Annotated in this window: 53 protein-coding genes and 1 other RNA gene (1 of these 54 running past the window's edge); 25 read left to right on the top strand and 29 right to left on the bottom strand. The window is 55.4% G+C overall.

Annotation, left to right across the window (positions count from 1 at the left end):
* From OGV67_RS04945 to luxS, 5 genes are all read left to right on the top strand, one after another.
* A non-coding RNA gene (locus tag OGV67_RS04945) (RtT sRNA) lies at nt 1-77 on the top strand; the annotation flags it as partial.
* Nucleotides 78-195: 118 nt separating this feature from the next.
* Nucleotides 196-762 carry a fructose-1-phosphate/6-phosphogluconate phosphatase gene (gene yqaB, locus OGV67_RS04950; protein ID WP_012134803.1) on the top strand — a complete coding sequence of 189 codons (567 nt, stop codon included), beginning with the start codon at nt 196-198 and terminating at the stop codon, nt 760-762.
* Nucleotides 759-1,187 carry a YqaA family protein gene (locus OGV67_RS04955; protein WP_012134802.1) on the top strand — a complete coding sequence of 143 codons (429 nt, stop codon included), beginning with the start codon at nt 759-761 and terminating at the stop codon, nt 1,185-1,187. The genes yqaB and OGV67_RS04955 overlap by 4 nt, the downstream gene beginning before the upstream one ends.
* 73 nt (nt 1,188-1,260) lie before the next feature.
* Nucleotides 1,261-2,817: a glutamate--cysteine ligase gene (gshA, locus tag OGV67_RS04960; RefSeq protein ID WP_012134801.1), complete on the top strand. Its 1,557-nt coding sequence runs from the start codon at nt 1,261-1,263 to the stop codon at nt 2,815-2,817.
* Nucleotides 2,818-2,966: 149 nt separating this feature from the next.
* Nucleotides 2,967-3,482 carry an S-ribosylhomocysteine lyase gene (luxS, locus tag OGV67_RS04965; protein WP_012134800.1) on the top strand — a complete coding sequence of 172 codons (516 nt, stop codon included), beginning with the start codon at nt 2,967-2,969 and terminating at the stop codon, nt 3,480-3,482.
* Nucleotides 3,483-3,606: 124 nt separating this feature from the next.
* Here luxS and emrB read toward each other — a convergent pair whose 3' ends face one another.
* The 14 genes from emrB to OGV67_RS05035 form a co-directional block, all read right to left on the bottom strand.
* Nucleotides 3,607-5,145, bottom strand: coding sequence for a multidrug efflux MFS transporter permease subunit EmrB (emrB, locus tag OGV67_RS04970; RefSeq protein WP_115614489.1), 1,539 nt, complete (start codon nt 5,143-5,145; stop codon nt 3,607-3,609).
* Nucleotides 5,146-5,161: 16 nt separating this feature from the next.
* Entirely contained in the window at nt 5,162-6,334 is a 1,173-nt protein-coding gene (emrA, locus tag OGV67_RS04975) for a multidrug efflux MFS transporter periplasmic adaptor subunit EmrA (protein WP_024130884.1), read from the bottom strand.
* Nucleotides 6,335-6,462: 128 nt separating this feature from the next.
* Nucleotides 6,463-6,993, bottom strand: coding sequence for a transcriptional repressor MprA (mprA, locus tag OGV67_RS04980; RefSeq protein WP_012134797.1), 531 nt, complete (start codon nt 6,991-6,993; stop codon nt 6,463-6,465).
* A gap of 90 nt (nt 6,994-7,083) precedes the next feature.
* Nucleotides 7,084-7,419, bottom strand: a complete 336-nt coding sequence (gene ygaH / locus OGV67_RS04985) for an L-valine transporter subunit YgaH (RefSeq protein ID WP_047461737.1) — start codon at nt 7,417-7,419, stop codon at nt 7,084-7,086.
* Complete coding sequence (locus OGV67_RS04990) at nt 7,409-8,146, bottom strand: AzlC family ABC transporter permease (RefSeq protein WP_012134795.1); 738 nt, start codon at nt 8,144-8,146, stop codon at nt 7,409-7,411. Before OGV67_RS04990 ends, ygaH begins: the two co-directional genes overlap by 11 nt.
* Nucleotides 8,147-8,270: 124 nt before the next feature.
* The gene (locus tag OGV67_RS04995; protein WP_012134794.1) at nt 8,271-9,455 is read right to left on the bottom strand and encodes an MFS transporter; all 1,185 of its coding nucleotides are present in this window, start codon (nt 9,453-9,455) and stop codon (nt 8,271-8,273) included.
* 191 nt (nt 9,456-9,646) lie between these two features.
* On the bottom strand, nt 9,647-10,642 hold the full coding sequence (gene proX / locus OGV67_RS05000) for a glycine betaine/L-proline ABC transporter substrate-binding protein ProX (RefSeq protein WP_012134793.1): 996 nt from the start codon (nt 10,640-10,642) through the stop codon (nt 9,647-9,649).
* 189 nt (nt 10,643-10,831) lie between these two features.
* Complete coding sequence (gene proW / locus OGV67_RS05005; RefSeq protein ID WP_047461746.1) at nt 10,832-11,896, bottom strand: glycine betaine/L-proline ABC transporter permease ProW; 1,065 nt, start codon at nt 11,894-11,896, stop codon at nt 10,832-10,834.
* Nucleotides 11,889-13,091: a glycine betaine/L-proline ABC transporter ATP-binding protein ProV gene (proV, locus tag OGV67_RS05010; RefSeq protein WP_012134791.1), complete on the bottom strand. Its 1,203-nt coding sequence runs from the start codon at nt 13,089-13,091 to the stop codon at nt 11,889-11,891. Before proV ends, proW begins: the two co-directional genes overlap by 8 nt.
* Before the next feature lie 354 nt (nt 13,092-13,445).
* Complete coding sequence (gene nrdF, locus OGV67_RS05015; RefSeq protein ID WP_012134789.1) at nt 13,446-14,405, bottom strand: class 1b ribonucleoside-diphosphate reductase subunit beta; 960 nt, start codon at nt 14,403-14,405, stop codon at nt 13,446-13,448.
* Between the two features lie 10 nt (nt 14,406-14,415).
* Nucleotides 14,416-16,560: a class 1b ribonucleoside-diphosphate reductase subunit alpha gene (nrdE, locus tag OGV67_RS05020; protein ID WP_110493910.1), complete on the bottom strand. Its 2,145-nt coding sequence runs from the start codon at nt 16,558-16,560 to the stop codon at nt 14,416-14,418.
* The gene (nrdI, locus tag OGV67_RS05025) at nt 16,533-16,943 is read right to left on the bottom strand and encodes a class Ib ribonucleoside-diphosphate reductase assembly flavoprotein NrdI (protein WP_012134787.1); all 411 of its coding nucleotides are present in this window, start codon (nt 16,941-16,943) and stop codon (nt 16,533-16,535) included. The genes nrdE and nrdI overlap by 28 nt, the downstream gene beginning before the upstream one ends.
* On the bottom strand, nt 16,940-17,185 hold the full coding sequence (gene nrdH / locus OGV67_RS05030; RefSeq protein WP_024130882.1) for a glutaredoxin-like protein NrdH: 246 nt from the start codon (nt 17,183-17,185) through the stop codon (nt 16,940-16,942). The genes nrdI and nrdH overlap by 4 nt, the downstream gene beginning before the upstream one ends.
* Nucleotides 17,186-17,447: 262 nt before the next feature.
* Nucleotides 17,448-17,879 (bottom strand): carboxymuconolactone decarboxylase family protein, encoded by a 432-nt coding sequence (locus tag OGV67_RS05035; protein WP_115614491.1) that lies wholly within the window; start codon nt 17,877-17,879, stop codon nt 17,448-17,450.
* A 103-nt stretch (nt 17,880-17,982) separates the two neighbouring features.
* Here OGV67_RS05035 and pdxR point away from each other — a divergent pair, with 103 nt between their 5' ends.
* Nucleotides 17,983-19,335 (top strand): MocR-like pyridoxine biosynthesis transcription factor PdxR, encoded by a 1,353-nt coding sequence (gene pdxR / locus OGV67_RS05040; protein ID WP_115614492.1) that lies wholly within the window; start codon nt 17,983-17,985, stop codon nt 19,333-19,335.
* A gap of 33 nt (nt 19,336-19,368) precedes the next feature.
* On the opposite strand, the gene OGV67_RS05045 is transcribed toward pdxR, so the two are convergent.
* Entirely contained in the window at nt 19,369-19,695 is a 327-nt protein-coding gene (locus OGV67_RS05045; protein ID WP_024130880.1) for an ElaB/YgaM/YqjD family protein, read from the bottom strand.
* Between the two features lie 162 nt (nt 19,696-19,857).
* Here OGV67_RS05045 and OGV67_RS05050 point away from each other — a divergent pair, with 162 nt between their 5' ends.
* Nucleotides 19,858-20,214, top strand: a complete 357-nt coding sequence (locus tag OGV67_RS05050; protein ID WP_012134782.1) for a DUF2002 family protein — start codon at nt 19,858-19,860, stop codon at nt 20,212-20,214.
* A 39-nt stretch (nt 20,215-20,253) separates the two neighbouring features.
* Here the strand turns inward: OGV67_RS05050 and alaE are convergent, their stop codons facing one another.
* Nucleotides 20,254-20,703 carry an L-alanine exporter AlaE gene (gene alaE, locus OGV67_RS05055; protein WP_024130879.1) on the bottom strand — a complete coding sequence of 150 codons (450 nt, stop codon included), beginning with the start codon at nt 20,701-20,703 and terminating at the stop codon, nt 20,254-20,256.
* Between the two features lie 507 nt (nt 20,704-21,210).
* Between alaE and stpA the strand changes: the two genes are divergently transcribed.
* Nucleotides 21,211-21,612, top strand: a complete 402-nt coding sequence (stpA, locus tag OGV67_RS05060; RefSeq protein ID WP_110494886.1) for a DNA-binding protein StpA — start codon at nt 21,211-21,213, stop codon at nt 21,610-21,612.
* 107 nt (nt 21,613-21,719) lie between these two features.
* Here stpA and OGV67_RS05065 read toward each other — a convergent pair whose 3' ends face one another.
* Nucleotides 21,720-22,247: a rhodanese family protein gene (locus OGV67_RS05065; RefSeq protein WP_115608925.1), complete on the bottom strand. Its 528-nt coding sequence runs from the start codon at nt 22,245-22,247 to the stop codon at nt 21,720-21,722.
* A 190-nt stretch (nt 22,248-22,437) separates the two neighbouring features.
* Here OGV67_RS05065 and lysM point away from each other — a divergent pair, with 190 nt between their 5' ends.
* Nucleotides 22,438-22,887 (top strand): peptidoglycan-binding protein LysM, encoded by a 450-nt coding sequence (lysM, locus tag OGV67_RS05070; RefSeq protein WP_012134776.1) that lies wholly within the window; start codon nt 22,438-22,440, stop codon nt 22,885-22,887.
* 6 nt (nt 22,888-22,893) lie between these two features.
* Here lysM and csiR read toward each other — a convergent pair whose 3' ends face one another.
* The 6 genes from csiR to glaH all read right to left on the bottom strand — a co-directional run bounded on the left by csiR (nt 22,894) and on the right by glaH (nt 30,226).
* On the bottom strand, nt 22,894-23,586 hold the full coding sequence (gene csiR / locus OGV67_RS05075) for a DNA-binding transcriptional regulator CsiR (protein WP_012134775.1): 693 nt from the start codon (nt 23,584-23,586) through the stop codon (nt 22,894-22,896).
* Nucleotides 23,587-23,642: 56 nt separating this feature from the next.
* On the bottom strand, nt 23,643-25,043 hold the full coding sequence (gabP, locus tag OGV67_RS05080; RefSeq protein WP_115608926.1) for a GABA permease: 1,401 nt from the start codon (nt 25,041-25,043) through the stop codon (nt 23,643-23,645).
* 129 nt (nt 25,044-25,172) lie between these two features.
* On the bottom strand, nt 25,173-26,456 hold the full coding sequence (gene gabT, locus OGV67_RS05085; RefSeq protein WP_012134773.1) for a 4-aminobutyrate--2-oxoglutarate transaminase: 1,284 nt from the start codon (nt 26,454-26,456) through the stop codon (nt 25,173-25,175).
* A 24-nt stretch (nt 26,457-26,480) separates the two neighbouring features.
* Nucleotides 26,481-27,929 carry an NADP-dependent succinate-semialdehyde dehydrogenase gene (gene gabD / locus OGV67_RS05090; RefSeq protein WP_058667994.1) on the bottom strand — a complete coding sequence of 483 codons (1,449 nt, stop codon included), beginning with the start codon at nt 27,927-27,929 and terminating at the stop codon, nt 26,481-26,483.
* Between the two features lie 23 nt (nt 27,930-27,952).
* A complete protein-coding gene (gene lhgD, locus OGV67_RS05095) occupies nt 27,953-29,221 on the bottom strand; it encodes an L-2-hydroxyglutarate dehydrogenase (protein WP_200003626.1) in 1,269 nt (422 codons plus the stop codon).
* 27 nt (nt 29,222-29,248) lie between these two features.
* Nucleotides 29,249-30,226: a glutarate dioxygenase GlaH gene (glaH, locus tag OGV67_RS05100; RefSeq protein WP_115614493.1), complete on the bottom strand. Its 978-nt coding sequence runs from the start codon at nt 30,224-30,226 to the stop codon at nt 29,249-29,251.
* Nucleotides 30,227-30,480: 254 nt separating this feature from the next.
* Here glaH and OGV67_RS05105 point away from each other — a divergent pair, with 254 nt between their 5' ends.
* The gene (locus OGV67_RS05105) at nt 30,481-31,956 is read left to right on the top strand and encodes an alpha/beta hydrolase (RefSeq protein WP_258865983.1); all 1,476 of its coding nucleotides are present in this window, start codon (nt 30,481-30,483) and stop codon (nt 31,954-31,956) included.
* A gap of 36 nt (nt 31,957-31,992) precedes the next feature.
* Here OGV67_RS05105 and OGV67_RS05110 read toward each other — a convergent pair whose 3' ends face one another.
* Genes OGV67_RS05110 through OGV67_RS05120 form a run of 3 tightly spaced genes read right to left on the bottom strand, consistent with a single transcriptional unit; the run spans nt 31,993 to nt 34,941 of the window.
* Nucleotides 31,993-33,507, bottom strand: a complete 1,515-nt coding sequence (locus OGV67_RS05110; protein WP_012134767.1) for a tripartite tricarboxylate transporter permease — start codon at nt 33,505-33,507, stop codon at nt 31,993-31,995.
* Nucleotides 33,508-33,517: 10 nt separating this feature from the next.
* Nucleotides 33,518-33,952, bottom strand: a complete 435-nt coding sequence (locus OGV67_RS05115) for a tripartite tricarboxylate transporter TctB family protein (RefSeq protein ID WP_160880288.1) — start codon at nt 33,950-33,952, stop codon at nt 33,518-33,520.
* Between the two features lie 11 nt (nt 33,953-33,963).
* Nucleotides 33,964-34,941 (bottom strand): Bug family tripartite tricarboxylate transporter substrate binding protein, encoded by a 978-nt coding sequence (locus tag OGV67_RS05120; protein WP_049010221.1) that lies wholly within the window; start codon nt 34,939-34,941, stop codon nt 33,964-33,966.
* Nucleotides 34,942-35,093: 152 nt separating this feature from the next.
* Between OGV67_RS05120 and tctD the strand changes: the two genes are divergently transcribed.
* A complete protein-coding gene (gene tctD, locus OGV67_RS05125) occupies nt 35,094-35,768 on the top strand; it encodes a transcriptional regulator TctD (protein WP_058667992.1) in 675 nt (224 codons plus the stop codon).
* Nucleotides 35,755-37,167, top strand: a complete 1,413-nt coding sequence (locus tag OGV67_RS05130; protein ID WP_047461775.1) for a sensor histidine kinase — start codon at nt 35,755-35,757, stop codon at nt 37,165-37,167. Before tctD ends, OGV67_RS05130 begins: the two co-directional genes overlap by 14 nt.
* Nucleotides 37,168-37,258: 91 nt before the next feature.
* On the opposite strand, the gene OGV67_RS05135 is transcribed toward OGV67_RS05130, so the two are convergent.
* Entirely contained in the window at nt 37,259-37,615 is a 357-nt protein-coding gene (locus tag OGV67_RS05135) for a KPN_00521 family repetitive protein (RefSeq protein WP_012134762.1), read from the bottom strand.
* A gap of 273 nt (nt 37,616-37,888) precedes the next feature.
* On the opposite strand from OGV67_RS05135, the gene OGV67_RS05140 reads away from it, so the two are divergent.
* A complete protein-coding gene (locus OGV67_RS05140; protein WP_012134761.1) occupies nt 37,889-39,190 on the top strand; it encodes an AAA family ATPase in 1,302 nt (433 codons plus the stop codon).
* A 15-nt stretch (nt 39,191-39,205) separates the two neighbouring features.
* Nucleotides 39,206-39,892, top strand: a complete 687-nt coding sequence (locus OGV67_RS05145; RefSeq protein WP_181899683.1) for an RloB family protein — start codon at nt 39,206-39,208, stop codon at nt 39,890-39,892.
* A gap of 127 nt (nt 39,893-40,019) precedes the next feature.
* On the opposite strand, the gene OGV67_RS05150 is transcribed toward OGV67_RS05145, so the two are convergent.
* Nucleotides 40,020-40,853 (bottom strand): MurR/RpiR family transcriptional regulator, encoded by an 834-nt coding sequence (locus OGV67_RS05150; protein ID WP_047463948.1) that lies wholly within the window; start codon nt 40,851-40,853, stop codon nt 40,020-40,022.
* 213 nt (nt 40,854-41,066) lie between these two features.
* Between OGV67_RS05150 and OGV67_RS05155 the strand changes: the two genes are divergently transcribed.
* The 10 genes from OGV67_RS05155 (at nt 41,067) to iolB (ending at nt 54,214) form a co-directional block, all read left to right on the top strand.
* The gene (locus tag OGV67_RS05155; protein WP_012134758.1) at nt 41,067-42,572 is read left to right on the top strand and encodes a CoA-acylating methylmalonate-semialdehyde dehydrogenase; all 1,506 of its coding nucleotides are present in this window, start codon (nt 41,067-41,069) and stop codon (nt 42,570-42,572) included.
* An 11-nt stretch (nt 42,573-42,583) separates the two neighbouring features.
* A complete protein-coding gene (gene iolD, locus OGV67_RS05160) occupies nt 42,584-44,509 on the top strand; it encodes a 3D-(3,5/4)-trihydroxycyclohexane-1,2-dione acylhydrolase (decyclizing) (RefSeq protein WP_115614497.1) in 1,926 nt (641 codons plus the stop codon).
* Nucleotides 44,510-44,824: 315 nt separating this feature from the next.
* The gene (gene iolG, locus OGV67_RS05165; RefSeq protein WP_012134755.1) at nt 44,825-45,811 is read left to right on the top strand and encodes an inositol 2-dehydrogenase; all 987 of its coding nucleotides are present in this window, start codon (nt 44,825-44,827) and stop codon (nt 45,809-45,811) included.
* Nucleotides 45,812-45,850: 39 nt separating this feature from the next.
* Complete coding sequence (locus OGV67_RS05170) at nt 45,851-46,780, top strand: substrate-binding domain-containing protein (RefSeq protein WP_115608930.1); 930 nt, start codon at nt 45,851-45,853, stop codon at nt 46,778-46,780.
* Nucleotides 46,781-46,834: 54 nt separating this feature from the next.
* The gene (locus OGV67_RS05175) at nt 46,835-48,382 is read left to right on the top strand and encodes a sugar ABC transporter ATP-binding protein (RefSeq protein WP_047461783.1); all 1,548 of its coding nucleotides are present in this window, start codon (nt 46,835-46,837) and stop codon (nt 48,380-48,382) included.
* An 11-nt stretch (nt 48,383-48,393) separates the two neighbouring features.
* Entirely contained in the window at nt 48,394-49,422 is a 1,029-nt protein-coding gene (locus OGV67_RS05180; RefSeq protein ID WP_047461785.1) for an ABC transporter permease, read from the top strand.
* 10 nt (nt 49,423-49,432) lie between these two features.
* Nucleotides 49,433-50,566, top strand: coding sequence for a Gfo/Idh/MocA family protein (locus OGV67_RS05185; RefSeq protein ID WP_115181254.1), 1,134 nt, complete (start codon nt 49,433-49,435; stop codon nt 50,564-50,566).
* A gap of 12 nt (nt 50,567-50,578) precedes the next feature.
* Entirely contained in the window at nt 50,579-52,483 is a 1,905-nt protein-coding gene (locus tag OGV67_RS05190; RefSeq protein WP_012134750.1) for a bifunctional 5-dehydro-2-deoxygluconokinase/5-dehydro-2-deoxyphosphogluconate aldolase, read from the top strand.
* A gap of 15 nt (nt 52,484-52,498) precedes the next feature.
* The gene (gene iolE / locus OGV67_RS05195) at nt 52,499-53,389 is read left to right on the top strand and encodes a myo-inosose-2 dehydratase (protein WP_115614499.1); all 891 of its coding nucleotides are present in this window, start codon (nt 52,499-52,501) and stop codon (nt 53,387-53,389) included.
* A 9-nt stretch (nt 53,390-53,398) separates the two neighbouring features.
* Nucleotides 53,399-54,214, top strand: a complete 816-nt coding sequence (iolB, locus tag OGV67_RS05200) for a 5-deoxy-glucuronate isomerase (protein WP_047461795.1) — start codon at nt 53,399-53,401, stop codon at nt 54,212-54,214.
* Nucleotides 54,215-54,271: 57 nt separating this feature from the next.
* Here iolB and OGV67_RS05205 read toward each other — a convergent pair whose 3' ends face one another.
* On the bottom strand, nt 54,272-55,813 hold the full coding sequence (locus tag OGV67_RS05205; RefSeq protein ID WP_049011549.1) for a methyl-accepting chemotaxis protein: 1,542 nt from the start codon (nt 55,811-55,813) through the stop codon (nt 54,272-54,274).
* Nucleotides 55,814-56,318: 505 nt separating this feature from the next.
* Here OGV67_RS05205 and OGV67_RS05210 point away from each other — a divergent pair.
* Nucleotides 56,319-57,671: the 5' portion of a sugar ABC transporter ATP-binding protein gene (locus tag OGV67_RS05210; protein WP_115614500.1), read on the top strand. 150 nt of this gene lie beyond the right edge of the window; only the first 1,353 of its 1,503 coding nucleotides appear in the window; the start codon lies at nt 56,319-56,321; the stop codon falls past the right edge of the window.

Here is a 57,671-nt window from a genome sequence, read left to right on the forward strand (position 1 = left end):
GCACCAGGGAGGATAACGTTGCTTCAGCAACGGCCCGTAGGGCGAGGCGCAGCCGAGTAATCCTCCCGGATGCACCATCTTCTCCTGAATACCTCCATTACCTCTCTACCCTGAACAATCCTCATTTCTCTGTCAGCGACAAAATCAGTCAATTGCGATAAAGTAACATCTGGTCATTTGGTTTGTGAGAACACGATGTACGAACGTTATGCGGGTTTGATTTTTGATATGGATGGCACCATCCTGGATACCGAGCCGACGCACCGTAAGGCGTGGGACGAGGTATTAGGGCGCTATGGCCTTCGCTTTGATCTGCAAGCGATGGTGGCGCTTAACGGCTCTCCAACCTGGCGTATCGCGCAGTCGATTATCGAACTGAATCACGCGGATCTTGACCCTCATGCGCTGGCGCAAGAAAAAACTGATGCAGTGAAAAGCATGTTGCTGGATAGCGTAGAGCCTCTGCCGCTGGTTGAGGTGGTCAAAGCCTGGTACGGCCGTCGACCTCTGTCGGTGGGAACGGGCAGCGAAAGTGCAATTGCCGAAGCGCTATTGACCCATCTGGGGCTGCGTCGTTATTTTGATGCGGTTGTCGCTGCGGATCATGTTCTGCACCACAAACCCGCGCCGGACACGTTCCTGCTGTGTGCGGAGCGTATGGGCGTTGTGCCGACGCAATGCGTCGTGTTTGAGGATGCTGATTTCGGCTTGCAGGCAGCACGCGCGGCGGGAATGGATGCCGTGGACGTTCGACTATTGTGAGTGACGGGTTGTCGCTCCTGTCACTGTTTGCCAGCAGTTTTCTCAGCGCCACGCTGTTGCCCGGTAATTCCGAAGTTGTTTTAGTTGCCATGTTAGTCTCCGGGGTAAGTCATCCCTGGGTCTTAGTCTTAACAGCAACAATGGGTAATAGCCTTGGAGGGTTAACTAACGTTATCCTTGGGCGTTTTTTTCCGTTGCGCAAAACATCGCGCTGGCAGGAAAAAGCCACTGGCTGGCTTAAGCGCTACGGTGCAGTCACACTATTATTAAGCTGGGCGCCGGTTATCGGTGATTTGCTGTGCCTGTTAGCGGGATGGATGCGCATCTCGTGGGGGCCAGTGCTCTTTTTTTTATGCCTTGGCAAAGCGTTGCGTTACGTTATCGTCGCAGCCGCTACGGTTCAGGGCATTATGTGGTGGCACTAATTGTGGGATAGACATTTACCGTCACCATTACAATTATGCTAATTAAAACGATTTTGACAGGCGGGAGGTCAATTTGATCCCGGACGTATCACAGGCTCTGACCTGGCTGGAAAGGCATCCTCAGGCACTAAAGGGGATTCAACGCGGGCTGGAGCGCGAAACGCTGCGTGTTAACGCTGATGGCACGCTGGCAACCACGGGTCATCCTGACGCGTTAGGCTCGGCGCTGACGCACAAATGGGTCACGACAGATTTTGCTGAAGCCCTGCTGGAGTTTATTACCCCGGTAGACGGCGATATTCAGCATATGCTCACATTGATGCGCGACCTGCATCGCTATACGGCCAGAAATTTGGGTGATGAGCGGATGTGGCCGCTGAGTATGCCTTGCTATATTGCTGAAGGGCAGGATATTGAGCTGGCGCAGTACGGTACGTCAAATATTGGTCGTTTGAAAACGCTTTATCGGGAAGGGTTGAAAAACCGTTACGGCGCGTTGATGCAAACCATCTCCGGCGTACACTACAATTTTTCGCTGCCGATGGCATTCTGGCAGGCGAAGTGTGGCGTCGTGGACGGGGAAGATGCGAAAGAGAAAATTTCCGCAGGTTATTTCCGCCTGATCCGTAACTATTACCGTTTTGGGTGGGTCATTCCGTATCTGTTTGGCGCCTCTCCGGCTATTTGTTCCTCATTCTTGCAGGGCAAACCCACCACGCTGCCGTTTGAAAAAACGGACTGCGGTATGTACTACCTGCCGTATGCAACGTCGCTGCGTTTGAGCGACCTGGGTTATACCAATAAGTCGCAAAGCAATCTTGGAATTACGTTTAACGATCTGCATGAATATGTGGCAGGATTGAAGCGCGCGATCAAAACGCCGTCCACGGAGTATGCGGAGATCGGTCTGGAGAAGGACGGTAAACGCCTGCAAATCAACAGCAACGTGCTACAGATTGAGAACGAGCTGTATGCGCCGATCCGCCCTAAACGCGTGACGCGTAGCGGAGAAACGCCGTCAGATGCGCTTCTGCGCGGCGGGATTGAATATATCGAAGTGCGTTCGCTGGATATTAACCCGTTCTCGCCCATTGGCGTGGACGAGCAGCAGGTGCGTTTCCTGGATCTGTTTATGGTCTGGTGCGTACTGGCCGATGCGCCGGAAATGAGCAGCGACGAGCTGCTGTGTACGCGCACGAACTGGAATCGGGTGATTCTGGAAGGGCGTAAACCGGGGCTGACGTTAGGGATTGGCTGTGAAACCGCGCAGTTCCCGCTGCCGAAAGTGGGTAAAGATCTGTTCCGCGACCTGAAACGTGTGGCGCAAACGCTGGACAGCATCCACGGGGGAGAGGATTATCAGAAGGTATGTGATGAACTGGTTGCCTGTTTCGACAACCCGGAACTGACGTTCTCAGCGCGTATTCTGCGATCGATGATTGATACCGGGATTGGCGGCACCGGCAAAGCGCTGGGCGAGGCTTATCGCAATCTGCTGCGCGAAGAACCGCTGGAGATTTTGCGTGAAGAGGACTTCATTGCTGAGCGTGAGGCGTCAACGCGTCGTCAGCTTGAGGTTGAAGCGGCGGATACCGAACCGTTTGATGCGTGGCTGGAAAAGCACGCCTGACAGAAAAGAAAAAGGCCACTCGTGAGTGGCCAAAATTTCATCTCTGAAAACAGGGATGATGATAACAAATGCGCGTCTTTCACATACTCAGACTCGCCCCGGAACGAAGAGTTCAGTTTATTTTAAAAAATATTATCGGAGGTGGCTAAATGCCGTTGTTAGATAGCTTCACAGTCGATCATACCCGGATGGAAGCACCAGCAGTCCGGGTCGCGAAAACGATGAACACCCCGCATGGCGATACCATTACCGTGTTTGACCTGCGTTTCTGCATCCCGAATAAAGAAGTGATGCCTGAGAAGGGTATCCATACGCTGGAGCACCTGTTCGCTGGCTTTATGCGTAATCATCTGAACGGCAACGGCGTTGAGATTATCGATATCTCCCCGATGGGCTGCCGTACCGGTTTCTACATGAGCCTGATCGGTACGCCTGACGAACAACGTGTGGCAGACGCCTGGAAAGCCGCGATGGCTGACGTGCTGAAAGTGAAGGAGCAGAATCAGATCCCGGAGCTGAATGTTTATCAGTGCGGTACGTATCAGATGCACTCTCTGAGCGAAGCGCAGGATATTGCACGTCATATTCTGGAACACGACGTTCGCATCAACAGCAACGAAGAGCTGGCCCTGCCGAAAGATAAATTGCAGGAACTGCATATCTAGTCGAATGCAATGCCCGGTGGCGCGATGCTTACCGGGCCTACAATGTGCGCGTTCTGTAGGCCGGATAAGGCGCAGCCGCCATCCGGCAAAAAAAAAGCCAGTTCATCATGAACTGGCTTTTTTATTAATGCGCGCCTCCACCGCCGCCGCCCGCGCCGAAAGGTGGTTTGGCGAACCAGACCAGCCCAAGCAGCACGAGGAAGATCCCGGCCGACATCCAGAAGATCTCATTGGCGGAAATAATCAGCCCCTGATTGGTAATCTGCTGGGCGATCCAGCCTGACGCCTGCTGCTGCGTCATCCCCAGCCCCTGTAGCTGATCGTACATCGCCTGGGCATTGGGGTTGTACGGATTCACCGACTCGGTCAATTGCGAATGGTGCATCGCTTCACGGTTGGTCCACATGGTGGTGGTGATTGATGTACCAATTGACCCCGCCAGCGTTCGCGTAAAGTTAGACAGACTCGACGCCGCCGCCAGACGCTCAGGCGGCAAGCCGGAGAGCGTGATGGTGGTGAGCGGCATAAAGAAGCAGGCTACGGCGAAGCCCTGAATAAACTGCGGCCAGGCCGATGCGCCGAAATCCATACCCGGTTCAAACGTCCACGCACGCCAGTAAAAGCAGACGGCATACATGATAAAGCTGAACGTGACCAGCCTGCGCATATCCAGCTTGTGGGCGAAACGTCCGATAATCGGCGACAGGATCACCGGGATTACCCCGACCGGCGCTGAGGCCAGGCCGGCCCACGTCGCGGTATAGCCGTATACCTCCTGCAACAGCTGCGGTAACAACACAATCGCGCCGAAATAGAGCATATAGGCGAGACTGATACACAAACAGCCAATCGTAAAGTTACGCGACTTGAACAAGGAGAGGTCAACGATTGGGTTATCGTCGGTCAGCTCCCAGACAATCAGGAAACTGATGGCAATGACGGCGACCACGGTCAGGATGATAATCTCTTGCGAGGCGAACCAGTCCAGCTCTTTCCCGCGGTCAAGCATGATCTGTAGACTGCCGATACCAATCACCAGCAGCGCCAGGCCGATAGCGTCGATACGTCGCTGCTCGGTGCGGGTCTCGCGACCGCGCAGGGTTTGCAGCGTCATCAGCACGACCGCAACCCCAATCGGCACGTTGATGAAGAAAATCCAGCCCCAGTGATAGTTATCGCTGATGTAGCCGCCCAGTATCGGGCCGCAGATCGGCGCGACAATCACCGTCATCGACCATAGCGCCAGCGCGATAGAACGTTTTGCGGGAGGATAGTTATTCAGCAACAGGCTCTGTGAGAGCGGGATTAACGGCCCTGCGACGACACCCTGAATCACGCGGAAGAAGATCAGCATGTTCAGACTGTTGGAGACCCCGCACGCCCATGACGCAATGGCAAAGGCGACGGTTGACCACATGAACAGCTTCACTTCCCCGACGCGTTTCGCCAGCCAGCCGGTAATCGGGATGGAGATCGCGTTCGCCACCCCGAATGAGGTGATAACCCATGTCCCCTGGCTCAACGATGAGCCAAGGTTCCCGGCGATGGTGGGGATCGCCACGTTAGCAATGGTGGAGTCCAGCACCTGCATGAATGTCGCCAGCGACAGCGCAATCGTCATAATGACCAGCTGCGCGCCTTCCAGCGGTTTTTGCTGTTGCATTACACGCACCTCAGGATTATCCCGCGTTGGCCTGCACAATCTCTTCGATCAGCTTATTGACCGGAGCGAGATTAATTTCTCGTGCGTTACTCTCAGAAACCGGGGTACTACGAACCTGGCTTGCCAGCACCTGTCCGTCGCGGTTCGACGTATCCACGGTGACGAGGGTTGATAAGCCGATACGCAGCGGATGCTGCGCCAGTTGCTGCGCATCCAGTTCAATACGTACAGGCAAGCGCTGCACGACCTTGATCCAGTTGCCGGTAGCGTTTTGCGCCGGAAGCAGGGAGAAGGCGCTGCCTGTCCCCATATCCAGGCCGACAACCTTACCGGTGTATTTCACGTCATCGCCGTAAATATCGCTGATGACCGTTGCCGGTTGGCCGATACGCATATGGGCGAGCTGCGTCTCTTTGAAGTTCGCGTCCACCCACAGGTTGGTGGCAGGCACGACCGCCATCAGCGGCGTGGTCGGGCTAATCTGCGCGCCAGGCTGTACGGCGCGGCGGGAGACGTAGCCGGTCATCGGGCTGACGATTTTGGTACGTTCCAGCGCCAGCCAGGCGTTGCGCACTTCCGTGGCCGCCTGTTGCACGGCAGGCTGATCTTCCAGCTTGCTGCCGAGGATCATCGCCTGGTTTGCGTTATATTGCTGAATTGCCACATCCAGCTGCGCCTGCGCGCTGGCGACGGCATCACGCGCGTGTTGCAGCTCTTCGCGACCGATCAGGTTCGCATTGCCCAGCGGCACGCGACGATTAAAGTCGCTTTGTGCCTGCGCCAGTGCGGTTTTCTGCACTTCAATGCTGGCCTGGAGCTGCTTGCTATTGATCATCAACTGGTGCGTCTGGCGAACGCTGGAGGCCAGCGCCGTTTTCGCTTTTTCGAATGCCTGTCTGGCATCCGTCTGGTCGAGCGTGACCAGCACGTCGCCCTGTTTTACAAAGTCAGTGTTATCAGCCCAGACTTTCGTCACGCTGCCTGATACCTGCGCCATGATTTGAACCTGGTTCCCTGCCACGTACGCATCATCCGTTTCTTCGATATGACGCAGTACTAAAAACCAATAAATCCCATATGCCACGGCAATTGCGATAAAGAGCAAGGTTAAAAGGATTAGCGCGCTTTTACGTTTGCCATTCTTCTTAACCGGTTGCTGCGGGGTTTGAGTCTCCGCATTTGCGCTCATGTTGTTCTCCACGATCTTATTTTTCATATCGGCTGGGCCGACGTTTTTGTCAGAAAGGCCAGCAGTATGACGTGCTGGCCTGTCAGTTTTTTCTTTTATAAATCTGGATGATTGAGCGTGTCGACGCGTTAGCGTAGCGCCTCAAGAACGGCGCCATCCTGATCCATCTGATCGAGACGCGTCAGGAGCTTACGAGTGATGTGCTCAAGTTGATCTTTTTCGGCGGTGCTGAGAGAGGACCATAGCTGGTGCAGGCAGTGATGCTGAGGCGGTAACACCTCGCGCAAAAACGCGTGACCTTTCTCAGTCAGTTGCAGATGCAGGCAGCGACGGTCGTTATCGCTTTCACGACGTTCGATCCAGCCGCGTTTCTCTAACTCATCTGCGATACGTGTTGCGTTGGTACGGGACGAGCCCAGCGCGCAACTCAGTTCAGATGGCTGAATACTGTGGTTTTCCTGAGACTCCAGCGTAATCAACGCCATAAACAACGTCTCGTTAATCCCTTGAGCTTTCAGCATCTTATTGCGGTTTTCCAGCAGTTTGCCTTGCATATGCATGCAAAGGCGGGTCAGAAGGATCTCCTGGTAAGGAAACTCTTCGTGGCGGCTGGCGCGAAATTTTAGCATTTGTTCAATGGGCGTAAACGAACTATCCATTTGGGCATGACCTCATTAATTTCAGCCGATATAGTAACGACAGTGACAAATAAAGTAAATGTATTATTAATTTAAAATGATTCTTTTGGGTTATAAAATGACCCCTATCTTCCAGGCGAGTCCATAGCCCAGAGCGCTCAGTAGCGTTGGGATGATGATGCTGCGCGTCTTGTAGAAACTGACGCCCAGGACGGCAAACCCGACCAGCGTCGGAATGAACCGGCTGGCGTCGTGCATCACTTCGGGAGCCGTAGACACCACCAGCAGGGCGCAGATGGACGCGATGCCAATGGTGTCGAGCAACACGCCCGTTGCCCCGCGCCTGGCGGGACGGGTGTTTCCCATTCGCAGACGAAGCGGTAAATAACGAAAACAATAATTGGCGCAGCCAACCAGCAGCCCCAGCAGCAAAACCTCATAACTCATCGGGCGCTCCTTGCCAGAACGACTGGATCAAGGCGGTCAGACACCCGCTGGCGATACCCGCCAGGATAGCCGCAGGAATGGAAAACAGCGTGACGCCTGCCAGCGCGCCGATTAACGCCGCCGTGACGCACAGCGTTTGTTTGCGTTGAAAAGAGGCGAGCAAAAAGCTCATAAACAGGGCTGGCAGCATAAAACCTAATGCCGCCTCAACGGCGGGGAAGCCTTTCAGCAATCCGCTCCCGGAAAATGCGCCAATGACCGTGCCGAGCACCCAGGAAGCCCAGGAGCAGAACGCGATGCCGATCATCCAGTTTTCACTCCAGCGGCGGTTATCCCGTACCAGTTTGGCCGTGGCGGCAGCAAACACTTCATCGGTGAGGCCAAATGCCCACAGGGCGGTTTTAGGTTTACTGAGCCGTTGGCTGATGCGACTACGCAGGGAAGGGCCGTACAGCACATGGCGTACGTCCATCGCCATCACGGTCAGCGCGGCGACCCATAATGTGCTGCCCGCCGCGAGCATGGTGGTGATGACGAACTGGCTGGCGCCTGCGTAAATAATGCAGGAGAAAAAAACGCTTTCGAGGGGAGTAAAGCCCAGACGGGTGGCGTTAAGGCCAAACGCAAACGCCACCGGAATATAACTTATGACTATCGGTAAACTGTCTTTGAATCCTTCCGTTAATGTTGCCGGACGGGGCTCAGACTGGGGTGCAGGGCTTTCCATAAGATTATCTGATTCGTCACCGATGTTAAAATAACCAGCATAAATGAATCATATAACCTTAACAGAGTGGGGGACGCCTTAACACCCTGGGGAGCTCAATCAAAGGTAAACGCTTGCCATCTGCTTAATTTGCGGCTTCTTGTCGGTGAAAACCTCGCCACCAGACCAGTAGATTGAGCGCGGCGACGGTGGTACCGGCCAGACAAACGCCGGCCCAGCCGGCATGCTGCCAGGCCGATGCCGAAATCAACGAACCGGCGGCGCCGCCGATAAAGTAGCTGGTCATATACCCGGCGGTGAGCCGGTTACGCGCATCCGGGTGGACGCGGTAAATCACCGTCTGATTGGTGATGTGTACGCCCTGCACGGTGAGATCCAGCACCAGGATGCCAATAATCAGCGCCAGCACCGAGCTGTGTCCGTACCAGATAGCCAGCCAGGAGAGCAACAGCAACAGCAGGCCGAAAGTCGTGGTGAGATGAGACTTCCCTTTATCGGCAAAACCGCCCGCCGGACGAGCGCCCAGCGCGCCAGCGGCTCCCGCCAGACCAAACAGCCCAATCATTCCTTCGGAATAGTTAAACGGCGGCGCGGCCAGTAAAAAGGCCATTGATGTCCAGAGAATGCTGAAGTTGGCGAACGTCAGGCAGCCTAACAACGCGCGGGTGCGCAGGAGGCCGTCGTGGATAAACAGGCTGAACACGGAACCCAATAGCTGCGGATAGTTAAGATGCGTTTCTGATTTCACCTTTGGTAAACCGCGCCACAGCGCGACGGCCATCAGCGCCATCAGCACAGAAGCGACCCAGAAGACGGTGCGCCAGCCGCCAAGATTCGCCAGCAATCCGGCAACGGTACGCGCCAGTAAAATCCCCAGCAGCAGGCCGCTCATGATGGTGCCGACCACTTTGCCGCGCTTATCCGGCGTGGCGAGCGTCGCCGCCAGCGGCACCAGGATTTGCGCCACGACGGAGAACAGCCCGGTGAGCGCCGTGCCGAGAATCATCATACCGAGCGACTGGCTGCTGGCGGTAATCAGCATGCCGCCTGCGGCCAGCAGCGTCATGGAGACGATGAGCGTCCGGCGCTCGAACATATCGCCCAGCGGCACCAGAAAGAGCAATCCGGCGGCATAGCCCAACTGAGCGGCGGTAACGATAAAGCCCGCCGAGCTGGCGGAAAGCGAGAAATTGTTCGCGATGGTATCGAGCAGCGGCTGGGCGTAATAGTTACTGGCGACGGCCAGACCGGTTGCCACGGACATTAAAACAATCAGCGCCGGGCTAAGCCCGTGAGTGGATTTAGTCATTATTTTGAGTCAGATATGATTTCCTGGGGTATCAATCATAGCGGATGTTTATGAATGTGAGTGGTTTGTTGAGTGATGGATTGTGCGGTTGGGGGAGGGCGTATAGGCCGGATAAGGCGCATCGCGCCACCATCCGGCATTGGTGTGGTTACTGCGCCTGATGGCGCGCAGCTTTAAGGCCGACGAGTAGGTTATTTCTGCGCGGCCAGCGCTTCTTTTACCCAGCCGTCAAACTGCTGCTGGTGGGCTTTGATCCAGCCGTCAACGTGACCCTGAACATCAGCCTCGGACGATTTGCCTTCATGCATCATCGCGTTCTGCGCGTTGATATCCGCCAGCGGCACCTTCATGATGGCGAACAGCTTCGCCGCCGCCGGGTTTTTCTCTGCCCAGGCTTTGTTGGCGACAATGTGCATGGTGTTCACCGGGAAGCCATAGTTCGCGCCGTTCGGCAGTTTAGTATCAATGTCTTTCTGCTCGCCCGGCAGGGAAGAGAACGGCACCTGTAACCAGACAACATCTTTACCCGGCTTCATCACGTCGCTCACCCAGTACGGCGTCCAGGTGTAGTACAGAATCGGCTTGCCTTCTTTGAAGCGGGTGATGGTGTCGGCCATCATCGCGGCATAGTTACCGTGGCTGACGTCGACGGTTTTTTCCAGATCGAACGCTTTGTTCTGGTGGTTAATCACCGCTTCACAACCCCAGCCTGGCGAACAACCCATCATGTCAGCTTTGCCGTCGCCGTTGGTGTCAAAGATTTTGGCGATTTTCGGGTCTTTTAACTGGGCGAGGTTAGTGATCTTGTACTGCTCAGCGGTTTTCTTGTCGATCAGATAACCCTGCGCGGCGCCCGTCACGAATACCCCCTCGCGATAGAACTTTTTGTCTCCGCCCGCAGCGGCGTACATATCATCATGCAGCGGCTGCCAGTTCACGGCGGTAAAAGTTGCATCGCCAGAGGCAATGGAGGTGTAACCGACGTTGTAATCAACTTCGCTTGGCTTATTGACGGTATAACCCAGTTTCTCCAGCGCGCGGCTGACCAGCAGCGTCTGGAAGGTTTCTTCGGTGATGGTGCTCTGCACCGGCTGTACGGTAACGCCTTTGCCCGGCAGGTCGGCAGCGAATGCGCTGGTAGAGACAAGGGTGGCAAACGCTGTGGCAAATAGAATGTTATGTCGCATCGTTGTTCCTTATTACACTTCATCTTCCAAGCTGCCTCTTTGTTAGCTGCACTCATGCACCCCGGTCACGTACTGCGTGTACGCTCCTGGGGATACATTCGTTTGCCGCCGCGATGCAACTTGAACGATTTTGTGTAAGCTAATGAATTGTAGACCCGGTAAGCAATGCGCCACCGGGCAACGGGTGAATTACTTAACGAAAGGGCGAGTGATAAGCCCAACGGGACCGGTGGTATACCAGCGGCGGTTGCCACGGCTGCGCGAGTCGCGACCAACGGCCTGGGTCAGGCGGTCCAGAATGATAGCGAGGATCACAATACCGACCCCGCCGACGGTCGCCAGCCCCATGTCGAGGCGGCCAATGCCACGCAGCACCATCTGACCAAGCCCGCCGACGGCAATCATAGAGGCGATCACTACCATGGAGAGGGCAAGCATGAGCGTCTGGTTAACACCCGCCATAATGGTGGGCATGGCCAGCGGTAGCTGTACTTTAAACAGCATCTGACGCGGACTGGCGCCAAATGAGCGTGAGGCTTCGATCAAATCCGCCGGAACCTGGTTAATCCCCAGAATGGTCAGACGCACAATCGGCGGCAGGGCAAAGATAATGGTCACTACCACCCCCGGCACGTTACCGATACCGAACAGCATCACGATCGGCACCAGATAGACGAACGCAGGCGTTGTTTGCATCGCATCCAGCAGCGGGCGGACAATTTTCGCCGCACGCGGACTGCGCGCCAGCCATATCCCCAGTGGCAAACCGATGACCACGCAGAACAGCAGGGCGGTCAGCACCAGCGCCAGGGTAATCATCGCCTGTGACCAGGCGCCAATCGCGCCGATGGCAATCAGGGACACCAGCGTGGCGGCCCCCATCCCCAGGCCGGAGATCTGCCAGGCGATCAGTGCGAAAATGATAATCGCCACCGGAGCTGGCATACCCAGCAACAGCTGCTGGAAGCCATTGAGAATGTAATCCACCGGTACACGGATGCCCTGGAAAACGGGGCGGAAATGCGTAACGACCCAGTCGATCCCTTCAGTGACCCAGCTGTCCAGCGGGATCAGCGTCTTATGGAACGGGTCCATAATATTAAAATGTTCTGGCGCAGGCGCAGGCGCGCTGGTCAGCCAGTCTGCGCCGCCGCCATCGGCAGGCGCGCCCGAAGGCGTTCCCCAGGCGTCGGCGGATTGCGCGGCGCTATCCGCCGCTGGCGCGGTATCCCACGGATTAGTTTGTTCAGCCATTGTTTGCCCCCTCGCGATCTAAAGCCTGTAGCAGCATGCGTTTTGAAATAATGCCGACATACTGTTGTTCCTCGTCGACAACCGGCACCGCACAAGGCGCCTGGCCAACATGAGAGAGCAACTCGCTAAGAGGTGTTTGCGCATCCACCGCCAGTGACTCGTCAATAAGCGCTGCTTCAATACCTTGCGCCTGGCTTAATGCCGCTTTTAATGAGTCGATGGAAACAATGCCGACAAACTTATTACCGCGTTCAATCACATAACCAAATTCACGGTCTTCATCCTGCAATAATTTCAGTGCGGAACGCGGACCAAAACCTGGCGTTTTACGAATTAATCCCACCGGGCTGCGGCGGGCAATATCTTTGGCGCTGAACACCTGGCTAATATCGACCCCACGGAAGAAGGTGCGGACATAATCATTCGCCGGGTTATTCAGAATTTCATCTGGCGTTCCCACCTGAACGACTTCGCCGTTTTGCATAATGGCAATACGATCGCCAATACGCATCGCTTCATCGAGATCGTGGGAAATAAAAACGACGGTACGCTGATGTTTTGCCTGTAGTTTTACCAGCTCATCCTGCATCTCGGTACGAATTAAGGGATCGAGCGCCGAGAAGGCCTCATCCATTAACAGAATGTCAGGGTTGATCGCTAATGCGCGGGCCAGACCGACACGCTGGCGCATACCGCCGGAGAGTTCATCCGGGTAGCCGTGCGCATAATTCTCCAGCCCCACCTGGCGTAAGGCATCCAGCGCTTTTTCACGGCGCTCTTCAGCGGCAACGCCGGCTAATTCCATGCCGAATGCCGTATTATCCAGTACGGTCATGTGCGGCATTAATGCAAATGACTGGAAAACCATCGCAATTTTCTTTCTGCGCACCTCGCGAAGCTCGGCGTCAGATATTTTTGCAATATCAACGCCGTCGATCAGCACTTGCCCGCGGGTGGGTTCAATCAGGCGATTGAGAAGGCGTACCATTGTGGATTTACCCGAACCGGATAATCCCATGATGACAAAAATCTCGCCTTCTTCAATGGCCAGACTGGCGTCTTTAACGCCAAGCGATAGCCCTGTTTTATCCAGAATTTGCTCTTTCGAAAGTCCTTTTTCAATATATTTGAAAGCTCGCTGCGGATGCTCACCAAATATCTTATAGAGATTCTTAACTTCTAATTTAATTGCCATGCAATAGAAAGATTCCTGTTATTTATTATGTCGATACGATACCTGATAGAAATAGTCACCTTTTTCTACCCTAACATACTGAGAATCTGAGACAACCCTGAATTTTCCTCAGACACAAATATTGCCGGAGGCCATTTGCCGGGATTTCCCATGATATAAGGGCTGAGGTGGAGTGGGGGGAGAGCGATATTTTTTGTAACGACCACCGAAAACGCGCCTGAATTGCTGAAATTCAGGCGAATAATGTGGCAGATATTGAGTGTAGATCACACAGAAATAATTGTGTGATAAAAACGTGATCCCGTTAAAATATTATCGCGGAAGTGTGATCGATATTTACCGCGATAATCGCCGTCAAAAATTCCAGTCTTCGTCTTCGGTTTCGATGGCTTTTCCCATCACATAGGAGGAGCCTGAACCGGAGAAGAAATCATGGTTTTCATCCGCATTCGGTGAAAGCGCAGCAAGTATGGCAGGATTGACCTCCGCCATTTCTGCGGGGAATAACGCTTCGTAGCCCAGGTTCATCAACGCTTTATTGGCGTTGTAACAGAGAAAGGCGTTAACGTCTGCCACCCAACCGGTTTCGGCATACAGTTCTTCCGTATAGCGAGACTCGTTGTCATACAGCTCCATCAGCAAATCAAGGGCGAAATGCTTCAATTCGTCGCGTTCGGATTCCGACAGTTTCTCCAGCCCTTTTTGGTATTTATAGCCGATGTAATAACCATGTACCGCTTCGTCACGAATAATCAGACGAATCAGGTCGGCGGTGTTGGTCAGCTTGCCCCGGCTGGAAAAATACATTGGCAGCCAGAAGCCGGAATAGAACAGGAAAGATTCCAGGAATACGCTGGCGATTTTCTTTTTCAGCGGATTGTCGGCGGTGTAATGTTGCAGGATAATCTGCGCCTTGCGTTGCAGCGGCGCATTTTCCTCACTCCAGGCATAGGCCGCGTCTACGTCTTTCGTCTGGCAAAGCGTAGAGAAAATCGAGCTGTACGAACGGGCATGTACCGCTTCCATAAAGCTGATGTTTGACAGCACCGCCTCTTCATGCGGCGTCAGCGCGTCCTGCATCAACGCAGGGGCCCCGGCGATATTCTGAATGGTGTCGAGCAGCGTTAATCCGGTAAACACGCGGATGGTAAGCTGCTGCTCGGCGGCGCTCAGTGTCTGCCAGGCGGGGATATCATTGGAAAGCGGCACCTTTTCCGGCAGCCAGAAGTTGCTGGTCAGGCGGTTCCACACTTCCAGGTCTTTATCATCCTGAATCTTGTTCCAGTTGATGGCGCTCACGCGTGATAGTTTCATCCTGCTCTCCTTATAGCGCGCATGATACGCAGCCTTCTATTTCAGTACCTTCCAGCGCCAGCTGACGCAGACGGATGTAATACAGCGTTTTGATCCCTTTTCGCCACGCGTAAATCTGGGCTTTGTTGATATCGCGGGTTGTCGCGGTATCCGGGAAGAACAGCGTCAGCGACAGTCCCTGATCAACGTGGCGTGTGGCTTCGGCATAGGTATCAATGATTTTTTCCGGGCCGATTTCATAGGCGTCCTGGTACATGTCCAGGTTCTCATTGGTCATAAACGGGGCCGGGTAGTAAACGCGTCCGGTTTTTCCTTCTTTGCGGATCTCTATCTTCGACACGATCGGGTGAATGCTTGACGTCGCGTGGTTGATATAGGAAATGGAACCGGTCGGCGGCACCGCCTGTAAATTCTGGTTATAGATGCCGTAGCGCATCACCTCATCCCGCAGCCGCGCCCACATTTCGCGGCCCGGAAGCGTAATGCCGCTACGGGCAAAGAGCGCACGAACCGTGTCGGTTTTCGGCTGCCAGTCGCCCTGCAAATATTGTTCGAAATACTCGCCGCTGGCATAGCGCGATTGTTTGAATCCGGCGAAGGTTTTACCGCGTTCACGCGCCATCATCATTGAGGTATTCAGCGCGTGCCAGGTCACGGTGTAGAAATAGAGGTTGGTGAAATCCAGCGCCTCCGGGCTGCCGTAGGCAATGCCTTCTCGCGCCAGATAACCGTGCAGGTTCATCTGCCCCAGGCCAATCGCGTGTGATGCGGCGTTTCCGGCTTCAATTGACGGTACGCTGCGGATATGGCTCATATCCGACACCGCCGTCAGGCCGCGAATCGCCGTTTCCACCGTGCGGCCAAAATTCGGGGAGTCCATCGTATGGGCGATGTTCAGCGAACCGAGGTTGCAGGAGATATCATGCCCGGTCTGCGCGTAATCCAGATTTTCATCATAGGTGGAGGCGCTGTTGACCTGCAAAATCTCCGAGCACAGGTTGCTCATGTTGATGCGACCGGCAATCGGATTCGCGCGGTTTACCGTATCCTCGTACATGATGTAGGGATAGCCTGACTCAAACTGGATTTCCGCGAGCCGCTGGAAAAATTCGCGCGCATTGATGTACTGCTTGCGTACGCGTTCGTCGGCGAGCAGCTCATCGTACCGTTCGCTAATGGCGATATCTCCGAACGGTTTGCCGTAAATGCGTTCGACATCGTAAGGCGAGAACAGCGCCATCTGCGCGTTTTCTTTCGCCAGACGGAACGTTACGTCCGGGATCACCACGCCCAGCGACAGCGTTTTAATGCGGATCTTTTCATCGGCGTTTTCGCGTTTCGTGTCGAGAAAACGCAGGATATCCGGGTGGTGCGCATGCAGATACACGGCGCCCGCCCCCTGACGCGCCCCTAACTGATTGGCGTAAGAAAAGGCGTCTTCCAGCATCTTCATTACCGGGATCACGCCTGAGGACTGGTTCTCAATACGCTTGATCGGCGCGCCCGCTTCACGAAGATTCGAGAGCAAAAACGCCACGCCGCCGCCGCGCTTGGAAAGCTGTAGCGCCGAGTTAACCGCCCGACCAATGGACTCCATATTGTCTTCAATGCGTAACAGGAAGCAGGAGACCAGCTCGCCGCGCTGTTGTTTGCCGCAGTTTAAGAAGGTCGGCGTGGCCGGCTGAAAGCGCCCGGAGAGGATTTCATCGGTAAGCTGCATCGCCAGCGCTTCATTGCCCTGCGCCAGCGTCAGCGCCACCATTGTCACCCGGTCTTCAAAGTCTTCAAGGTAGCGTTTGCCGTCGAACGTTTTCAGCGTATAGCTGGTGTAATATTTCCACGCGCCAAGGAACGTCTGGAAGCGAAAACCGCTGGCGTGGGCGTGAGCAAACAGCTTCACCACGAAAGCGCGATCGTAGCGGGTTAAAACGCTTTCGTCGTAATAGCCTTCGCGAAGCAGATACTCCAGGCGCTCGTCCTGGCTGGCAAAGGAGACGGAATTGGGGCGGACATGGGTGGCAAAGAACACCTCCACCGCCTGCCGATCCTTATCGAACTGAATATGGCCTGCTTTATCGTACAGATTCAGCATGGCATTCAGCGCGTGATAATCCATCGTTTCTTGCTTCACACGTTCTGCGGTTGTCGTTGCCAAAATTCGCTCACTCCTTTTCGGACGTTGTCGATGTCGCTTTGCGTTCCCATCAGTTCAAAGCGGTACAGCCAGGGGACGCCGCATTTTTGTGAAATGACCTCGCCAGCGCGACCGTAAGCCTCGCCAAAGTTACGGTTGCCGGAGGCGATCACGCCGCGAATTAACGCCCGGTTATGTTCATCATTTAAAAAGCGGATCACCTGTCGTGGAACCGCGCCTGCCGTACCGCCGCCGCCGTAAGAGGGGACGACCAGAATGTAAGGTTCGTCTACCCTGATTCGCTCGCGTTCATTAAGCGGAATGCGAATAGCGGGCAGCCCCAGACGCTGCATAAAGCGGTGCGTATTTTCGGAGCTGCTGGAAAAGTAGACGAGTTGGCTCATGCGCTGGCCACGCGCGCATCAGGATGCAGACGGTTGATCATATCCGGGCGGAAGCCTGACCAACTGGTATCGCCCGCGATGACCACAGGCAGCTGGCGAAAACCTTTTTCCCGCAGGGTGTCTGCCGCGTCGGGAACCAGATCGACGTTCACCATCTCAAAGTCAAATCCACGGCTTTCCATCGCCCGTTTGGTGGCGTGGCACTGAACACAGTCGTTACGAGTGTAAATAGTAATGCGCATGATTCGTATTTCCATTTAAAATGAGAGAACGGCGCGATGATATGCGTCGGGTTGTGTGTGTCTTGATAGAGAGAATACTAGATGTAGATGAATAAAGTTTCAACCACACAAGATATGGGAAATATCGATTAATTTGCTTCTGCTGATTAGCTCAGCGGGAATGGGGGGGTATGGTTAAACGTCGCCCGATGGCGCTTACGCTAATCGGGCCTACGGTGTAGGCCGGATAAGGCGTTTACGCCGCCATCCGGCAATAGCGGGTTTACATCCGCATCCCAACGGCCAGTCGGTTGAAGCAGTTCATCAGACTGATAGCGAAGGTCAGATCGCTGATTTCACGGGCGCTGAAACTTTCGAGTAGCGGCAGATACGCGTCATCTTCGGCATGCGTTCTTGCGATATCCGTGACGGATTCCGCCCAGGCCAGCGCCGCACGCTCCTGTTCGCTGAAGTGATGGCTTACCCGCCACCCGGCCAGCGCATCCAGTTTGCTTTGCGCCACGCCGGATTTACGCAGGGCTTTGCTGTGCATCTCCAGACAAAATGCGCAACCGTTGATCTGTGAGATACGCAGATAAATCAGTTCCATCAGCGTGGTGTCCAGCTCGCTGTTTTCCAACGCTTTTTTGGCCTGGCCCAGCGCACTATAGACTTCAGGGCTAAGTTCATAATAGGGCTGACGTAATGTCGTCATCATACTTCTCCTCGTTTAGACGTCAGCAATGTAGCACTATAATGGACTGCTAAAGAGAGCCATATTTTTATGAAAAAAGCAGACCATAAAGGATCGTTCACCTGTGCCACGCTACCAGCAAATCGCCCGTCAGTTAAAAAACGCCATTGAGCATGGCGAACTCAAGGCCGGGGCGCGTTTGCCGTCCAGCCGGACCTGGTCGCAAGAGTTAGGCGTTTCACGCTCGACGGTCGAAAACGCGTACGGCGAGCTGGTGGCGCAAGGCTGGCTGGAGCGGCGCGGGCAGGCCGGTACGTTTGTCAGCGGGCATGTACGTCCAGAAAAAACGGTCGCTACGCCTGCCGTTTTCGCCGGAGAAAGCCAGACGCCCGATCCATTTCAAATGGGATTGCCTGCGCTGGATCTTTTCCCGCGTGAGATTTGGGCGCGGGTGATGGGGCGTCGCCTGCGTACGCAGACCCGTTTTGATCTCGCGTTGGGCGACGTCTGCGGCGAAGCGATTTTGCGCGAGGCCATTGTCGATTATCTGCGGGTGTCGCGCAGTATTGAATGCCTGCCGGAACAGGTGTTTATCACTTCCGGCTATGCGTCCTCAATGACCCTTATCCTGCGCGCGCTGGCGAAACCTGGAGAAGGCATGTGGGTTGAAGATCCCGGGTTTCCCCTTATTCGCCCGGTGATTGCCCAGGAAAATGTCGGGCTGATGCCGGTTCCGGTCGATGATCATGGACTGAATGTGGCGGCAGGCATTCACGATTACCCGCAGGCGCGTTTTGTGTTGTTAACGCCGGCCCACCAAAGCCCGCTCGGCGTGGCGCTCTCTTTAACCCGTCGCCGCCAGTTACTTGAATGGGCGGCGAGCGCGCAGGCATGGATTATCGAAGACGATTATGACAGTGAATTTCGTTACCACGGCAAGCCGCTTCCGCCGCTGAAAAGCCTCGATGCGCCGCAGCGGGTGATCTATGCCGGAACGTTCAGCAAGTCGCTGTTTCCGGCGCTGCGTACCGCATGGCTGGTGGTTCCGCTTAATCAGGCGGCGCGTTTTCGTCAACTGGCGGGGCTGATGGCCTGTAGCGTGCCGGTGTTGTGGCAGCAGACGCTGGCGGATTTTATCCGCGATGGTCATTTCTGGCGGCATTTGAAAAAGATGCGCCAGCATTACGCCAGGCGACGGCTTTGGATGGAAGAGGCGCTGCGTGAGCAGGGATTCGCCGTTGTCCCACAGGAAGGCGGTATTCAGCTGGTTGTTGCGGTGGATGCTGATGACCGGTTGCTGACGGCGAAAGCCAATCAGGCCGGATTAGCGGTGCAGGCATTGAGCCGCTGGCGGCTTCAGTCAGAAGGAAGGGGAGGACTGCTGCTGTCGTTTACCAACATCACTTCAGCGGAAATGGCAAAACAGGTCGCACGTCAGCTTCGGGAAGCCATAACCGACACGCCGTCGGCCGGATAAGACGCTTTGCGTCGCATCCGGCAAGATTCCCCGTTAACGGCGTAAACTTAACAGCGCCCCGACAACGATGCCGACAGCGGCGGCTGTCCCCATGCTGCACCAGGGTTTTTCTCGCACAAAGGTATCCGCGCATCCCACGGCATCACGCGCCGCCTGTTCTACTCGCGTGCGGCCATGCATACGGGCACGGGTTTCTTTCAGCAATGCCTGCGCTTTGCGCCGCGCGGTTTCCGCTTCATCTTTGGCATCGCTTCCCCATGATTTCAGCACGTCTTCAAGGGTATCGGCTAATTGACTGACATCGTTCTGAATATCCTGAACATTTTCATCGGCGTCTTTTCGGCTCGGTCGGTTAAACATATGATCCTCCATTGATTTCGATGTGAACTTCAGTGTAGTCCATATTTTTTATCTTCTGAGGCGCGTCACGGTATATTCGCGAGTTTATGGATTTTTCTGAAAGCGTTGCTAATGCTGGATCGGGTAAGGTAAGCCCGCAGTAAAGGATAACGAGGATAAAATATGTATTTACGACCCGATGAGGTGGCGCGCGTACTTGAAAAAGTGGGTTTTACCGTAGATGTGGTAACACAGAAAGCATACGGTTATCGACGTGGCGAAAATTATGTGTACGTTAATCGTGAAGCGCGTATGGGGCGTACCGCATTAGTGATTCATCCGACGCTAAAAGAACGCAGTTCTTCACTGGCAGAACCCGCTTCGGAAATTAAAACCTGCGATCATTATCATCAGTTCCCGCTTTATTTAGGCGGAGAAATTCACGAACATTACGGCATACCGCACGGCTTTAGTTCACGGATTGCGCTTGAGCGCTATTTGCATGGACTGTTTGGCGAAGCAAAACCAAATTCAAACTAACGAAGCGACTGGCCTTGCCAGTCGCGAAGAAAGCGGATCTCAGGCTTTGGCCTGGTGGTAGCTGCTGACTTTGAACAGGCGGCGGCAATAATCAAGGAAGTAGCCGTAAACCGCGCCCATCAGCATGGATATCACGATATTCGAACTGACTGCCGCTGTAATCTGGTGCCAGTCTGCGCCGACCGTCAACAAAATCGCGACATAAACCGGAGACTGGAAGGTGACGTAAGCCAGTACATCCGCCAGATTCTTCACCCAACTCGCCGGGCTCGCCTTACGCGCGACGCGCATAATCGCATCACGATACATTCCATAGGGCCACGCGATCAGAATATTGACCGGAATGGCGACCAGACGGGAAGACAGCGACTGTTCAAAGGTCATTCCAGAGAGGAATATCTCGATCAACATGTTCACGACAGAACAATAAACAACCATCGCGAACGTGTCTGCGACTGCATGACGCAAGCGTGACTGCGGTGAGAACATGTTAATGCTCCTTGTAAAAGGGTAAAAATCGCCATTGAACGTGTGGTTGTAGTGATTTAGCATAGTGCTTTCGCTAATGCATAGCGTATATCTCTATATAATAACTAGCAACTAGTGTAAAATTTTTATTTATTGCCTTTTTGTCGATAAAATACTCTGCCGGTGTCTGTTTTTTGTTCGTTTCGGGATTTTCGTTGTCCGCCGTGACTAATGTTTTCCGAATCAATGGCTTAACTTTTATTGTTTTTTTCGGCATTTTGCGCAAGCGAGGCGGGAGCGAAAGGGCATCGACGGCTGCTGTTGTGTACGCCGGGGAGGGGCCGCTTTTTTAATTTTGCAGGCGTGCGTTATTCTGGCTGATATATAACGGCGAAGGCGAATAAATATAAGCGGCGGTGTGCAGGCCGGATATTACTGTATATCCCACTCTCTGGAAATATAATCAATAATCGAATATACTTTCTGGCGTAATACTTGTTTTCCCCTGCGTTAAAAGGTTTTATTGTTATGACTTTGATGTTACAGAATTTAAATAATATCCGTACACTGCGCGCAATGGCCCGCGAATTCTCCATTGACGTTCTTGAAGAAATGCTCGAAAAATTCAGGGTTGTCACTAAAGAAAGACGCGAAGAAGAAGAAGAGCAACAGCGTCTGCGCGCTGAACAGCAAGAAAAGATTAATACCTTTCTGGAGATGATGAAAGCCGACGGCATCAAGCCAGAAGACTTATTAAATATGGGGGCGGCAACGCCGCGTTCAGGTAAAAAACGTCAGCCGCGCCCGGCGAAATATCGTTTTACCGATTTTGATGGTGAGACGAAAACATGGACCGGTCAGGGGCGCACGCCTAAGCCGATTGCCCAGGCGCTGGCGGTGGGGAAATCTCTGGATGATTTTCTGATCTAATTTCGCGGTATTTTGCCGGATGAGACGGTGCTTATCCGGCTGATATCAACCTGGTCAGTACAAACCACCCGGCCCGCCGGTGACTGCGGCGATTCTGGCGCTACCGCTTAATGTGTTCGCCGGTTCCAGGGCATCTTTTCGAGCAGTCGCGCCATGCCGCAGAAACCCGTGAATCCCGCCAGCATTAACCCGGCGCCAACAAAGCCGCTGATCAGGAAGAAACCGCTACTGACGGTGTAACCCAGCGCAACGCCCAGTAGAACCAGTCCTCCGGCGGCAATTTGCACCTGACGCATCAGCGGCAGCGGCTGAGACTTATCTTCCGCCACGGGCAGGCCCGCAGCTTTCCAGCCTTCGATTCCCCCCTCCAGCAGCCAGACTTCTGCGGGGGCGGCGACCGCCTGGAGCGCTGCGGCATTGCCGCTGGTACGCCTGCCGGACTGACAGTGAAAGATGATGCGTTCAGCCCGTAACGCCGCCGGAAAAGCGCCGTGCTCAAGCGTGGAGAGCGGCGCCAGCTGCGCGTCGGGAATATGTTCGCGCATGTATTCATCGGCGTCACGGATATCAATCAGCGTTGCCCCTTGTACTATCAGCGCCTGTGCTTCGCGCGGGGAAATCGTCCCGGTTGTCATGGTTTCTCCTGGTGGACAATACGGTGTATTTAGCAGCGTAAATCAGCTTCCTGGCAGCGTAAAGGGTGTAAATGAGGAATGTCTTGTTCGCCTTACAGTTTGCGCCAGCAATATGTCATGCCGTTTCCCTGTTAAGCCGCTTCCCTCTGCTACACTCTCTGGGTGTCTATTGTGTACAACCGAGGTAAATATGGGTCTCTTCAATTTTGTGAAAGATGCGGGTGAAAAGCTCTGGGATGCCGTAACCGGAAATCATGATAAAGATGATCTGGCGAAAAAGGTGCAGGAACACTTAAACAAAACCGGTATTCCTGACGCCGATAAAGTCAATGTGCAGGTGACGGACGGTAAAGCGACGGTAACAGGCGACGGTTTAAGTCAGGAAGCGAAAGAAAAAATCCTCATTGCGATCGGGAATATTTCCGGGATCGGCAGTGTGGAAGATCAGGTTAAAACGTCAGCGCCTGCGGCGGAGAGTCAATTTTATACGGTGAAATCAGGCGACACGTTGAGCGCTATTTCAAAACAGGTTTACGGTAATGCCAATCTGTACAACAAAATCTTTGAAGCGAATAAGCCGATGCTGAAAAGCCCGGATAAAATATATCCCGGGCAGGTTTTACGTATCCCGGAAGAGTAACCGGACTCAGCTCTGTTCCTGCTGAAGTTTACCGGCCATCGCCTGTTGAATAATCGGAATTGGCGTCAGTAAATGCTGGCGCATTAATTCGCTGGCGCGTGCGGCATCGCGCGCCAGAATAGCCTCCATAAGCGCCCGATGCTGAATATGTTTATCTTCGAGCATTTCAACGGACAGAACCGTTTTGCGCAGCCAGATAAAACGGTAGCGTGCCGCCAGATCGAAAAGTCGCTCGCGCATTTGCAGCAGATAATGTGAGCCGCAACCGGCAACAATAGCCGTATGAAATGCCTGATGGCGCTGATCCCACTCGTCCAGCATACGTTCGCTGGCATCGCTCGATTCCAGTTTGTTGAGCATATGCGCCCTGGCGAGAATATCGGCTTCCCACTCATCGCCGCCACGCGCAATAGCCAGTTGCACCAGCATGGCTTCCATATTGGCGCGGGCATCGAAAATATCGAGCAATTCCTGCTCCGACATTGACGCCACGCGATAGCCTTTCTGGTTCACCACCGTGACCAGCCGTTCCGCCACCAGTTGAGAAAGCGCTTCCCGCAACGGCCCCACGCCTAACTCATAGCGTGATGTTAACAGACTCATGCGCAGCTTCTCATCGGGCTGATAAACGCCGCGAATAATATCGTTTTTGAGCCATCGGTATCCATCTATGGCCGTCGGTTGGGCAGAGGCGGTCATGGTACAACTCCTGAATAGCATTGGGCTGATATCCCGGCGCGCGCCGGGACACAGGTCTAACGCGTATTTTGCAACGGCGTTTTTTGCCACAATACCAGTTTTTTCCAGCGGGACATAATCGGCACGGTGCAAATGATCCCCAGTCCTAACAGCCCGGTAGAAATCACCTCCAGCTGTTGCGCCGGTCGGAATAGCATCACCACCAGCACAAAGCAGATAAAAGCGATAACCAGCCAGGTCAGCCACGGATAGAGCCACATTTTCAGCTTAATTTCGCTCCCTTCCGCCAGCAGGATTTTCCGCATTCTGAGCTGGGAAACCGCAATCACCAGGTAGACGAGCAGGGCGATCGCGCCGGAGCTGTCGATCAGGAATTTAAACACTTTCGCCGGGGCGTAATAATTTACCACCACCGTGAGAAATGCCGCCCCCGTGGATAACAGCACCGCCACATACGGCGTCCTGCTGCGGTTGAGTTTGCCCATAACGGCGGGCGCATCGCCACGACGGCTGAGGGAGTAGAGCATTCTCGACGCCGTATACAGCGCGGAATTCAGGCAACTGGTGACTGACAATAAAATCACGCAGTCCATGATCGCTTTGGCATAAGGAATATGCAGCAATTCCAGTACCGAACGGTAAGAACCAACGTCTTTGAGTCCCGGCATGTTCCACGGGATGAGCGCGACCACCACGAAAATAGAGCACAGGTAGAAGATTGAAATACGCCAGATCACCGAGTTGGTGGCGCGCACGATATGCTTATCCGGCGTGTCGGACTCGGCGGCGGCAATCGTGACAATCTCTGCGCCCATAAACGAGAACATGGTGATCAGCATCGCGCTCAGTACCGCGCCGAAGCCATTGGGCATAAAGCCGCCGTGATCCCACAGGCGTGAAACGCCGCTCACGTCTGCGTAGGGATAAAAGCCGCTAATTGCCGCCGCGCCCAGCGCGATAAACGCCAGAATGGCAATCACTTTGCACAGCGCCAGCCAGAATTCGAACTCGCCGTAATTTTTGACGCTCAGCAAATTACTGCCGGTTAATGCGATGGTGATCGCCAGAGAGAACAGCCAGATGGGGACGCCCGGTATCCATGAATGCAGGATGATGGCGGCAATATTGGCCTCCAGCGGGATAACCAGCACCCAGAACCACCAGTACAGCCAGCCGATGGTGTAGCCCGCCCAGGGGCCGATGGCTTTATCCGCATAGGTTGAGAAAGAGCCGGTATCCGGCGTGGCGACGGCCATTTCGGCCAGCATTCGCATAATCATAACGACCAGCAACCCGGCAAACAGGTAAGCCAGCAGTACCGCAGGCCCGGCTTGCGCAATCGCGACGCTGGAACCGACAAACAGACTGGCGCCAATGACGCCGGCGATAGACAGCATGGTGACGTGGCGGGATTTCAGTCCGCCACCTAAAGCATGTGATTCTGACAATTGCCCCATCTTCTTACCCCGTTATTGTTATTGAAGCTGTTGGCTGCTCTTGATGCGTAGGCCCGGTAAGCGGAGCGCCACCGGGCATCACAACATTGCCGGATGGCAGCGCAAGCGCCTTATCCGGCCTACAACGACCTAACCTTGCTTCGCCTCATCAAAACACTGAGCGATGATGTCCAGTCCTTGCTGAATTTGCGCTTCTTCGATAGTCAGCGGCACCAGAATGCGTAGCACGTTGTAGTACGGCCCGCAGGAGAGCAGGATCAGCCCTTTATCACGGGCGCGGGCGACGATGTCGGCGGTCAGCTTCGCGTCCGGTTTGCTGCGATCGCCATTTTCAAACAGCTCAATGGCGATCATCGCTCCCGGGCCGCGCACGTCGCCAATCTCGCGGTGCGTTTCAGCAATATTCAGCAGCCCTTTACGCAGGGTTTGCCCCAGGTCTTTGGCTTTTTGCAGCAGGTTTTCCTGCTCGAAAATGTTCAGTACCGCCAGCGCGGCGGCGCAGGCGAGAGGATTACCGGCGTAGGTGCCGCCCAGACCGCCCGGTGGGATGGCGTCCATCACATCGGCGCGACCGGTTACTCCCGCCAGCGGAAAGCCGCCGGCAATCGATTTGGCGAAGGTGGTGAGGTCCGGCGCGACGCCTGTCTGCTCCATCGCGAAAAGCGTACCGGTACGCCCCGCGCCGCTTTGCACTTCATCGGCAATGAGCATGATCCCGTGTTCGTCGCAGAGTGCGCGCAGACGCTGCATAAAAGCGGGCGAGGCCGCATAAAAACCGCCTTCTCCCTGTACCGGTTCAATGATGATGGCGGCAATATCTTCCGGCGCGGCATCGTTTTTAAAGATGCGCTGGATGCTGGCAATCGCGTCATCATCACTGATGCCGTGCAGGGCGCAAGGGTAGAGCGCGCGGTAAACGTGGCCTGGCATCAGCCCCATTCCGGCAGAGTAGGGATTGACTTTTCCGGTCAGCGATAGGGTGTAGTGGGTACGGCCATGATAAGCGCCGCTAAAAGCGATGGCGCCGCTACGCTTTGTCGCCGCACGGGCGATTTTCACCGCGTTTTCCACCGCTTCGGAACCGGTAGTCACCAGTAGGGTTTTCTTCGCGAAATCGCCTGGCACCTTCTGGTTCATGAGTTCGCACAGCTCCAGATACGGCTCGTAGGCGAGCACCTGAAAACAGGTATGCGACAGCTTTTTCAGTTGTGCTTCGACCGCCGAGACGATCTCCGGGTGCAGGTGCCCGGTATTCAACACCGCAATACCGCCTGCAAAATCGAGATACTCGCGGCCTTCTACATCCCAGACCCGGCAGTTTTCCGCGCGATCGGCAAAAATAGGGTGGATCTGTCCTACGCCGCGGGGGACGGCGTTACTGCGGCGATGCATTAATTCTTTATTGCTGCTCATCAGGTGTTCTCCAGTATTGTTTTTTTAAAGGCCGATACACATGTATTTGATTTCTAAATAATCTTCGATGCCGTACTTAGAACCTTCGCGGCCAAGACCGGAGGCTTTAATCCCGCCGAATGGCGCGACTTCGTTGGAGATAATGCCGGTGTTGATGCCGACAATGCCGTACTCCAGCGCTTCGCCGACGCGAAACACGCGGCTTAAATCGCGGGCGTAGAAATAGGCCGCCAGACCGAACTCGGTATCGTTCGCCTGCGCGATCGCGTCCGCTTCATCTTTAAAGCGGAATAGCGGGGCGAGGGGGCCAAACGTCTCTTCTTTAGCCACTTTCGCGTTATTGGGGACGTCCACCAGGATGGTGGGCTGGAAGAAGTTGCCGCCGAGCGCATGCGCCTTACCGCCGCAGAGCACTTTTGCGCCTTTCTCCAGCGCGTCGGCGATGTGCTCCTGCACTTTGGCTACCGCTTTTTCGTCAATCAGTGGCCCGGTGGTGACGTCCGCTTGCAGGCCATCGCCGAGATGCAGCTTGCTCACCGCCTGCTGGAGTTTTTCCGCAAAGCGGTCATACACGCCGTCCTGTACATACAGGCGGTTAGCGCAGACGCAGGTCTGCCCGGCATTGCGAAACTTAGAGGCCAGCGCGCCTTCTACGGCGTTATCCAGATCGGCGTCATCAAAGACGATGAACGGCGCGTTGCCGCCCAGCTCCAGAGACACCTTTTTGATGTCTTTCGCACACTGTTCCATCAGCTGACGGCCAATTTCGGTTGAGCCGGTAAACGACAGTTTGCGCACCAGCGGGTTGCTGGTCAGTTCATTGCCGACCGCTCCCGCAGAACCGGTGATGACGTTAAAGACGCCTGCGGGAACCCCGGCGCGGTTCGCCAGTTCAGCCAGCGCCAGGGCGGAAAACGGCGTCTGGCTGGCGGGTTTCAGAACCATCGTACAACCGGCCGCCAGCGCCGGGCCGGCTTTGCGGGTAATCATCGCCGAGGGGAAATTCCACGGCGTGATGGCGGCGGTGACGCCAATCGGCTGCTTGATAACGATCAGGCGCTTATCGGCCTGGTGGCCTGGAATCGTGTCGCCATAGATACGCTTACCCTCTTCGGCAAACCATTCAATAAAGGAGGCGGCATAGCTGATTTCTCCTTTTGCCTCCGCCAGCGGTTTCCCCTGTTCCAGCGTCATCAGGCGGGCGAGATCGTCCTGGTGCTCCATCATCAAATTGAACCAGCGACGCAGAATATTCGCCCGCGCTTTGGCGGTGAGCGCGCGCCAGGCGGGCAGCGCGCGGTTAGCGGCGTCAATGGCTTCACGGGTCTCTTCTGCCCCCATTTTCGGTACGCTGCCTAATGGCTGACCGTTCGCTGGGTTGGTTACGGCGATTGTGTCGCCGCTTCTGGCGTCGCGCCATTGCCCCTCGATAAACGCCTGCTGGCGGAACAAGGTGGGATCGTTAAGTTGCATGATTGCTTCCTGTCTTAAAAGGGTTAACGGGTGAATGCGGCGTTTAATGAGTCCACGCGACGCGCCGCACGTAGCGTGCGTCCGGGATGACTCTGGCTTGCCAGCAGCGTCTGCACTTTGCTGACGATATGCGCCCCGATGGGAATGGCTGATGTGGCCGCCGGAGAGGGCGCATTGCAGGTGTGAATGGATCGTGGCGTGGTAACAAACAGGAAATCGTCGATCAGCTTGCCATCCGGCGACACCGCCTGCGCCCGCACGCCCGCAGGCCACGGCTGCAAATCTTTTAAGGTCAGGCTGGGGCAATATTTTTGCACCAGCCGCAGATAGCCGCTTTTGCACAGTGAGTTCTTCATCTCGCCAAGCCCTGAGCGCAAATTGTTTTGCAGCACGCGGCGGATGCCGGACGAACCGAAAATTTCCAGCGTATCGGATAATGAAAAATCGCCTTTCCGGTAGCCTTCTCGTTTAAAAGCCAGCACGGCGTTAGGCCCGACGGTAACGCTGCCGTCGATCATCCGGGTGAGGTGGACGCCCAAAAACGGCATCGCCGGATCGGGAATGGGGTAGATCAAATGGTTAACGATTTGATTATGCTGCGACGCCAGGCGGAAATATTCGCCACGGAACGGGCAGATGATAAAACCGGGATCGACCCCCAGCATTTTAACCAGCCGGTCGGCCATCAGCCCGGAACAGCTAATCAGGGTTGAGGCTTCGTATATCTGCCCGCCCCGGGTTGTGATCACCACGCCCGCTGCATGTTCCTTCAGCGCGCTGACCTCCGCGTTGTAGACAATCTCACCGCCTTTGGCCTGGAAGATTTTCGCCATCGCCGCCGTCACGTCCCGGTAGCTGACAATTCCGCTGGAGGGAACAAAAATCCCGCCCAGACCGGTAATGTTCGGCTCCCGCTCCCGCAGTTCCGCCGTGCTTAACCACTCGCGTTCCAGGCCGTTTGCCGCCGTGCGATCCCACAGCGCCCGCATCCGTATCATTTCCAGTTCGGATGTCGCCACCAGCATTTTTCCGCAGGTGTCGTAGCGAATGCCGTTTTGATCGCAAAAGGCTTTGGTGGCGCGATTTCCGGCGAGGCAAAACTGCGCTTTGAGGCTACCGGGAGTGTAGTAGACCCCGGCATGGATCACGCCGCTGTTGTGACCCGTCTGATGACAGGCCGGTTCGGACTCTTTTTCCAGCAGGGCGATGCTGGCGTCTGGATACACATCAATAAGCTGCATGGCGGTCGACATGCCGATAATGCCGCCGCCAATAATCACAAAATCATACATCCGCTTAATTCCTTCGTCTGACCGCGCTTATTGATGAGTCTGGTAGCAACGGGTGGAATAAGCGAAATAACCGCGCTGGCGCATCAGTTCACGGCGCAGATCCGGGTGTGGCGTAAAACGATCGCGCCCGTGCAGCCAGAACAGGTTGTTAATCAACAGGAATTTACCGACCGGCACCGGAACAGAGAGGATGTTTTTGCTGGTTTCCAGCGCATCGGAGAGATCGCTGAGCCAGACGCCCTCTTCAAAATCTTTTGGCTGGACGAACTGGTCGATATAGCGCATGACCGGGCGCCCCTGCTGGTCAACGTCAAATACCGGATGATAAACATCGTGGCTGACGTTTTTGCTCGGCGGCGCGGCAAAACGCATGGAGCGACGCGCCAGCGGGTGGCTGAAAAAGCGCTCCAGATGCTCCCAGTCATCGAGGTGTAGTAACAGTGAGTTTCCGCCCGCCATATTTTGTTCGTCGATTTTCATCATCAGCACGTAGTCGGTAACTTCCTCAACGTAGGTGCCGTCGTTATGCAGCTCCATCACGCGGTGCGGTTGTCGCAGGTAGCTGTCTGAATTATCGACGTTCTTCACCACAAAGCGCGCGTAGTACTGGCCGCTCATCGCATCGTAATTAGAGCGCCCGATAAGGTGCGCCACCGCCGTCGCCAGCTTGACCATCTCGTCAGCCTGTTCTACGTTGTCGATCCCTTCGGCGTTGATCAGCAGTGCGCCTTCGGCGCGATCCAGCAGCGTTTTAATAAGCAGCGGCTGTAGCTGGTTGCCACATAAGGCGTCGAGGATCTGACCGACCTTAAAACGTAAAAAGGATTTGTATTCCAGCGCCTGTACCGGCCACTGTTCCACCTGCTGCAAAAATTGCGCCGTCGTTTTTGCGCTAAAGGTCAGCTCCAGCAGACGCGGCGACTGTACGGAAGGGGTGAAGGTAAATCCGGCGTCGCTGCGGGTGACACTATCAGCATTTGTTTTTACGGCGGTCAGTGCATTCATCAGAATCGATCCTCTCAGTAAATGGTCAGGGAGACATGGCGATGCTCATTTCGTAGCCATAAACTAAAAATATCTACATTTTTTATAAACGCATACAAAACTGACGATTTGTTTAATTTTTGTGATCAAAAACAACAAATATTTAACATTATAAATATCGGGGATTAAGAAATGAGACAGGATTTACATCCGCAATCTAAACTGATTCTGTTTGTGAAATAGCAGATGAGCGGGAGACAGGGATTAAGCCATTGATAAAAAATCTATTCCGACGCCTTAAATGGATGAGTGCCGGACTGGCATCGCTCATCAGGCATGTGGCGTTGACGCTGCTTGTGGTTCTGATCGTTTTTCTTGGCGTGCGGGTTTACCAGACAGAAAGCGGGCCCGATCTTCATCTCTGGCATACCTGGACCGGTAGCGAAATGTCTGCCAACGCGCTGGACAAGGCCACTTTTTCGCAGTACCTGGCGCGGGAAGAGACGCTGTTTAGCCATCTGAAAACCGGGGTGACGGATAAGCTGAAGCCGGATGAGCAGACGCCCATCAACCGTTTTTACCATAACAGCCGGGTCTGGCCGCCGCAGTTTTCGCCCAACGGCAATCGCTCGTACGTACTCATGCCGCAGGGGAAACCGCGTGGTGTCGCTGTGTTACTGCATGGCTTAACGGATTCGCCCTACAGCATGAAATACGTTGCTAAGGATTATCAGCAGCGTGGCTTTATCGCCGTTGTGCCGCGTTTGCCTGGGCACGGCACCGCTCCCGGTGCGTTAACGGCGGTGGAGTGGGAACAGTGGCTTGCCGCCTCGCGGCTGGCGGTTCGGGAAGCGACGCGGCTTGCGGGGCGAGATGTGCCATTGCATCTGGTGGGCTACTCAAACGGCGGGGCGCTGGCGCTCAAGTACACGCTGGACGCGCTGGAAGACAACACGTTGCGGCGTCCTCAGCAGCTTATCCTGCTGTCGCCGATGATCGGCGTGACGGCATTTGCTCGTTTTGCCGGACTGGCGGGTTTGCCTGCGCTCTTTCCAGCGTTTGCCAAAGCGGCGTGGTTGAACGTCACGCCAGAATATAATCCGTTCAAATATAACTCGTTTCCGGTTAACGCCGCGCGTCAGTCTTATCTGCTGACAAAAGCATTACAACAGCAGATTTCGCGGGATGCGCGAAGCTCCCGCCTTAACGAACTGCCGCCGGTGTTGACCTTCCAGTCAATTATGGATTCCACGGTGAGCACCCGTGCGGTGGTGGATTCGTTTTATCGCTGGCTGGGCAATAACGGCAGTGAACTGGTGTTGTTCGATATCAATCAGGCCGCCAGCCTGCGTCCGCTGTTGCGCACCTCATCGTATACCGCCATTACTCAGTTGTTACCGCCTGCGCCGCGCAACTATCGCACGACAATTATCACGAATGCGACGCCGGAAACGCTGAACGCCGTGGCGCGCGATACCCCGGCCGGGGAGCATGTGGAGCAGGTTCAGCCGTTGCCGTTGGCCTGGCCGCAGGAGATGTATTCGCTGTCGCATGTGGCGGTGCCGTTTCCGCTCAGTGATTCGCTGTATGGTCTGCAACCGGACGAACTGAACCGCTATGGAATCAGTATCGGGACTATCGCGCTGCGCGGGGAAACGTCCACGCTGGCGGTGGGGCTGGATACGCTGATGCGCGTGACGTCGAATCCTTTCTTCCCGTATATGCTACAGCGGATTGAGGCGCGACAGTGATGATTGCCGGATGGCGCAACACCATCCGGCAATCCGTTAGCCGATATCCACCTGTGGCTTATTGTTGCGTTTGCGGAGCAGGCGCAGCAGCGGCGGGATGATAATCACCGCTATCGCCATCGTCAGCAGCGCTTTCGTCACACCGCTCTCCCACAAAATCGCCATATTGCCGTTGCTGATAGAGAGCGCGCGGCGCAGGTTCTGCTCCAGCATTTCGCCCAGCACAAAGCCGAGGATCAGCGGCGACATGGGGAAGTGCATTTTGCGCAGAATGTAGCCCAGTATGCCGAGCGCCACCATCAGCACCAGATCGAACGTGGTGCTGTGTACCGCGTACACGCCGACCGCAGACACGGCGGCAATCGCCGGGACAAGGAACCACAGCGGGATGGTCAGCATACGGGTGAACATGCCAATCAGCGGGATGTTCATGACCAGCAGCATCACGTTGGCGATCAGCAGCGCGGCGATCAGCCCCCAGACGATATCCGGCTGTTCGGTGAACATCGCAGGCCCTGGCGTGATGTTATACAGCGTCAGCGCTCCCATCATTACCGCCGTGGTGCCGGAACCCGGAACGCCGAGCGTCAGCATGGGGATGAATGAACCGCAGGCCGACGCGTTGTTAGCGGCTTCCGGTGCCGCCACGCCACGGATATCGCCTTTACCGAAGCTGTCGCTGTTGCCGCTGATCTTCTTCTCGGTCATGTAGGTGATGGCGCTGGCGATGGTGGCGCCTGCGCCCGGCAGCACGCCGACGAAGAAGCCAATCACCGATGAGCGTAACGTTGCGCCTACGCACTGCGCCCCTTCTTTGGCGTTAAACAACATGCGCCCGGTTTTGCGTACCAGTTTCTGGCCGCTGCTGGTATGTTCCAGCATTAATAGAATTTCTGAGACAGAGAACAAACCGATCACCACCACGATGAACTGCACACCGTCGGAGAGATGTACGCTGTCAAAAGTAAAGCGATAAACCCCGGTGTTGGCGTCTACGCCGACGGTCGCCAGACCCAGACCGATCAGCGCTGCCAGAAATGATTTCAGTGGATTTTGCGCCATCATGCTGCCGAGGCAGGCGATGGCAAAGACCATCAGCGCAAAGTATTCCGCCGGGCCAAACGCCAGCGACCATTGCGCCAGCAACGGCGCGAACAGGATGATCCCGCCGATGGCGATAAGCGATCCAAAAAATGAACTGACCGCCGAGATGGAAAGCGCGACGCCGCCGCGCCCCTGTTGCGCCATCGGATAACCATCGAGCGCGGTCATGATAGCCGCCGCATCGCCGGGCACGTTGAGCAGAATCGACGAAATACGCCCGCCGTATTCACAGCCGATATAAACCGTAGCCAGCAGGATCAGCGCGGACTCCGCAGGCAGATGCAGGGCGAAAGCCAGCGGCAGTAAAATCGCCACGCCGTTAATCGGGCCAAGACCCGGCAGCAGGCCGACAATGGTGCCGACGAAGCAGCCGATCAGCGCGATCACCAGGTTTTCCGGCGTCATTGCCACCGCAAAACCCTGAGAAAGATATATCCAGGTATCCATCGTTTCTCCGTTAACTCAGCCAGGCGCCGAGAGGTAAGGTGACGTCAAGCAGACGGTCGAAGGCATACCACAGCAGGATGCCGAGAACCGCGCCGGAAATGCCCGCAGCCGGGATTGTTGCGCCGAACAGAATGCCGATGACCAGGGTGAGAATGGCGGTGGCAACCGGGAAGCCCAGCCACTCAAATCCCCAGGCGTACATCAGCAGGACAATCACCATCGTGAGCAGCTTTTGCAGCACATGGTGGTGAGGCCAGCTAACGGTATCGGGATGACGCAATAACAGCGCCAGCGCGCAGAGCGCCATCAGACCGATAATGCCCAGCGGAAACGGGCGAGGGCCGACCGGTTCGTAGCTGTATTCACTCTGAATCTGCCAGGCGATGAACAGCCCGGCAACGCAGAGCAACAGCCAGATACCTGCAAAAATACGATCGCTCATGATTGCCCCCAGGTTTATTTCGCGAGGCCGAAGGCTTTCGCCTGCTCGCGGTAATCGGCGACCTGCTTTTTGACGTAGTCGTCAAGCTGCTTTCCGGTCATGTCGAATGCAAACAGGCCGCGCAGCTCGCGCTGCTTTTTAAACTCGTCGGTCTGCTGGAGCTTTTTGAAGGTCTCTACCCACCACTGGTAGTCGGCATCGCTGACTTTTGGCCCCACGTAGAAGCCGCGAATGATCGGCCAGACCAGGTCGTATCCTTGCTCTTTGGCGGTCGGGACGTTGGCTAACTGACCCGGCAGGCGTTCTTCAGAAAATACCGCCAGCACGCGAATTTTATCGCCGCTCAGGTAAGGCACCATTTCACTGAGATCGCCGGAAACTACCTGCACATGGTTGCCCATCAGCGCAGTGACCGGCTCGCCGCCGCCTTCAAACGCCACGTAGCGCATCTTGTGCGGATCGACATTGGCCTTTTGCGCCAGCAGCGCCGACTTCATCCAGTCCTGGCTGCCAATCGATGCGCCAGCGCCAATCACCACGCTGTCAGGATTTTTCTCCATCGCGGCGAGCAGATCTTTTAGCGACTTCCACGGGGAGTCGGCGCGCACGGCGATCATGCCGTAATCAGTACCGGCGCTCGCCAGCCAGCGCACGTCATCCACGCCGTAACGACCAAATTTCCCCTGCGACAGATTAAGCAGCGAGCCGCCGGAGAAGGCGACGACCGTCCCCGGTTCGCCAGGACGCTGGGCGACGATAGCGTTATAGGCGACCGCGCCGACGCCGCCCGGCATGTAGGTGACGCGCATCGGTTTTTCGATAGCGCCGGTTTCCATCATGCTCACCTGAATCAGCTTACAGGTGAGATCAAACCCGCCGCCGGGTTTGGCCGGGGCGATACATTCAGTACGCGACGGCGCATCCTGCGCCAGTACAGCGGTGCTCATCAGTAAAACGCTGGCAGTAAGGGCACGAAGTAATTGTTTTTTCATTGTTTATCCTCACGCGGACGTCCGAGTTTTCAGATACGGAAGAAGATTTTTGTGATTATGTGAGCCGACATGTAGCAGTTCGGTTGCGTGATTGTTAAAACAATAACCTTTCAATTCCCTTTCAATGCGGCAGAAACTTTACAGGATGTGATATGCGTCTCTTATTAGCGGAAGATAACCGTGAACTGGCTCACTGGCTGGAAAAAGCGCTGGTGCAGAACGGTTTTGCCGTGGACTGCGTATTCGATGGCCAGGCGGCCGATCATCTTCTGCACACTGAGACCTATGCGCTGGCGGTGCTCGACATCAACATGCCGGGGCTGGACGGACTGGAAGTGGTGCAGCGCCTGCGCAAGCGTGGACAAACGCTGCCGGTGCTGCTGCTGACGGCGCGCAGCGCGGTGGCGGATCGGGTGAAAGGGCTGAACGTCGGAGCGGATGACTATCTGCCAAAACCGTTTGAGATTGAAGAACTTGATGCGCGGCTGCGGGCATTACTGCGGCGCAGCGCGGGTCAGGTGCAGGAGTTGCAGCAGCTTGGCGATCTGGCGTTTCACGATGAGGGTTACTTTTTGCTTCAGGCGCAGCCGCTGGCGCTGACCCCGCGTGAGCAGGCGTTGCTGACGGTATTGATGTACCGCAGAACGCGACCGGTGTCGCGCCAGCAGCTGTTTGAACAGATCTTCAGCCTGAGCGATGAGGTCAGCCCGGAGAGCATCGAACTCTATATCCATCGTCTGCGGAAAAAATTGCAGGGCAGTAACGTGCGGATCACCACCCTGCGTGGTCTGGGTTACGTGCTGGAGTGCGGCGATGAGGTGGGCTAAACCCCAGTCGCTGTACCTGCAACTGTTGTTGTTCCTCGGATTGCCGCTGGTGCTGCTGTGGGGGTTGTCGGCATTTAACAGCTACGTTAGCGCGCTACAGGCCGCGACGCAGGCCTACGACAGGACGCTGCTCTCTTCTGCGAGAACGGTGGCGGAACGGCTGGTAGTGCGCCACGACAAACTGGAGGTGAATGTCCCCTGGGTGGTGCTCGACAGCTTTGAACTCAACATGAACGATCGTCTCTATTACAAAGTCGTGGACCCGGGCGGCAAGGTGATCTCCGGTTATGACGATCTGCCCGCGATGCCGCCTTCCACCTCGCGAACCCGGCTCTACCCGGCGCTGGCGTGGTTTTATCACACCCAGTATCGCGGACAGGCGATCCGCGTGGCGCGTCTGCTCCAGCCGGTAAATGAAGGGGCGATATTCGGGATGGCGGAGATCTACGTTGCCGAGACGCTACAGTCCCGGCGCTATCTGGCCGGGCAACTGCTGTTCTCCTCATGGGTGTCGCAAGGGCTGCTGGTGCTGCTGACATTGATTCTCGTTGGCTGGCTGCTGCGACGCATTCTGAAGCCGATGCGCCAGCTCTCCTCGCTGATGGTGCGTCGTGAACCGGGCCTGCTGACACCCTTGCCGGAACTGCTGCCCTGGTCAGAGACCCGGCTGCTGATCGTCGCCTTTAACCGCTACATTGATCGCCTGCGCGCGCTGATCTCCCGTCAGGAACGCTTTAGCGCCGATGCGTCCCATCAATTAAAAACGCCGCTGGCCGTATTGAAAACGCAGGCAGCGGTGGCGTTAGCCAGTCAACAGCCGCAGCAGTGGCACGAAAGTTTGCGGGCGATGAGCGCAACGCTGGATAGCACGATTTTGCTGACGGAGCGGCTGTTGCAACTGTCGGCGGTGAAACGTAAAGAGCAGGGGGAGCGACAGTTCTTGCCGGTTAATCTGTATGAGGTGGTGCAGATGAGCTGTTTTAGCCGTCTGGCGCAGGCGCGCAGCAAGGCTATCGATCTGGGGTATGAAGGTGAGCAAGAGGCGGTGTGGATTGAAGGGGATGACGTTTTGCTCGGCGAGCTGTGCGCGAATTTGCTGGATAATGCGCTGAAATATACGCCGTCGCAGGGAACGGTAACGGCACGGCTATTGCGGGATGGCGAGGCTGTTGTGCTGGTGGTGGAAGACAATGGGCCAGGGATTGACGCTGAACAGATCCCGCAGGCGCTGATGCCGTTTCATCGGCTTGCTAACGTGGGGAATGAGAGCGGGGCGGGGATCGGTCTGGCGCTGGTTAACGACATCGCCCGCCTGCACCGTACCCATCCGCAACTGTCGCGCAGTGAAACGCTGGGCGGTCTGCGTGTGCGGGTGCGGTTTTTAACGACGGCGCAGTAAATAAAAACGTCATCACCGCAGACCGAATAAAGGGTGATTCGCGGGAATAAAAAAAGCCGCATTAGCGGCTTTTTTCTCATGTCAGGCAAAATTATTCGCTGACTTTTTTCTCAAGTTCTGCTGCGCCTTCTTTGGTTTTGTTCCAGCCTTTCTCAGCACCTTCTTTCGTGGCATTCCAGCCTTTTTCGGTGCCTTCTTTGGTCTTATTCCAGGCCTTCTGCGAGCCTTCGCTCACTTTACTGCTCAGGTTGTCGCTTTTACCTTCAGCGGCATGTTCAGATTTCAGTTTCAGCTCTTCACCCTGATTCTGCGCCTGGTGCAGTTTCTCTTTGGCGGTATTTGCGCTTTCGTGAGCGGCTGCAACGTCGTTATCGGTCGCGTGTGTGGTCGCAGCAAAAACAGGGGAAGCCAGCAGAAGTGCAGATAAGGCGATCATTGTTTTTTTCATAAGAACCTCGCTTAACGTTATCAGTTATATGCGTGGTTAAGCATGACACGGCAGAAAGGCGGTGGCTTTAGGAATAAACTGTAATTGAATCAATGAGGTCTGGCGGCGGGAGAGACGGGGGCTCCGTAGGGGGTTGTGAATATTGTAGAAACTGCCGTGATAAGCGGTCATATGGGTTGACAATCAGACAACGTTGATCTGGTAATCGGGAAGGTTGCGTGATAGGCTTTAACCGGAAAATTTGTGATTTTTTCACAAAAAAAGGAGTTATAAATGCTTATTGAATTTTCAGTGCAGAATTTTAAAGTTTTTAGCCAAAAACAAACTTTATCGATGGCTGCTAAAAAATCTTATAAAGAGCATCCAGAGACGACGGCAACAGCTGAGCATTTTGATGATCTGCTGATTAATAAGGTCGCAGTCATTTATGGTGCTAACGGCGCGGGCAAAAGTAGTTTTGTTGAAGCTTTAGATTTTCTGCAATCCTATATCCTTAGAGGGTTTGCTGATAGTTCACAGAATGATTCAATAAGAACGCGGTTTATCGACAGAGAAATACCTAAATTTATTTTTGATGAGGAACAGTTAACCGCGCCTACTGATTTTGAGATCAGTTTTATCGGCACGACTGGTGAACGATATCAGTATACGTTATCTATCGGTACAGACGCGATAGAAGCTGAAGGTTTATGGGTTTACTCAAAAAAAGGGGTAAGACCAAAGACGATTATCTCCAGAGTATATAATGCTGAAACCAATGAGTTCGAATACTACTGCCCATCGTTGCAGATAGATAAAAAAACGTATGAAGTGGCGATAGAAAAAGCCAATAATAGCAAACGCTCGCCATTCGTATCCATTCTGCATGCTTATGATGTCTCACAACTGGATGAGTTTATTAACTGGTTCAGAGGCGATTTAATTGTATCCAGTAATCGCAATGATGATGTTTTCCGAATGGCATCCAGATACTCTTTTTTAGACGATCTGGCTGATGGCGATGAACAGAAAAAAAATAAAATACTTGAGTTTTTAAACAAGTTTGATCTTTCTATTTCTGATATTTCGGTAACGAAAAAGAATGTGACGTTACCTGATGAGATGCCAGAAGAAATGAAAAAAATGATATTGAGCGATGTCGGTTTTCAAATTGTCTTAGAACATACGACGTCCAGCGGTATCAAGAAAAACATCCCTTATGAAAGGTTATCTTCGGGAACGAAGAAGTTATTCGATCTATCAGGCATTCTTTTACTGTGCTGTGAGGCCGGTGAAAAAAGCGTACTGGTTCTTGATGAGTTTGAATCATCGCTCCACCCTTATATCGTCAGAGCGATTTTTGAGTTAATGGTCAAACACTCTGAACGTCTTTTGCAGCTGATTCTCACAACGCATTCAAACGTTCTATTAGATACGGAAAAACTCGTCAGACGGGATCAAATATGGTTCCTGGAGAAAAATAGCGAGCTTGAAACCGTGCTTTATCCACTGAGCGATTTTGCCCCCAGGTTTGAGGACTCTATTATAAAAGGCTGGGATTTGGGTAAATTTGGTGGCGTTCCTTTTTTGGGGTGAATGATGGCCAGGAAAATGAAAGAGTTAATTTCTCCTTCTGCATTGAAAAAACGAGGCAGCGGTAAAGTTAAATCTGAGCGTAAGAAAACCCTGATCGTTTGCGAAGGTACGGAGACCGAACCAACCTATTTTAAGGATATGGTTAAAGACCTTAAAATAGCGAATACAGACGTTTATATTGAACCTGGGCGCCATTCAAACCCAAGTAGCGTTGTACGTACCGCTATTGATCTTTATGAGCAGGATCTTGAATTTGAGCTGATTTATTGCCTAATTGATACGGATGAGTTTGGGAAAGATATTGACCTGGCATCCAGTATGTTAAAAGAACATACTTTTTCACGGCGTAAAAAGTCCCTTGGTGGCGACCGGTATCCTCAGGCGAAGATCCTGCGTTCTGATCCCTGCATCGAGGTCTGGTTTTTACTCCATTATGAAGTGTTAAGACGGCCATTTGTTAAAGCAAATAAAAGCGCGGCACAGAACTGCAAGGAATACCTTAAAAATACGCATTTGAAAGATTATAGCGAAAAGTATAATGGACTCTATAGCCTAATAAAGAAAAATGGTCTTAAGGCGTGTGAGGAAAGCGTCAGGCTCAGAGCATGGCTTGAGAAGAACGATTGTATCAATCCGTTTACGCAGATTGATGAGTTATATCTGGATTTACATGAAAAAGTTTTCGCGCCAGCGAAAAGATAAATAAAGAGTAATACTACACACGAAAAAACGTTGCGTTTGTGCCCCTGTAAAGGGGCATTTTGAATTAACGCATGATCAAAAAATAACGCTATTTTAAGCAATATTATCTTCGTCCACGCCTTAACGATTATTTATGACTGTTTCCCTGCCTGTAAGCCAGAGCGACAACCAATGACTGCACCAGACAAAGCGTTGCGGACTGTGAGCGAAAAGCGTCTACCTGCGCCTCTTTGACCACAAAGCAGAGATCGCTGAAGGTCGCCAGTGGGCTTATCTGACTGTCGGTAATGACAATTTGCTTTGCGCCGACGCTGGCTGCGGTTTCGCTGACCATGACCGTCTCTTCTGCGTAAGGGGAAAAGCTGATGGAGATAACGATATCGCGACTCTTGATTCGGCTGATTTGCTCTCGCAGCATACCCCCCATGCCATCAAGCAGTATTGGGCGGCATTCAAGGTGGCTGAGCGCGTAAGTCAGATAGGCGGCCACGCTAAAAGAGCGCCGCAGGCCAGCGATATAAATCGTGTCGGCCTCCGCCAGTAATTGAACGGCGCGTTGCAGCATGTCGGGATCGGTACGCGACGCCAGCTGTTGCAGCGCCTGAGCATTCGAACGGGCAAATTCTTGCAGAATGTCTAACGGCGTTTCCGGTACGGATTCGCTCTCCATCTCTCTGAACAGCCGCGCGCGATCGCTGTAGCTGGCCGTTTCTTCCACCAGGTTCATACGAAACAGTTGTTTCATTTCGTTGAAACCGGTGAAGTCAAACGCGTTGGCGAAACGGATAAGCGTCGATGGCGGCACGTCCGCCCGCTCGGCGATGACGGCGACGGTATCGAACGCTACGCTGTTAGTGTTATCCAGCACATAGCGGGACACCTGCTGCAATCGTTTACTGAGACTATCGTAACGGTCGCGAATTTGCTGCTGTAGCTCGCTCAGACTGGATGCTGTCGTCATGTTATCCCCCATACTTAGTTTTCTGATTCTAAACGCAAAACCGTACATTTTAAATGTTAGTGATACATCCGGCCCGGCGATGCAGCCTGTTAACATAAAAATCCATTCCTGATCACAATAATCAATATTTATTTTATTTCAACTTAAAATAGAACGTTTGTTTCATATACAGTGTTCGGGTAACAGTCACGTATTAACAGCGAGAGGTTCAGGATGGAGACGGTAGCGAATTTTATTCACGGCGAATGTGTTACAGGCTCAGGCCAGCGCATTCAGGCGATCTTCAACCCCGCCACGGGCGAGCAAATTCGTCAGGTGGTGATGAGCACGGCGCAGGAAACGGAGCGAGCCATTGCCGCTGCGCAGCAGGCGTTTGCCGCCTGGTCAAGGCAGTCGCCGCTGAAACGCGCGCGAGTGCTGTTTCGTTTTAAAGCGCTGCTGGAGCAGAACATGGATTCGCTCGCCCGGCTGGTCAGTGAAGAACATGGCAAAGTGTATTCTGATGCGGTGGGCGAACTGACGCGCGGTCTGGAAGTGGTCGAGTTTGCCTGCGGCATTCCACACCTGCAAAAAGGCGAACATTCGGCGAATGTCGGCACCGGCGTTGACAGCCATTCACTGATGCAGCCTCTGGGCGTGTGCGCCGGGATCACCCCGTTCAACTTCCCGGCGATGGTGCCGATGTGGATGTTCCCCATCGCGCTGGCTACCGGCAATACCTTTGTGCTTAAGCCGTCGGAAAAAGATCCCTCGCTGCCGCTTGCGCTGGCAAAACTGCTGAAAGAGGCCGGTCTGCCGGATGGCGTTTTTAACGTCGTGCAGGGCGATAAAGAAGCGGTGGATGTTCTGCTGACCGATCCGCGTGTTCAGGCCGTCAGTTTTGTCGGCTCGACGCCGATTGCAGAATATATTTATCAGACGGCGTCGGCGCACGGCAAACGCTGTCAGGCGTTGGGCGGGGCGAAAAACCACTGCATTCTGATGCCGGACGCAGACATGAATATGGCGACCAATGCGATTATGGGCGCGGCGTATGGTGCGGCGGGCGAGCGCTGTATGGCGCTCTCCGTGGTGCTGGCGGTGGGGGATAACACGGCGGACGAACTTTGCGCGCGGCTGGAAACGCAGATCGCCGCGTTACGCGTTGGGCCGGGGCTTGATCAAACGCCGGAAAATGAGATGGGCCCGCTGATCTCCGCCGCACATCGCAGTAAAGTGCTGGGCTATATCGACAGCGGCGAGGCGCAGGGCGCGCGGCTGCGGGTGGATGGTCGCGGCTTTAGCGTGAAGCGCCACGAGCAGGGCTTTTTCGTCGGGCCGACCTTGTTTGATAACGTCACGCCTGAGATGACGATTTACAAAGAAGAGATCTTTGGCCCGGTACTCTCCGTGGTGCGGGTGAAGGATTACGCCAGCGCGGTGGATCTGATTAATCGCCATGAATATGGCAACGGGACGGCGATCTTTACCCGCGACGGCGGCTGCGCGCGTCGTTTCTGTGAAGAGGTGCAGGCCGGGATGGTCGGCGTTAACGTGCCGATTCCGGTGCCGATGGCGTTCCACAGCTTCGGCGGCTGGAAACGGTCTATTTTTGGTCCGCTTAACGTTCATGGTAATGACGGCGTGCGTTTTTATACCCGCATGAAAACCGTTACCGCCCGCTGGCCGGAGATGCAGCAGGATAGCGGCGCCGCGTTCTCCATGCCAACGCTGGGCTGACGGAGGGACTTATGACAACCGTACGTATGACCATGGCGCAGGCGCTGGTCAAGTTTCTCAACCAACAGTACGTCGATGTAGACGGGCAGGAGATGCCGTTCATCGAAGGCGTGGCGACCATCTTCGGCCACGGCAACGTACTCGGCATCGGGCAGGCGCTGGAGCAGGACGCCGGGCACTTGCGGGTGCATCAGGGCTGTAATGAACAGGGAATGGCGCACATGGCGACAGGGTTCGCGAAACAGCACCGTCGCCAGCGCATTTACGCCGTCACCTCTTCGGTAGGGCCCGGCGCGGCTAATATGGTGACGGCGGCGGCCACGGCGACAGCGAACCGTATTCCGCTGCTGCTGTTGCCGGGCGATATCTACGCCAGCCGCCAGCCGGACCCGGTATTACAGCAAATTGAGCAGTACCACGATCTCAGTATCAGCACCAACGACTGCTTTCGCCCGGTTTCGCGCTACTGGGATCGTATCAACCGCCCGGAACAGTTGATGAGCGCGATGCTTAACGCCATGCGCACCCTGACCGATCCGGCTGATACCGGCGCGGTGACGATCTGTTTACCGCAGGATGTGCAGGGCGAAGCCTGGGATTACCCGCAGAGTTTCTTTGCCCGTCGCGTTCACCATATTGAAAGACGACCGCCGGACCCACACCGGCTGGCGCAGGCGCGGGCGCTGATTGCCCGTAAACGCCGCCCGCTGGTGGTTTGCGGCGGCGGGGTGCGTTATTCCGGCGCGCACGACGCGTTTCGTCAGTTTGTGGAAAACCTGCACCTGCCGTTTGCGGAAACGCAGGCCGGGAAAGGCGCGCTGGTCAGCGACCATCCGCTGAATCTGGGCGGTATTGGCGTTACCGGCGGGCTGGCGGCAAACCAGCTTGCGCCACAGGCCGATCTGGTTATCGGCGTCGGCACGCGTCTGACCGATTTCACCACCGGTTCGAAAGCGCTGTTTGCACACCCGGACGTAGAATTTCTCCTGCTGAATGTCGCCGAGTTCGACGCCCTCAAACTGGACGCCACGGCGCTGGTGGCCGATGCCCGCGCCGGTCTGACGGCGCTGACGGAAGGGCTTCAGGATTATCGCAGCGGCTGGGGAGACGAGGTGGCGCAGGTGAAATCGGCCTGGGACGAGGAGTGCCGCCGGCTGTGGTCTCGCCAGTGGCGCCCGGATGACGCGCCGGAAATTGCCGGGCACCTTGATGCGCAGCTGGCGGAATACAGTGAAGCGCTGAACACGCGGCTGACTCAGACTCGCGTTCTGGGGATTATCAACCAGCACATTGAGGATGACGCCATTGTGGTCGGCGCGGCGGGATCGCTGCCGGGCGATTTGCAGCGTCTCTGGCAGGTGAAAACGCCCGACAGCTACCACCTGGAGTACGGCTATTCCTGTATGGGGTATGAAATTGCGGCCGCGCTTGGGGCGAAACTCGCGAAGCCGCAGCAGCCGGTCTATGCGATGGTGGGCGACGGTTCGTACATGATGCTGCATTCTGAGCTGCAAACGGCGGTGCAGGAGGGGATAAAAATCACCATCCTGCTGTTTGATAACGGCGGGTTTGGCTGCATCAATAACCTGCAAATGGGGCATGGGATGGGCAGTTTTGGCACCGAGAATCGCGCCCGTCAACCACAATCCGGCCAGCTGGACGGCCCGCTGGTGGCGGTTGATTTCGCCCAAAATGCGCAAAGCTACGGCTGCCGGGCGTGGCGGGTACATGATGAGCAGAGCCTGCTGACGGCGCTGGAGGCGGCGCGCGCGCATCCGGGGCCGACGCTGCTGGATATTAAAGTGCTGCCAAAAACGATGACTCACGATTACGCCTCATGGTGGCGCACCGGCGATGCGCAGGTGGCCGATTCACCGTCGGTGCGAAAAGCCGCCGAGCAGACGTTCGGGCAGGTGAAAAAGGCGCGTCAGTATTGAGTGAGTAATGCCGGATGGCGCTAACCCGTAGGCCGGATAAGGCGTTCGCGCCGCCATCCGGCAACCTGCGACAACGAAATTTTCATTTCATTTTTCCTGTTTCTTCACTCCTCGCCCTCTTTCTGAATGAAAGGGGGCCAATTTCTGCATCTTCTCCATCGTTGTGTTGTGAGATTGATAACAAAATTCACCTCAATCATCACAAGAATGTTAACTTGCGCGCAAAAACATAATTTTCACTATTTATAAAAATGAAATAAATGTTTTATTTAAGGGGTCGTTAGTTCACCGCATTCACCAACACCGGGAGCCGTTATGTTTAACATTGCTTTACTGGGAGCTGGCCGAATTGGTCAGGTACATGCCGCTAACATCGCAACCCACAAAGAGACTACCCTGTGGTCTGTCGTTGATCCGAACGAGACCTTTGCCTCCCGCCTGGCTACGCAATATCAGGCCCGTCAGCAAAGTCTTGATGAGGCGATGACCGATCCTGATGTTCATGCCGTGCTGATTGCCTCCGCCACGGATACCCACGCCGATTTGATTGAACTGGCCGCCCGCCACGGCAAAGCCATTTTCTGTGAAAAGCCCGTACATCTTGATCTTGCCCGCGTGCGCGACTGCCTGAAAGTGGTCAAAGAGTTCGACGTGCCGCTGTTTATCGGTTTTAACCGTCGTTTCGACCCACAGTTCCGCCGCGTTAAAACCGAGGCGCAGAGCGGGCGCATCGGCAAGCCGGAATCATTGCTGATTATCTCCCGCGATCCTTCTCCGCCGCCTGCGGAATATGTGCGCGTCTCCGGCGGGATGTTCCGCGATATGACCATCCACGATTTCGATATGGCGCGTTTCATCATGGGGGAAGAGCCTGTTTCGGTCTACGCCCAGGGAAGCAATCTGGTCGATCCGGCAATTGGCGCGGCAGGCGATATCGACACCGCGTTTATCGTGCTCAAGTATGCCTCCGGCGCGCTGGCGACCATCGTTAACAGCCGTCGCTCGTCTTATGGCTATGACCAGCGTCTGGAACTGCACGGTTCCGAAGGTCTGCTTACGGCGGGCAATATCCTCGAAAACCAGGTGCAGCACTTTGGCCAGAACGGCTGCACCAGCGCGCTGCCTGAGCATTTCTTCCTGCAACGTTATCAGGCTGCCTATGCCGCCGAGTGGGAGCACTTTGTCGCCATCTTGCGCGGCGAGGCAGTGCCGGAGTGCAGCGGTGATGACGGTGAGCGTGCGCTGTATCTGGCTGATAAAGCGCTGGAGTCATTGCACAGCCAGCGTGAAGTTCTCCTCTGATTTTCCATAACAACACACCCTACACAGAGAGACATAACAATGAAAAAGCTGATTTTAGCCGCCTTCATCGCCATGACAGCCGGGGCGGCAATGGCCGAGAACGAACAAATTGTTTTCAGCACGCCGAACCTGGCAATGCCGTTTGAAGTTCACATGCAGCGCACGGCGGTGAAAGCCGCGAAAGAGATGGGCGTCAGCCTACAGGTTCTGGACGGGCAGGGAAGTTCGCCGAAGCAGGTTGCCGATCTGGAAAACGCCATCACCCGTGGCGCCCAGGGATTCATCGTCTCCCCGAATGATGTCAACGCAGTTTCCAGCGCGGTGGACGAGATTCAGGACGCTAATCTGCCGGTGGTGACGCTCGATCGCTCCGTCGATAGCCAGAAGCAGGTTCCGCATTTTGGCGCGAACAACTACAAGGGCGGCCAGGCCATTGGCGACTTTGTCAAAAGCAAATTTCCTGACGGCGCGGACATTGTGCTGCTGACCGGCCAGCCGGGGTCTTCTTCCAATATTGAACGCACCAAAGGCATTCGCGACAGCCTGAAGGCGGGGGGCGATACGTACCGCATTGTTGCTGACCAGACCGGTAACTGGATGCGTTCGGAAGGAATGCGCATTGTTGAAAGCGTGCTGCCGTCGTTGAAAAAACGTCCGCAGGTCATCCTCTCCGCCAACGATGATATGGCGCTGGGCGCGATTGAAGCGTTGCAGGGGCAGGGGGTGAAACCGGGCGAAATTCTGGTGACGGGATTTGACGCGGTGCCGGAAGCGCTGGCGCGGGTACGCGACGGCTGGATGGCGGCGACGGCGGATCAGCGTCCGGGCTTCGCGGTACAGACGGCGATGAGCCAGCTGGTTGCGAACGTGCGTGAGAAGAAAGCCATCACCGGTGCGGATTATCCGCCGACGTTAATCACCAAAGAGAACCTGCAACAGGCCGAGCGTATCGGCGAAGCCGGTAACTGATTTGCCCGGAGCCGCCGTCGCTGCGGCGGCTCGCATTAAAGGAGGAGCAGACCGATGTTGCAACCCTTACTGAACGTTACCGATCTGGCAAAGAGCTTTTCCGGCGTCTGGGCGTTGAGCAACGTACAACTGACCGTCGGGACGGGGGAGATTCACGCGCTGCTTGGCGAGAACGGCGCGGGGAAGTCCACGCTGCTGAAAGCGCTGGCAGGGGCGCAGCCGCAGACCCGTGGGGACATCTGGTTCAATGGCGAAACGCTGCCGGTGGAGGACTCGCCGGTTGAGCGGCAAAACAAAGGCATCATTACCATCTATCAGGAATTTAATCTGCTGCCCAACATGACCGTTGCGGAAAATATGTTTCTCGGGCGCGAGCCGCGTAAACGTAATGTGATTGTCGATGCGAAGGCCGTGAACCAGGAGGCGCAGGTGGTGCTGGACTATCTGCAACTGAATGTCGCGCCGACCACGCCGGTTGCCCGCCTGAGCGTGGCGCAGCAGCAAATGGTGGAGATCGCCCGCGCGCTGACCCTGAACGCGAAGCTCATCATTATGGATGAACCTTCCGCCGCGCTGAGCGACAGCGAAGTGGAAAGCCTGCATCGCGTCGTGCGGGAACTTAAAGGTCGGGGCGTGAGCATTATTTACGTCACCCATCGCCTGCATGAAGTTTTCCAGCTCTGCGATCGTTTTACCGTGTTTCAGGATGGCCGCTTTACCGGCAGCGGCGCGGTCGCGGAAACCAACGTGGAACAGCTGATCCGCCTGATGGTGGGACGAGACGTGGCTTTTAATCGCCGCCCCCCCAGTGAAACCCATCATGAAGACAAACCGATTCGCCTTGCGGTGAAGGGGCTGTGTCGCGAAAAGCCGCCGCTGGACCCGCACGGCATTGCGCTGCACGACATCAGCTTTCACGTTCACGCCGGGGAGGTGCTGGGGATTGCGGGGCTGGTCGGCGCCGGGCGTACCGAAGTGGCGCGCTGTCTTTTTGGCGCTGACGGCTTTACTTCCGGGACGTTCGAGTTGGACGGCGCGGCGTATCACCCCCGTGACCCGATGTACGCGCTGGATCAGGGCGTGGCGCTGGTGCCGGAAGATCGCAAAAAAGAGGGGGCGGTGCTGGGACTGTCTATTCGCGACAACCTGTCGCTCTCCAGTCTCTCTTCACTGCTGCGCTGGCGCTTTTTCGTCAACACCCGCAAAGAAGATGACCTGATCGAATCTTACCGCCAGGCGCTGCAAATCAAGATGGTCAACAGCGAACAGGAGGTGCGCAAGCTCTCCGGCGGCAATCAGCAGAAAGTGATCCTCGCGCGCTGTATGGCGCTCAATCCACGGGTGCTGATTGTTGATGAACCGACGCGCGGCATCGATGTGGGCACCAAATCCGAGGTGCACCAGGTGCTGTTTGATATGGCGAAACAGGGCGTGGCGGTGATTGTGATCTCTTCCGATCTGCCCGAAGTGATGGCGGTTTCCGACCGGATCATCACCTTAAGCGAAGGCCGGGTAACCGGTGAAATCCACGGCGATGACGCCACCGAAGAGCGGCTCATGATGATGATGGCCATCAACCATAACGCCCTGAACGCGGCATAACGGAGTTTCACATGACGCAGATAGTGACCAAAACGCAACCCCCTGCCAAACGTAACGGACGTATCGATCCGATCGCTTTTTTCGAGCGCTTTGGGGTACTGATTTTTATGTTCCTGCTGCTGATTTTTTTCCAGACGCAGAACAGTAACTTCCTGTCAGAACGCAATATTTTCAACATCCTGACCGAGGTGTCGATCTACGGGATCATGGCCGTGGGAATGACGTTCGTCATCCTGACTGCCGGAATCGATCTGTCTGTCGGCTCCATTCTGGCGGTATGCGCCATGACGGCAGCATACGTGATTAAAGGCGACAACTTCACCACGGTAGACCCGAGCGCCTGGGGCGGGATGAGCTGGCTGATTGGCCTCGGCATCTGCCTGGCGATGGGGACGGCGATTGGCTTCCTGCATGGCCTGGGCGTGACCCGCCTGCGCTTGCCGCCGTTCATTGTCACCCTTGGCGGGATGACCATCTGGCGCGGCCTGACGCTGGTGATTAACGACGGCGCGCCCATTGCCGGTTTTGACCAGGGCTACCGCTGGTGGGGGCGTGGCGAACTGCTCGGTATTTCCATCCCGATCTGGATTTTTGCGCTGGTGGCGATCGGCGGTTATCTGGCGTTGCACAAAACGCGCTGGGGCCGTTTCGTCTACGCCATTGGCGGCAACCCGGAGGCGGCGCGTCTTGCCGGGGTCAACGTCAAACGTGTGCTGGTCAGCGTGTATGTCGTGATTGGCTGTCTGGCCGGGCTGGCGGGGTTTGTGCTGAGCGCCCGTCTGGGCAGCGCGGAGGCGGTGGCCGGGATCTCCTTTGAGCTGCGCGTTATCGCCTCGGTGGTCATTGGCGGGACATCGCTGATGGGCGGCTATGGTCGCATCGGCGGCACCGTTATCGGCTCGATCATTATGGGCATTCTGATAAACGGTCTGGTGCTGATGAACGTCTCCGCCTACTACCAACAAATTATTACCGGGCTGATTATTGTGCTGGCGGTGGCGTTTGATACCTATGCCAAGAGCCGTCGTGGCGCGCTGTGAGGGATAAATAATGAAACAAGTGCGAATTGGATTGATTGGGACGGGATACATCGGCAAGGCGCACGCCATTGCCTATGCCCAGGCGCCGACGGTGTTCAACCTGCAAGGCCAGCTGGTGCGCGAAATGGTGGCGGAGGTGACGCCGGAGCTGGCGGCGGAACGGGCGCAGGCATTCGGGTTTCGCCGTTCGACCGGCGACTGGCGCGAACTGGTGGCAGACCCGAATATCGATGTGGTGGATATCTGTTCGCCCAACCATCTGCATAAAGAGATGGCGCTGGCGGCCATTCGCCACGGTAAGCACGTCTATTCGGAAAAGCCGCTGGCGCTGAACGCTCACGATGCCCGCGAAATGGTTGAGGCCGCAAAACAGGCCGGGGTGAAAACGCTGGTGGGCTTTAACTATATGAAGAACCCGACGGCGGCGCTGGCGAAAGAGATCATCGCGCGAGGGGAGATAGGCGATGTGATCCACTTCTACGGCACCCACAACGAGGACTATATGGCCGACCCGCTTTCCCCCATTCACTGGCACTGCTTTAAGGAGACGGCGGGGTTAGGGGCGCTGGGCGATCTGGCGGCGCATATCGTCAATATGGCGCACTACCTGGTCGGCGATATTCGCGAGGTCTGCGGCGACCTGAAAATTGTGGTGCCGGAGCGCCCGGCCAGCGCGGGATCGGCGCAGAAGGTGGTCGTGGAAAACGAAGATCAGGCGCATGCGATGGTGCGATTCGCCAGCGGCGCGCAGGGGGTGATCGAAACCTCCCGCGTGGCCTGCGGGCGCAAAATGGGGCTGTCATACGTGATTACCGGCACCAAAGGCGCCATCAGTTTTACCCAGGAGCGAATGGCCGAGCTGAAGCTCTATCTGCATGACGATCCGGTTAACCGCCAGGGATTTCGCACCCTACTGGTGGGGCCCGCGCACCCGGACTATGCCGCGTTTTGCATGGGGGCGGGGCACGGCATCGGCTTTAACGATCAGAAAACGGTGGAAATCCGCGACCTGGTGAACGGCGTTGCCGCCGATGCGCCGATGTGGCCGGATTTTGAAGAGGGCTGGAAAGTGTCGCGCGTGCTGGACGCCATCGCGCTCTCGCATCAGGAAGGCCGCTGGCTGAATGTGAACGATATTGTCTGACGAGGTATCAACGTGGAAAAGCAGTTTGATGTGATATGCATGGGCCGCGTGGCGGTTGACCTCTACAGCCAGCAGATTGGCGCACGGCTGGAGGATGTCTCAAGTTTTGCCAAATACCTCGGCGGTTCCTCCGGGAATGTCGCCTACGGCGCCGCGCGCCAGGGGCTGCGTTCGTCAATGCTGGCAAGAGTGGGCGACGAACATATGGGGCGCTTTTTGCGCGAAGAGCTTAACCATGTTGGCTGCGATACCAGCCATCTGATAACGGATAAAGAACGCCTGACGGCGCTGGTGCTACTCGGCATTAAAGACCGGGACACCTTTCCACTGATTTTTTATCGCGATAACTGCGCGGATATGGCGATTACCGCCAGCGATGTTGACGAGCAGTACATCGCTTCATCCCGCTGCCTCGCCATCACCGGGACCCATCTTTCTCATCCGCAAACCCGCGACGCGGTGCTGACCGCGCTGACCTGTGCCCGCCGTCACGGCGTGCGCACGGTACTGGATATCGACTATCGTCCGGTGCTGTGGGGGCTGACCTCGCTGGGCGACGGCGAAACGCGCTTTATTGCCGCAGAGCAGGTCACTCGCCAGTTGCAGGCGGTGTTGCACCTGTTTGATGTGATCGTCGGCACCGAGGAGGAGTTTCATATTGCGGGCGGCGCTACCGATACCGTGCAGGCGCTGGCGCAGGTGCGTGAGGTAAGCGCGGCGACGCTGGTTTGTAAACGCGGCGCGCTGGGCTGCTCGGTGTATACCGACTCGATTCCGCCATCGCTGGATGACGGGCTGACGGTGACCGGCGTGCGCGTCGAGGTGCTCAATGTGCTCGGCGCGGGCGATGCGTTTATGTCGGGGCTGCTGCGCGGTTATCTCAATGATGAAGGCTGGGAGCAGGCCTGCCGCTACGCCAACGCCTGCGGCGCGCTGGTGGTCTCGCGCCACGGTTGCGCGCCCGCGATGCCGAGTAAGGTGGAGCTGGATGACTACCTCTCCCGCGAGCATCAGGTGCCGCGCCCGGATCTTGATCCACGGCTTAATCATCTGCATCGCGTCACGACGCGTCGGCGTAACTGGCCGGAACTGTGCGTGATGGCGTTTGATCACCGCAGTCAGCTTGAAGAGATGGCGCTACAGTGCGGCGCCTCCCTGAAGCGCATTCCGGCGCTGAAAACGCTGATCTTACAGGCCAGCCGCGATGCGGCGAACAGCGCGGGGCTGGAAGGAAAAGCCGGTCTGCTGTGCGACGGAACGTTTGGCCAGGACGCGCTGAATGCGATAACCGGCGAAGGGTGGTGGATTGGCCGCCCGATTGAGCTTCCCGGTTCACGGCCGCTGGAGATGGAGCACGGCAACATTGGCACTCAGCTTATCAGTTGGCCGCAGGAACATGTGGTGAAGTGCCTGGTCTTTTTCCACCCGGAAGATGCCCACGGTCTGCGCCTGGAGCAGGAGCAGAAAATCGCCGAGGTGTATCACGCCTGCTGTCAGTCGGGGCATGAGCTGCTGCTGGAAGTGATTTTACCTGTGGGTATGCCGCGCAGCGATGAGCTTTACCTGCGGGCTATCTCCCGCTTCTACAACCTGGGCATTTACCCCGACTGGTGGAAACTGCCGCCGCTCTCCTCTGACGGCTGGACGGCGCTGAGTGACATTATCGAACGCCGCGACCCGCACTGCCGTGGCGTGGTGATTCTTGGGCTGGATGCGCCAGCCGAACAGTTACGCGCAGGGTTCAGAGCCGCTGCCGGACATGAGCTGGTGAAAGGGTTTGCGGTGGGGCGCACGCTGTTTGGCGAGGCTTCCCGCGCATGGCTGAAACATGACATTGACGATGCGCAACTGGTGACGCGCATTCGGGATAACTATCTGCAACTGATCGCCTGGTGGCGCGAGCGCGGGCAGGCATAACTTTAGGAGAACATTATGGCTGTGCAATTAGGCATTAATCCGCTGACATGGACCAATGATGATTTGCCCTCTCTTGGCGCGGAAACGCCGCTGGATACCTGTCTGAGCGAAGGTAAAGAGGCTGGTTTTGCGGGCTTTGAACTCGGTAATAAATTCCCACGCGAGGCGCGCCTGCTGGGGCCAATCCTGCAACGCCACGATCTGAAGCTGGTGTCCGGGTGGTATTCCGGTCGCCTGCTGGAGCGGAGCGTAGAAGAAGAGATTGCGGCGGCGCAGGCGCATTTGACGTTATTGCGCGAGCTGGGGGCGAAAGTGATGGTTTTCGCTGAGGTGAGCCATTGCATTCACGGCGAACAGCAGACGCCGGTTCACCTGCGTCCGCGATTCCCGCAGGCGCGCTGGGCGGAGTATGGCGAGAAGCTCACCGCGTTCGCCCGCTATACACAGCAGCAGGGGGTGCAGATTGCTTATCATCACCATATGGGGACGGTGATTGAGTCCGCAGAAGATGTGGACAATCTGATGACCCATACCGGCGATGAGGTTGGATTGCTGCTGGATACCGGTCATTTAACGTTTGCTGGCGCCGACCCGCTGGCGGTGGCGCAACGCTGGGCGAGCCGTATTAATCATGTGCACTGTAAAGACGTGCGCGCCGACGTGCTGGCGGATGTGAAAAACCGTAAAACCAGCTTTCTGGATGCGGTGCTCAGCGGCGTCTTTACCGTACCGGGCGACGGCTGCGTGGATTACCTGCCGATTATGCGACTGCTGAAAGAGCACGATTATCACGGCTGGCTGGTGGTGGAGGCGGAGCAGGACCCGGCGATTGCCCATCCGTTGACTTACGCGCGGCTGGGATATAACAACCTGAGCCGCCTGGCGCGGGATGCCGGTCTTATCTGAGGAGGCGCTATGTCACGTTTACTGTCACGCTGGCAACAGCCTGACGCGCAGGGACGTACCCAGTCCGTCACCCCGGAGCGGGCAGGCTGGGGCTACGTCGGTTTTGACGCGTTTGAGCTTGAAGAAGGGCAGCAGTTGCATCTTCCCGCCGTTGCTGAAGAGCGCTGTCTGGTGCTGGTGGCGGGGAGGGCGTCTGTCACCACGCCAACCGCGCAGTTTTCAGAGATTGGCGAGCGGATGAGCCCGTTCGAGCGTATTAAGCCGTGGGCGGTATACGTTACGCCCGGAGAAACGGTACAGGTACAGGCGTTAACAAAGCTGGAGCTGGCGGTATGCGCCGCGCCGGGCAAGGGAACGTATCCTACCCGCCTGATTGCACCGCAGGATATCGACGGCGAGGCAAGGGGCAAGGGGCATAACCAGCGTTATGTACACAACATTCTGCCGGAAGATAAACCCGCCGATAGTCTGCTGGTGGTGGAAGTGTGGACTCACGAAGGCTGTACCAGTTCGTACCCGAGCCACAAGCACGACACTGATAATCCGCCTTACGAGACCCTTCTTGAGGAGACGTATTACCATCGCCTCAACCCGGAACAGGGATTTTGTATGCAGCGGGTATACACCGACGATCGCTCGCTCGATGAGTGTATGGCGGTCTACAACCGTGACGTCGTGATGGTGCCGAAAGGCTATCACCCGGTGGCGACAATGGCCGGGTATGACAGTTATTACCTGAATGTGATGGCAGGCCCGGTGCGCAAATGGATTTTCACCTGGGAAGACGATCACGCGTGGATTAACCGCGATTACCCTGCGCGTTGAGAACGCGGTAAATAAAAAAGCCCCTGGCGTATGCTGAGGGCTTTTTACTTTTCGCTGCTATCGTGAGGCGCCAAAGACCTGTACGGCCTGTTGCAGCCGTGACGCGCGTCCCGTTAAATCCCCCGCGGCATCCGTTACCTGTTCCACCATTTCCGCATTATTGTCCGTCATGGAACCAATTCGTGAAATTGAATTGTTGATCTGTTCGAGCGCTAAAGTTTGTTCCCGCGTCGCCAGGCTTATCTCTTTGATCATGGTAGACATCTGCAACACGTCATCGATCATCCCGGTAAGGTGTGTTTCCGTCTGCTCGACCATTTGCACTCCCGTATTGACGTTGGTGACGTTTTTCTCGATAAGCTGCTTGATCTCTTTTGCCGCAGACGCAGAATGCTGGGCGAGGTTACGCACCTCTGCGGCAACGACCGCAAATCCGCGCCCGGATTCACCGGCGCGGGCCGCTTCGACCGCTGCATTCAGCGCCAGGATGTTGGTCTGAAAAGCAATACTGTCAATGACGCCGATAATGTCCACGATTTGACTGTTATCGCGCGAGATAGCCTGCATCATGGTGATGGTTTGCTTCATGATATGGCCGCCTTCAGTCGCATTGGCGCTGGTACTGTCGGCCATCGTCATTGTCTGGGCTGCGGTATCCGCGGTTTGTTGTACAGCGCTACCGATCTCTTCAATGGCTGCGGCGGTTTGTTGCAGGTCGGCAGATGTCTCTTCTGAACGGCTCTGCAATGCCGTGCCTTCCTGAGACACGCGCTGGCTGATAGCCTGAATACCGGATATTTGCGTGCTGACATCATCAACCAGGGAGCGTAGATTAAGCCCCGATTGATTCACCAGTCGCATGAGCATCCCTATTTCGTCTACGCGCTGCAAATGGCAATTATCAGGTTTACGGCCCGAAACCACTTTTTGCATCTGCACCAGCAGCGTATTAACCGGCTGACAAATTTGAACCTTAAGGTAAATAGCCAGGAGCAAAAATAATACGATGATGCTGCCCCCCTGAATAGCAGGAGGAACAGGTAAGAAAATAAATAACAGGGCTGCCAGACTGGTGATGGCTAAAGCATAATTGACGCGTTGGCTAACCGACAGCCATTTAAACATCGAAAGCCAGGACAGCGCTCCGCGACGGATAATTATGCCTTTAAAAAGTCGAAACCCTTTAATTCCATTATTATTTATTTTCTGATAAAGCTGTTCGCTGTGCGAAACTTCATCCCGGGAAGGCACGGTGCGTACTGAAATATACCCCGTTAATTTTTCATTTTGCCAGACAGGGGTAACATTTGCGCGTACCCAGTAATGATCGCCGTTTTGTCGCCGGTTTTTGACCAGCCCGGTCCAGCTATCGCCTTGCAGTATCGTGTGCCACATGTCAGCGAAAGCGGCAGAGGGCATGTCCGGGTGGCGAATAATATTATGTGGTTTACCCATTAACTGCGTTTCATTAAATCCGCTGGCGTCGATAAATGCAGAGTTAGCATAGGTAATATGACTGTCTTTATCTGTGGTTGATAATAACGTTGTTTTATTGTTAAGCAAATATTCTTTTTGCGTGACAGCTGTGTTGTTTTTCATGAAAACTCCATGACGCTATTTATATGAAATGCAAATTTCACCCATTGTGCATCAGGTAAATAATAGTAAATGGCGGTTTTATCTGAGGTGTTACATTCTCTACTAATCATCATTTATATGAAAGCACTTCAAATGAATTTTTATTTTTAATAAACATGGCGTGTCATAAATATGAAACACATAAATGCAGGTTGATAAACTGGAATTGATATATATCGACTTAAACTAAATCTAAAAGATAAAAAAGAGCTGATTTATTGGGGCTGATAAATGCCCGCTTTCCTTGATGGGTTTTAGTCCACCCTCGAAACCCGCTGCCGCGTAGCGGTCAGTATTCTTACTCATGATGCGATCCCTTTGTGATGAGCTAACCCGATGTCATTTATAGACATCTGGATGGCTAATAATATTTTGCTTTATCTTATGCTTTTTATGTCGTTGTCAGTCAGGGAGAGCTGTGAAAAATTTCGTAAATCAAATGATTATCAGAAAGGATTTACAGCGGATGCTCTCCAGTCGCCTCGACATGCGCGGTATCAGCCTGGCCTTTTCCGGCTTTCAGGCGCTCTCCCGCGTTGATTTCACCCTGACGGGCGGTTCCGTGCACGCGCTGACGGGGGCGAACGGTGCGGGGAAATCCACGCTGATGGCGGTGCTCTGCGGCACGCACGACCATTACGAAGGGGAAATTGCAATTAATAACCAGCCGGTGCCGATACGCGAACCGCTGGATGCCAAACGGCTGGGCATTCATCTGGTGCAGCAGGAGGTGGATGTTGCGCTGATCCCGGGGTTGAGTATTGCGGAAAATATTATGCTCGATCAGCTGGCGCAGCCGGGACACCGCTACCGCTGGCGCGCTATTCGCCAGCAGGCGCGTGACGCGCTGGCCCAGCTCGATGTTCATCTGGACGTGCGCCGGGTCATCGATGGTTGCACGCTCGCCGAAAAGCAGCAGATCCTGCTGGCCCGCGCGCTCTCGCACCACTGTCGTTTTCTGATCCTTGATGAACCCACCGCGCCGCTCGATCAGCATGAAAGCGAACGGCTGTTTGCTGTGGTGAAACGCCTGCAACAACAGGGGATCGGCGTGGTGTTTATCTCCCATCGCATTCATGAGCTAAAGGCCATTTGCGACACCTTAACCGTACTGCGCGATGGCAAGTTGATTGAGTCCGGGCCGATGGCGGAACTGAGCGCTGACGCCATCGTCGAGAAGATGCTGGGTCATGAGTTAAACGATATCTATCCGCCAAAACGCCCGCCGCATGCTGATGAAACGCTGCTGCGCGTGGAAGGGCTGCACGATGAACGGCTGCTGAAAAATATCAGTTTGCACCTGCGTAAAGGTGAAATTCTCGGCATCGCCGGGCTGGCAGGAGCCGGGAAAACCGAGCTGTGCAAGGCGCTGTTCGGCGCGTCGAAAAGCCGCGTTGAACGCGGCGAACTCAATCATCAGCCGTGGACGCCGCGCGACCCGGTTGATTCGGTGACGCGCGGGCTGGCGCTGGTGCCGGAGGAGCGGCGCAAAGAGGGCATTTTTATTGATGAGTCCGTCGCCATGAACCTGGCGGTTGCCTCCGATAACCGTTTCTCGCGCTGGAGCTTGTTTGGTCATCGTCAGGCATGGCGCTGGGCGGAAGCGGTAATTGCCCGCGTCGGCGTGCGCGCTCGCGGGCCGGGGCAAGTGTTGCGTCGGCTTTCCGGTGGCAACCAGCAGAAAGTGGCGATCGGCAAATGGCTGCGCGGCGACGCCCGCGTGCTGATTTTCGACGAGCCGACCAAAGGCGTGGACGTGAAAGCCAAAACCGATCTGTTTGCGCTGATCGACGGCCTGGCGCGGGAAGGCAAAGGGGTG

Origin of the sequence: Citrobacter sp. CK188, assembly GCF_030333525.1 — a bacterium.
Classification (GTDB): domain Bacteria; phylum Pseudomonadota; class Gammaproteobacteria; order Enterobacterales; family Enterobacteriaceae; genus Citrobacter_B; species Citrobacter_B koseri.

Coding starts and splice junctions, on each gene's coding strand:
- yqaB (WP_012134803.1), top strand. CDS start 196: ATGTACGAACGTTATGCGGGTTTGATTTTTGATATGGATGGCACCATC.
- luxS (WP_012134800.1), top strand. CDS start 2,967: ATGCCGTTGTTAGATAGCTTCACAGTCGATCATACCCGGATGGAAGCA.
- emrB (WP_115614489.1), bottom strand. CDS start 5,145: ATGCAACAGCAAAAACCGCTGGAAGGCGCGCAGCTGGTCATTATGACG.
- emrA (WP_024130884.1), bottom strand. CDS start 6,334: ATGAGCGCAAATGCGGAGACTCAAACCCCGCAGCAACCGGTTAAGAAG.
- mprA (WP_012134797.1), bottom strand. CDS start 6,993: ATGGATAGTTCGTTTACGCCCATTGAACAAATGCTAAAATTTCGCGCC.
- ygaH (WP_047461737.1), bottom strand. CDS start 7,419: ATGAGTTATGAGGTTTTGCTGCTGGGGCTGCTGGTTGGCTGCGCCAAT.
- OGV67_RS04990 (WP_012134795.1), bottom strand. CDS start 8,146: ATGGAAAGCCCTGCACCCCAGTCTGAGCCCCGTCCGGCAACATTAACG.
- OGV67_RS04995 (WP_012134794.1), bottom strand. CDS start 9,455: ATGACTAAATCCACTCACGGGCTTAGCCCGGCGCTGATTGTTTTAATG.
- proX (WP_012134793.1), bottom strand. CDS start 10,642: ATGCGACATAACATTCTATTTGCCACAGCGTTTGCCACCCTTGTCTCT.
- proW (WP_047461746.1), bottom strand. CDS start 11,896: ATGGCTGAACAAACTAATCCGTGGGATACCGCGCCAGCGGCGGATAGC.
- proV (WP_012134791.1), bottom strand. CDS start 13,091: ATGGCAATTAAATTAGAAGTTAAGAATCTCTATAAGATATTTGGTGAG.
- nrdF (WP_012134789.1), bottom strand. CDS start 14,405: ATGAAACTATCACGCGTGAGCGCCATCAACTGGAACAAGATTCAGGAT.
- nrdI (WP_012134787.1), bottom strand. CDS start 16,943: ATGAGCCAACTCGTCTACTTTTCCAGCAGCTCCGAAAATACGCACCGC.
- nrdH (WP_024130882.1), bottom strand. CDS start 17,185: ATGCGCATTACTATTTACACTCGTAACGACTGTGTTCAGTGCCACGCC.
- OGV67_RS05035 (WP_115614491.1), bottom strand. CDS start 17,879: ATGACGACATTACGTCAGCCCTATTATGAACTTAGCCCTGAAGTCTAT.
- OGV67_RS05045 (WP_024130880.1), bottom strand. CDS start 19,695: ATGTTTAACCGACCGAGCCGAAAAGACGCCGATGAAAATGTTCAGGAT.
- OGV67_RS05050 (WP_012134782.1), top strand. CDS start 19,858: ATGTATTTACGACCCGATGAGGTGGCGCGCGTACTTGAAAAAGTGGGT.
- alaE (WP_024130879.1), bottom strand. CDS start 20,703: ATGTTCTCACCGCAGTCACGCTTGCGTCATGCAGTCGCAGACACGTTC.
- stpA (WP_110494886.1), top strand. CDS start 21,211: ATGACTTTGATGTTACAGAATTTAAATAATATCCGTACACTGCGCGCA.
- OGV67_RS05065 (WP_115608925.1), bottom strand. CDS start 22,247: ATGACAACCGGGACGATTTCCCCGCGCGAAGCACAGGCGCTGATAGTA.
- lysM (WP_012134776.1), top strand. CDS start 22,438: ATGGGTCTCTTCAATTTTGTGAAAGATGCGGGTGAAAAGCTCTGGGAT.
- csiR (WP_012134775.1), bottom strand. CDS start 23,586: ATGACCGCCTCTGCCCAACCGACGGCCATAGATGGATACCGATGGCTC.
- gabP (WP_115608926.1), bottom strand. CDS start 25,043: ATGGGGCAATTGTCAGAATCACATGCTTTAGGTGGCGGACTGAAATCC.
- gabT (WP_012134773.1), bottom strand. CDS start 26,456: ATGAGCAGCAATAAAGAATTAATGCATCGCCGCAGTAACGCCGTCCCC.
- gabD (WP_058667994.1), bottom strand. CDS start 27,929: ATGCAACTTAACGATCCCACCTTGTTCCGCCAGCAGGCGTTTATCGAG.
- lhgD (WP_200003626.1), bottom strand. CDS start 29,221: ATGTATGATTTTGTGATTATTGGCGGCGGCATTATCGGCATGTCGACC.
- glaH (WP_115614493.1), bottom strand. CDS start 30,226: ATGAATGCACTGACCGCCGTAAAAACAAATGCTGATAGTGTCACCCGC.
- OGV67_RS05110 (WP_012134767.1), bottom strand. CDS start 33,507: ATGGATACCTGGATATATCTTTCTCAGGGTTTTGCGGTGGCAATGACG.
- OGV67_RS05120 (WP_049010221.1), bottom strand. CDS start 34,941: ATGAAAAAACAATTACTTCGTGCCCTTACTGCCAGCGTTTTACTGATG.
- tctD (WP_058667992.1), top strand. CDS start 35,094: ATGCGTCTCTTATTAGCGGAAGATAACCGTGAACTGGCTCACTGGCTG.
- OGV67_RS05130 (WP_047461775.1), top strand. CDS start 35,755: ATGAGGTGGGCTAAACCCCAGTCGCTGTACCTGCAACTGTTGTTGTTC.
- OGV67_RS05135 (WP_012134762.1), bottom strand. CDS start 37,615: ATGAAAAAAACAATGATCGCCTTATCTGCACTTCTGCTGGCTTCCCCT.
- OGV67_RS05140 (WP_012134761.1), top strand. CDS start 37,889: ATGCTTATTGAATTTTCAGTGCAGAATTTTAAAGTTTTTAGCCAAAAA.
- OGV67_RS05145 (WP_181899683.1), top strand. CDS start 39,206: ATGAAAGAGTTAATTTCTCCTTCTGCATTGAAAAAACGAGGCAGCGGT.
- OGV67_RS05150 (WP_047463948.1), bottom strand. CDS start 40,853: ATGACGACAGCATCCAGTCTGAGCGAGCTACAGCAGCAAATTCGCGAC.
- OGV67_RS05155 (WP_012134758.1), top strand. CDS start 41,067: ATGGAGACGGTAGCGAATTTTATTCACGGCGAATGTGTTACAGGCTCA.
- iolD (WP_115614497.1), top strand. CDS start 42,584: ATGACAACCGTACGTATGACCATGGCGCAGGCGCTGGTCAAGTTTCTC.
- iolG (WP_012134755.1), top strand. CDS start 44,825: ATGTTTAACATTGCTTTACTGGGAGCTGGCCGAATTGGTCAGGTACAT.
- OGV67_RS05170 (WP_115608930.1), top strand. CDS start 45,851: ATGAAAAAGCTGATTTTAGCCGCCTTCATCGCCATGACAGCCGGGGCG.
- OGV67_RS05175 (WP_047461783.1), top strand. CDS start 46,835: ATGTTGCAACCCTTACTGAACGTTACCGATCTGGCAAAGAGCTTTTCC.
- OGV67_RS05180 (WP_047461785.1), top strand. CDS start 48,394: ATGACGCAGATAGTGACCAAAACGCAACCCCCTGCCAAACGTAACGGA.
- OGV67_RS05185 (WP_115181254.1), top strand. CDS start 49,433: ATGAAACAAGTGCGAATTGGATTGATTGGGACGGGATACATCGGCAAG.
- iolE (WP_115614499.1), top strand. CDS start 52,499: ATGGCTGTGCAATTAGGCATTAATCCGCTGACATGGACCAATGATGAT.
- iolB (WP_047461795.1), top strand. CDS start 53,399: ATGTCACGTTTACTGTCACGCTGGCAACAGCCTGACGCGCAGGGACGT.
- OGV67_RS05205 (WP_049011549.1), bottom strand. CDS start 55,813: ATGAAAAACAACACAGCTGTCACGCAAAAAGAATATTTGCTTAACAAT.